This window comes from Macrococcus sp. CoH-51_TC_04, assembly GCF_058188655.1.
Map to the genome: position 1 here is coordinate 403,699 of NZ_JBVGOY010000001.1, position 57,312 is coordinate 461,010.

Annotated in this window: 68 protein-coding genes and 1 riboswitch (2 of these 69 cut by a window edge); of the genes, 12 read left to right on the plus strand and 56 right to left on the minus strand. The window is 36.3% G+C overall.

Annotated features, from left to right (window positions below):
* From ACZ2V4_RS02070 to ACZ2V4_RS02105, 8 genes are all read right to left on the minus strand, one after another.
* Positions 1-1,639: the 5' portion of an ATP-binding protein gene (locus ACZ2V4_RS02070; protein WP_490514461.1), read on the minus strand. Its footprint begins 119 nt before the window's first position; 1,639 of the gene's 1,758 nt are visible here — the first part of the coding sequence; it begins with the start codon at positions 1,637-1,639; its stop codon lies beyond the left edge, outside the window.
* Positions 1,639-2,346, minus strand: a complete 708-nt coding sequence (locus ACZ2V4_RS02075; RefSeq protein WP_219491832.1) for a response regulator transcription factor — start codon at positions 2,344-2,346, stop codon at positions 1,639-1,641. The genes ACZ2V4_RS02070 and ACZ2V4_RS02075 overlap by 1 nt, the downstream gene beginning before the upstream one ends.
* A gap of 18 nt (positions 2,347-2,364) precedes the next feature.
* Positions 2,365-3,573, minus strand: coding sequence for a c-type cytochrome biogenesis protein CcsB (gene ccsB / locus ACZ2V4_RS02080; protein ID WP_219491835.1), 1,209 nt, complete (start codon positions 3,571-3,573; stop codon positions 2,365-2,367).
* Positions 3,566-5,185 (minus strand): cytochrome c biogenesis protein ResB, encoded by a 1,620-nt coding sequence (gene resB / locus ACZ2V4_RS02085; protein ID WP_219491838.1) that lies wholly within the window; start codon positions 5,183-5,185, stop codon positions 3,566-3,568. Before resB ends, ccsB begins: the two co-directional genes overlap by 8 nt.
* A 16-nt stretch (positions 5,186-5,201) precedes the next feature.
* Positions 5,202-5,735, minus strand: a complete 534-nt coding sequence (gene resA / locus ACZ2V4_RS02090; protein WP_219491840.1) for a thiol-disulfide oxidoreductase ResA — start codon at positions 5,733-5,735, stop codon at positions 5,202-5,204.
* Between the two features lie 84 nt (positions 5,736-5,819).
* Positions 5,820-6,557, minus strand: coding sequence for a pseudouridine synthase (locus ACZ2V4_RS02095; RefSeq protein ID WP_219491844.1), 738 nt, complete (start codon positions 6,555-6,557; stop codon positions 5,820-5,822).
* Positions 6,554-7,099 (minus strand): SMC-Scp complex subunit ScpB, encoded by a 546-nt coding sequence (scpB, locus tag ACZ2V4_RS02100; RefSeq protein WP_283721870.1) that lies wholly within the window; start codon positions 7,097-7,099, stop codon positions 6,554-6,556. The genes ACZ2V4_RS02095 and scpB overlap by 4 nt, the downstream gene beginning before the upstream one ends.
* Positions 7,092-7,808, minus strand: a complete 717-nt coding sequence (locus tag ACZ2V4_RS02105; protein WP_490514462.1) for a segregation and condensation protein A — start codon at positions 7,806-7,808, stop codon at positions 7,092-7,094. The genes scpB and ACZ2V4_RS02105 overlap by 8 nt, the downstream gene beginning before the upstream one ends.
* A 29-nt stretch (positions 7,809-7,837) precedes the next feature.
* Between ACZ2V4_RS02105 and ACZ2V4_RS02110 the strand changes: the two genes are divergently transcribed.
* Complete coding sequence (locus ACZ2V4_RS02110; RefSeq protein ID WP_219491854.1) at positions 7,838-8,356, plus strand: DUF309 domain-containing protein; 519 nt, start codon at positions 7,838-7,840, stop codon at positions 8,354-8,356.
* 120 nt (positions 8,357-8,476) lie between these two features.
* Here ACZ2V4_RS02110 and xerD read toward each other — a convergent pair whose 3' ends face one another.
* The 3 genes from xerD to ACZ2V4_RS02125 all read right to left on the minus strand — a co-directional run bounded on the left by xerD (position 8,477) and on the right by ACZ2V4_RS02125 (position 10,571).
* Entirely contained in the window at positions 8,477-9,364 is an 888-nt protein-coding gene (gene xerD / locus ACZ2V4_RS02115; protein WP_120785604.1) for a site-specific tyrosine recombinase XerD, read from the minus strand.
* Between the two features lie 75 nt (positions 9,365-9,439).
* Positions 9,440-9,919, minus strand: a complete 480-nt coding sequence (gene fur, locus ACZ2V4_RS02120; RefSeq protein WP_420496029.1) for a ferric iron uptake transcriptional regulator — start codon at positions 9,917-9,919, stop codon at positions 9,440-9,442.
* A 115-nt stretch (positions 9,920-10,034) separates the two neighbouring features.
* The gene (locus ACZ2V4_RS02125) at positions 10,035-10,571 is read right to left on the minus strand and encodes an NUDIX hydrolase (protein WP_219491860.1); all 537 of its coding nucleotides are present in this window, start codon (positions 10,569-10,571) and stop codon (positions 10,035-10,037) included.
* A 65-nt stretch (positions 10,572-10,636) separates the two neighbouring features.
* Between ACZ2V4_RS02125 and ACZ2V4_RS02130 the strand changes: the two genes are divergently transcribed.
* Together ACZ2V4_RS02130 and ACZ2V4_RS02135 are read left to right on the plus strand one after the other, a co-directional pair.
* Positions 10,637-11,548, plus strand: coding sequence for an aldo/keto reductase (locus ACZ2V4_RS02130; protein ID WP_420496030.1), 912 nt, complete (start codon positions 10,637-10,639; stop codon positions 11,546-11,548).
* Positions 11,545-12,486: an alpha/beta hydrolase gene (locus ACZ2V4_RS02135; protein WP_219491865.1), complete on the plus strand. Its 942-nt coding sequence runs from the start codon at positions 11,545-11,547 to the stop codon at positions 12,484-12,486. Before ACZ2V4_RS02130 ends, ACZ2V4_RS02135 begins: the two co-directional genes overlap by 4 nt.
* On the opposite strand, the gene ACZ2V4_RS02140 is transcribed toward ACZ2V4_RS02135, so the two are convergent.
* Positions 12,487-13,233, minus strand: a complete 747-nt coding sequence (locus ACZ2V4_RS02140; protein ID WP_219491867.1) for an SDR family NAD(P)-dependent oxidoreductase — start codon at positions 13,231-13,233, stop codon at positions 12,487-12,489.
* 78 nt (positions 13,234-13,311) lie between these two features.
* Between ACZ2V4_RS02140 and proC the strand changes: the two genes are divergently transcribed.
* On the plus strand, positions 13,312-14,115 hold the full coding sequence (gene proC, locus ACZ2V4_RS02145; RefSeq protein WP_219491869.1) for a pyrroline-5-carboxylate reductase: 804 nt from the start codon (positions 13,312-13,314) through the stop codon (positions 14,113-14,115).
* 82 nt (positions 14,116-14,197) lie between these two features.
* Here proC and rnz read toward each other — a convergent pair whose 3' ends face one another.
* Positions 14,198-15,118, minus strand: a complete 921-nt coding sequence (gene rnz / locus ACZ2V4_RS02150; RefSeq protein ID WP_219491872.1) for a ribonuclease Z — start codon at positions 15,116-15,118, stop codon at positions 14,198-14,200.
* 106 nt (positions 15,119-15,224) lie between these two features.
* Here rnz and zwf point away from each other — a divergent pair, with 106 nt between their 5' ends.
* From zwf to ACZ2V4_RS02165, 3 genes are all read left to right on the plus strand, one after another.
* Positions 15,225-16,703, plus strand: coding sequence for a glucose-6-phosphate dehydrogenase (gene zwf / locus ACZ2V4_RS02155; protein ID WP_420496031.1), 1,479 nt, complete (start codon positions 15,225-15,227; stop codon positions 16,701-16,703).
* Positions 16,704-16,847: 144 nt separating this feature from the next.
* A complete protein-coding gene (locus ACZ2V4_RS02160; RefSeq protein WP_219491876.1) occupies positions 16,848-17,447 on the plus strand; it encodes a hypothetical protein in 600 nt (199 codons plus the stop codon).
* Positions 17,448-17,457: 10 nt separating this feature from the next.
* Positions 17,458-18,306 (plus strand): AraC family transcriptional regulator, encoded by an 849-nt coding sequence (locus ACZ2V4_RS02165; protein WP_219491879.1) that lies wholly within the window; start codon positions 17,458-17,460, stop codon positions 18,304-18,306.
* 110 nt (positions 18,307-18,416) lie between these two features.
* Here ACZ2V4_RS02165 and gnd read toward each other — a convergent pair whose 3' ends face one another.
* From gnd to ACZ2V4_RS02190, 5 genes are all read right to left on the minus strand, one after another.
* Positions 18,417-19,820 carry an NADP-dependent phosphogluconate dehydrogenase gene (gene gnd / locus ACZ2V4_RS02170; RefSeq protein WP_283721877.1) on the minus strand — a complete coding sequence of 468 codons (1,404 nt, stop codon included), beginning with the start codon at positions 19,818-19,820 and terminating at the stop codon, positions 18,417-18,419.
* Between the two features lie 59 nt (positions 19,821-19,879).
* Positions 19,880-20,986 carry a M20/M25/M40 family metallo-hydrolase gene (locus ACZ2V4_RS02175; protein ID WP_219491886.1) on the minus strand — a complete coding sequence of 369 codons (1,107 nt, stop codon included), beginning with the start codon at positions 20,984-20,986 and terminating at the stop codon, positions 19,880-19,882.
* A 246-nt stretch (positions 20,987-21,232) separates the two neighbouring features.
* The gene (locus ACZ2V4_RS02180) at positions 21,233-22,201 is read right to left on the minus strand and encodes an aromatic acid exporter family protein (protein ID WP_099483053.1); all 969 of its coding nucleotides are present in this window, start codon (positions 22,199-22,201) and stop codon (positions 21,233-21,235) included.
* A gap of 3 nt (positions 22,202-22,204) precedes the next feature.
* The gene (locus tag ACZ2V4_RS02185; RefSeq protein WP_219491888.1) at positions 22,205-22,642 is read right to left on the minus strand and encodes a BrxA/BrxB family bacilliredoxin; all 438 of its coding nucleotides are present in this window, start codon (positions 22,640-22,642) and stop codon (positions 22,205-22,207) included.
* Between the two features lie 173 nt (positions 22,643-22,815).
* Positions 22,816-23,910 (minus strand): Glu/Leu/Phe/Val dehydrogenase dimerization domain-containing protein, encoded by a 1,095-nt coding sequence (locus ACZ2V4_RS02190; RefSeq protein WP_120785616.1) that lies wholly within the window; start codon positions 23,908-23,910, stop codon positions 22,816-22,818.
* Positions 23,911-24,082: 172 nt separating this feature from the next.
* On the opposite strand from ACZ2V4_RS02190, the gene ACZ2V4_RS02195 reads away from it, so the two are divergent.
* Entirely contained in the window at positions 24,083-24,316 is a 234-nt protein-coding gene (locus ACZ2V4_RS02195; protein WP_219491891.1) for a DUF2627 domain-containing protein, read from the plus strand.
* A 30-nt stretch (positions 24,317-24,346) separates the two neighbouring features.
* Here ACZ2V4_RS02195 and ACZ2V4_RS02200 read toward each other — a convergent pair whose 3' ends face one another.
* The 15 genes from ACZ2V4_RS02200 to ACZ2V4_RS02270 all read right to left on the minus strand — a co-directional run bounded on the left by ACZ2V4_RS02200 (position 24,347) and on the right by ACZ2V4_RS02270 (position 37,567).
* A complete protein-coding gene (locus ACZ2V4_RS02200; RefSeq protein WP_219491894.1) occupies positions 24,347-25,072 on the minus strand; it encodes a glycerophosphodiester phosphodiesterase in 726 nt (241 codons plus the stop codon).
* Between the two features lie 2 nt (positions 25,073-25,074).
* Positions 25,075-25,746 (minus strand): response regulator, encoded by a 672-nt coding sequence (locus tag ACZ2V4_RS02205; RefSeq protein WP_219491897.1) that lies wholly within the window; start codon positions 25,744-25,746, stop codon positions 25,075-25,077.
* A 12-nt stretch (positions 25,747-25,758) separates the two neighbouring features.
* Positions 25,759-27,426: a DNA repair protein RecN gene (recN, locus tag ACZ2V4_RS02210; protein WP_420496034.1), complete on the minus strand. Its 1,668-nt coding sequence runs from the start codon at positions 27,424-27,426 to the stop codon at positions 25,759-25,761.
* A 12-nt stretch (positions 27,427-27,438) separates the two neighbouring features.
* Complete coding sequence (ahrC, locus tag ACZ2V4_RS02215) at positions 27,439-27,891, minus strand: transcriptional regulator AhrC/ArgR (protein WP_219491903.1); 453 nt, start codon at positions 27,889-27,891, stop codon at positions 27,439-27,441.
* Positions 27,892-27,968: 77 nt separating this feature from the next.
* Positions 27,969-28,805: a TlyA family RNA methyltransferase gene (locus ACZ2V4_RS02220; RefSeq protein ID WP_413474522.1), complete on the minus strand. Its 837-nt coding sequence runs from the start codon at positions 28,803-28,805 to the stop codon at positions 27,969-27,971.
* A complete protein-coding gene (gene dxs, locus ACZ2V4_RS02225) occupies positions 28,792-30,675 on the minus strand; it encodes a 1-deoxy-D-xylulose-5-phosphate synthase (protein ID WP_283721880.1) in 1,884 nt (627 codons plus the stop codon). Before dxs ends, ACZ2V4_RS02220 begins: the two co-directional genes overlap by 14 nt.
* Positions 30,676-30,768: 93 nt before the next feature.
* On the minus strand, positions 30,769-31,623 hold the full coding sequence (locus ACZ2V4_RS02230; protein WP_490514463.1) for a polyprenyl synthetase family protein: 855 nt from the start codon (positions 31,621-31,623) through the stop codon (positions 30,769-30,771).
* The gene (gene xseB / locus ACZ2V4_RS02235; RefSeq protein WP_219491914.1) at positions 31,616-31,816 is read right to left on the minus strand and encodes an exodeoxyribonuclease VII small subunit; all 201 of its coding nucleotides are present in this window, start codon (positions 31,814-31,816) and stop codon (positions 31,616-31,618) included. Before xseB ends, ACZ2V4_RS02230 begins: the two co-directional genes overlap by 8 nt.
* Before the next feature lie 12 nt (positions 31,817-31,828).
* Entirely contained in the window at positions 31,829-33,157 is a 1,329-nt protein-coding gene (xseA, locus tag ACZ2V4_RS02240; protein ID WP_419894973.1) for an exodeoxyribonuclease VII large subunit, read from the minus strand.
* 8 nt (positions 33,158-33,165) lie between these two features.
* Positions 33,166-33,558, minus strand: a complete 393-nt coding sequence (gene nusB / locus ACZ2V4_RS02245; RefSeq protein WP_120785626.1) for a transcription antitermination factor NusB — start codon at positions 33,556-33,558, stop codon at positions 33,166-33,168.
* A gap of 42 nt (positions 33,559-33,600) precedes the next feature.
* Entirely contained in the window at positions 33,601-33,948 is a 348-nt protein-coding gene (locus ACZ2V4_RS02250; RefSeq protein WP_012657076.1) for an Asp23/Gls24 family envelope stress response protein, read from the minus strand.
* Positions 33,949-34,033: 85 nt separating this feature from the next.
* On the minus strand, positions 34,034-35,383 hold the full coding sequence (gene accC / locus ACZ2V4_RS02255; protein ID WP_490514464.1) for an acetyl-CoA carboxylase biotin carboxylase subunit: 1,350 nt from the start codon (positions 35,381-35,383) through the stop codon (positions 34,034-34,036).
* A gap of 1 nt (position 35,384) precedes the next feature.
* Positions 35,385-35,813: an acetyl-CoA carboxylase biotin carboxyl carrier protein gene (accB, locus tag ACZ2V4_RS02260; RefSeq protein ID WP_219491922.1), complete on the minus strand. Its 429-nt coding sequence runs from the start codon at positions 35,811-35,813 to the stop codon at positions 35,385-35,387.
* A 119-nt stretch (positions 35,814-35,932) separates the two neighbouring features.
* Positions 35,933-36,490, minus strand: coding sequence for an elongation factor P (gene efp / locus ACZ2V4_RS02265; RefSeq protein ID WP_012657079.1), 558 nt, complete (start codon positions 36,488-36,490; stop codon positions 35,933-35,935).
* Between the two features lie 24 nt (positions 36,491-36,514).
* Positions 36,515-37,567 (minus strand): M24 family metallopeptidase, encoded by a 1,053-nt coding sequence (locus ACZ2V4_RS02270; protein ID WP_219491924.1) that lies wholly within the window; start codon positions 37,565-37,567, stop codon positions 36,515-36,517.
* A gap of 95 nt (positions 37,568-37,662) precedes the next feature.
* On the opposite strand from ACZ2V4_RS02270, the gene ACZ2V4_RS02275 reads away from it, so the two are divergent.
* Positions 37,663-38,259: a hypothetical protein gene (locus ACZ2V4_RS02275; protein ID WP_490514465.1), complete on the plus strand. Its 597-nt coding sequence runs from the start codon at positions 37,663-37,665 to the stop codon at positions 38,257-38,259.
* Between the two features lie 14 nt (positions 38,260-38,273).
* On the opposite strand, the gene ACZ2V4_RS02280 is transcribed toward ACZ2V4_RS02275, so the two are convergent.
* Positions 38,274-39,104 (minus strand): lipoate--protein ligase family protein, encoded by an 831-nt coding sequence (locus tag ACZ2V4_RS02280; RefSeq protein WP_219491928.1) that lies wholly within the window; start codon positions 39,102-39,104, stop codon positions 38,274-38,276.
* A 104-nt stretch (positions 39,105-39,208) separates the two neighbouring features.
* Here ACZ2V4_RS02280 and ACZ2V4_RS02285 point away from each other — a divergent pair, with 104 nt between their 5' ends.
* The gene (locus ACZ2V4_RS02285) at positions 39,209-39,589 is read left to right on the plus strand and encodes a rhodanese-like domain-containing protein (protein WP_099483037.1); all 381 of its coding nucleotides are present in this window, start codon (positions 39,209-39,211) and stop codon (positions 39,587-39,589) included.
* 40 nt (positions 39,590-39,629) lie between these two features.
* Here ACZ2V4_RS02285 and gcvPB read toward each other — a convergent pair whose 3' ends face one another.
* From gcvPB to comGA, 10 genes are all read right to left on the minus strand, one after another.
* Positions 39,630-41,099, minus strand: coding sequence for an aminomethyl-transferring glycine dehydrogenase subunit GcvPB (gene gcvPB / locus ACZ2V4_RS02290; RefSeq protein ID WP_490514466.1), 1,470 nt, complete (start codon positions 41,097-41,099; stop codon positions 39,630-39,632).
* A complete protein-coding gene (gcvPA, locus tag ACZ2V4_RS02295) occupies positions 41,092-42,435 on the minus strand; it encodes an aminomethyl-transferring glycine dehydrogenase subunit GcvPA (RefSeq protein ID WP_219491932.1) in 1,344 nt (447 codons plus the stop codon). Before gcvPA ends, gcvPB begins: the two co-directional genes overlap by 8 nt.
* 12 nt (positions 42,436-42,447) lie before the next feature.
* Entirely contained in the window at positions 42,448-43,533 is a 1,086-nt protein-coding gene (gene gcvT, locus ACZ2V4_RS02300) for a glycine cleavage system aminomethyltransferase GcvT (protein WP_219494831.1), read from the minus strand.
* Between the two features lie 65 nt (positions 43,534-43,598).
* A riboswitch (glycine riboswitch) is annotated at positions 43,599-43,684 on the minus strand.
* Positions 43,671-44,177: a shikimate kinase gene (locus tag ACZ2V4_RS02305; RefSeq protein ID WP_219491935.1), complete on the minus strand. Its 507-nt coding sequence runs from the start codon at positions 44,175-44,177 to the stop codon at positions 43,671-43,673. (Overlaps the previous riboswitch by 14 nt.)
* A 160-nt stretch (positions 44,178-44,337) precedes the next feature.
* The gene (comGF, locus tag ACZ2V4_RS02310; RefSeq protein ID WP_490514467.1) at positions 44,338-44,790 is read right to left on the minus strand and encodes a competence type IV pilus minor pilin ComGF; all 453 of its coding nucleotides are present in this window, start codon (positions 44,788-44,790) and stop codon (positions 44,338-44,340) included.
* Complete coding sequence (locus tag ACZ2V4_RS02315) at positions 44,735-44,977, minus strand: hypothetical protein (RefSeq protein WP_419894979.1); 243 nt, start codon at positions 44,975-44,977, stop codon at positions 44,735-44,737. Before ACZ2V4_RS02315 ends, comGF begins: the two co-directional genes overlap by 56 nt.
* Positions 44,964-45,389 (minus strand): competence type IV pilus minor pilin ComGD, encoded by a 426-nt coding sequence (gene comGD, locus ACZ2V4_RS02320; protein ID WP_101037039.1) that lies wholly within the window; start codon positions 45,387-45,389, stop codon positions 44,964-44,966. Before comGD ends, ACZ2V4_RS02315 begins: the two co-directional genes overlap by 14 nt.
* Positions 45,382-45,714: a competence type IV pilus major pilin ComGC gene (comGC, locus tag ACZ2V4_RS02325; protein ID WP_413474514.1), complete on the minus strand. Its 333-nt coding sequence runs from the start codon at positions 45,712-45,714 to the stop codon at positions 45,382-45,384. The genes comGD and comGC overlap by 8 nt, the downstream gene beginning before the upstream one ends.
* A gap of 12 nt (positions 45,715-45,726) precedes the next feature.
* Entirely contained in the window at positions 45,727-46,800 is a 1,074-nt protein-coding gene (gene comGB, locus ACZ2V4_RS02330) for a competence type IV pilus assembly protein ComGB (RefSeq protein ID WP_490514468.1), read from the minus strand.
* A complete protein-coding gene (gene comGA / locus ACZ2V4_RS02335; protein ID WP_219492120.1) occupies positions 46,751-47,722 on the minus strand; it encodes a competence type IV pilus ATPase ComGA in 972 nt (323 codons plus the stop codon). Before comGA ends, comGB begins: the two co-directional genes overlap by 50 nt.
* A gap of 211 nt (positions 47,723-47,933) precedes the next feature.
* On the opposite strand from comGA, the gene ACZ2V4_RS02340 reads away from it, so the two are divergent.
* Positions 47,934-48,182: a DUF2626 domain-containing protein gene (locus tag ACZ2V4_RS02340; RefSeq protein WP_041636023.1), complete on the plus strand. Its 249-nt coding sequence runs from the start codon at positions 47,934-47,936 to the stop codon at positions 48,180-48,182.
* Positions 48,183-48,209: 27 nt separating this feature from the next.
* Here the strand turns inward: ACZ2V4_RS02340 and ACZ2V4_RS02345 are convergent, their stop codons facing one another.
* Positions 48,210-48,830, minus strand: coding sequence for an MBL fold metallo-hydrolase (locus tag ACZ2V4_RS02345; protein ID WP_219492123.1), 621 nt, complete (start codon positions 48,828-48,830; stop codon positions 48,210-48,212).
* Between the two features lie 89 nt (positions 48,831-48,919).
* Here ACZ2V4_RS02345 and ACZ2V4_RS02350 point away from each other — a divergent pair, with 89 nt between their 5' ends.
* Entirely contained in the window at positions 48,920-49,159 is a 240-nt protein-coding gene (locus ACZ2V4_RS02350; protein WP_219492126.1) for a DUF2759 domain-containing protein, read from the plus strand.
* A 27-nt stretch (positions 49,160-49,186) separates the two neighbouring features.
* Here ACZ2V4_RS02350 and ACZ2V4_RS02355 read toward each other — a convergent pair whose 3' ends face one another.
* The 11 genes from ACZ2V4_RS02355 to ACZ2V4_RS02405 all read right to left on the minus strand — a co-directional run.
* On the minus strand, positions 49,187-49,498 hold the full coding sequence (locus tag ACZ2V4_RS02355; RefSeq protein WP_086038848.1) for an MTH1187 family thiamine-binding protein: 312 nt from the start codon (positions 49,496-49,498) through the stop codon (positions 49,187-49,189).
* Positions 49,498-50,466 carry an ROK family glucokinase gene (locus ACZ2V4_RS02360; RefSeq protein WP_413474511.1) on the minus strand — a complete coding sequence of 323 codons (969 nt, stop codon included), beginning with the start codon at positions 50,464-50,466 and terminating at the stop codon, positions 49,498-49,500. The genes ACZ2V4_RS02355 and ACZ2V4_RS02360 overlap by 1 nt, the downstream gene beginning before the upstream one ends.
* The gene (locus ACZ2V4_RS02365) at positions 50,463-50,654 is read right to left on the minus strand and encodes a YqgQ family protein (RefSeq protein ID WP_490514469.1); all 192 of its coding nucleotides are present in this window, start codon (positions 50,652-50,654) and stop codon (positions 50,463-50,465) included. The genes ACZ2V4_RS02360 and ACZ2V4_RS02365 overlap by 4 nt, the downstream gene beginning before the upstream one ends.
* A 4-nt stretch (positions 50,655-50,658) precedes the next feature.
* Entirely contained in the window at positions 50,659-52,107 is a 1,449-nt protein-coding gene (locus ACZ2V4_RS02370) for a rhomboid family intramembrane serine protease (RefSeq protein WP_490514470.1), read from the minus strand.
* On the minus strand, positions 52,083-52,637 hold the full coding sequence (locus tag ACZ2V4_RS02375; RefSeq protein ID WP_211517715.1) for a 5-formyltetrahydrofolate cyclo-ligase: 555 nt from the start codon (positions 52,635-52,637) through the stop codon (positions 52,083-52,085). The genes ACZ2V4_RS02370 and ACZ2V4_RS02375 overlap by 25 nt, the downstream gene beginning before the upstream one ends.
* Positions 52,638-52,726: 89 nt before the next feature.
* Positions 52,727-52,876 carry a 50S ribosomal protein L33 gene (gene rpmG, locus ACZ2V4_RS02380; protein ID WP_041636027.1) on the minus strand — a complete coding sequence of 50 codons (150 nt, stop codon included), beginning with the start codon at positions 52,874-52,876 and terminating at the stop codon, positions 52,727-52,729.
* 88 nt (positions 52,877-52,964) lie between these two features.
* Complete coding sequence (gene phoU, locus ACZ2V4_RS02385) at positions 52,965-53,603, minus strand: phosphate signaling complex protein PhoU (protein ID WP_257886416.1); 639 nt, start codon at positions 53,601-53,603, stop codon at positions 52,965-52,967.
* Positions 53,596-54,486: a phosphate ABC transporter ATP-binding protein PstB gene (gene pstB, locus ACZ2V4_RS02390; RefSeq protein WP_458620048.1), complete on the minus strand. Its 891-nt coding sequence runs from the start codon at positions 54,484-54,486 to the stop codon at positions 53,596-53,598. Before pstB ends, phoU begins: the two co-directional genes overlap by 8 nt.
* 25 nt (positions 54,487-54,511) lie before the next feature.
* On the minus strand, positions 54,512-55,405 hold the full coding sequence (pstA, locus tag ACZ2V4_RS02395) for a phosphate ABC transporter permease PstA (RefSeq protein ID WP_219492139.1): 894 nt from the start codon (positions 55,403-55,405) through the stop codon (positions 54,512-54,514).
* A gap of 1 nt (position 55,406) precedes the next feature.
* Positions 55,407-56,336, minus strand: coding sequence for a phosphate ABC transporter permease subunit PstC (gene pstC / locus ACZ2V4_RS02400; protein ID WP_219492141.1), 930 nt, complete (start codon positions 56,334-56,336; stop codon positions 55,407-55,409).
* Positions 56,337-56,406: 70 nt separating this feature from the next.
* Positions 56,407-57,312: the 3' portion of a PstS family phosphate ABC transporter substrate-binding protein gene (locus ACZ2V4_RS02405; RefSeq protein WP_419894984.1), read on the minus strand. It continues 57 nt past the right edge of the window; only the last 906 of its 963 coding nucleotides appear in the window; its start codon lies beyond the right edge, outside the window; the stop codon is at positions 56,407-56,409.

A 57,312-nucleotide genomic window follows, 5' to 3' on the forward strand; every position in this document is an offset into this window, starting at 1 on the left:
TAAATAATCCTAATCCGGTACCATGTTTACCTCTCGTCCTAGCCTGATCCACCTTGTAGAAACGTTCAAATATATTATCGATATGTTTCGGCGCAATACCCACACCTGTATCAGAAATACTGATGATGAGGTTCTCATCGTCTTCATCAGTATGAATACTAATTACATCTCCTGCAACAGTATAGCGTAGTGCGTTATCAATGATATTGGTAATCACCTGAATCATCTTATCATAGTCTAACCAAGCTTTAGAATGATGCCCATAATGAGTTTGAATGTCTGTCTCATGTTTCTCGGCCACATGTTTGAAGTTCATTATCGTTCTTTCTATCAGCTCCTCTATGTCAGTAGCTTCTAAATTCAGAACTTGTTCACCGGCATCAATTCTAGCTACATTCAGCAGTTCATTCACAAGACGATTCAGACGCTTTGATTCGTCAAGAATAATATTTAGAAATTCATCCACATCAGACTTTTCGCTGACAATACCATCTAGAATGGCCTCCGTATATCCTTGAAGCATTTGAATCGGTGTTCTCAGTTCATGAGATACATTTGCAATAAACATCTGTTTCATTTGATCAATCTTCTTCTCTTCAGTCATATCCCTAATGATAGCTACAGCCCCATTACCTTGTTTTATTTCTGGATTGTCGACTGGAGAAACAATGAGCACATAGTGCTTATCTTTGGTTGTAATTTCATTATATACCGTATCTTCCGACTGCATCACTTTATTCACAGTATCACTCAAGGCTTCAATCTGCTGTTGGTTGATGTCATCCAGAAATTTCTCTGCCATTGGATTTTGAAGCTGCTTCTCTAGATGCATATTGAAACTCAGCACGCCATCCTCCATTGCATTGATTAATCTGTCCCTCAAATTTCTTTCAGAAGATATCCTGTTCATGTTCAAAGTAATATCTTCTTCCATCTTATTAAATGCAAGAGCAAGTTCTCCAATTTCGTCACGTGATTGAACCTTGATTTTCTCATTTCGCTCACCCCGTGCAAGTTTAAACGCCGCTTGCTTCAGATGAATTAATGGTTTAGTTATACGTGTAGACAAGAAAAATGCAAATATTGTCGTCAAAATTAGCAGCACGAGTGCAACTAAAAATATGATGATTGCGATGTAGTTGAAAGCATCGGATATCGTATTGGTATCTTGATAAATAAATATTGCGCTTCCATTATATTCAAATGCCTGAGAAGGGTATCCTACGAGCAGATATTCATGTTTGCTGCCCTGATAATTGACTTCGATTGACTGAACAACAGTTTCATCTTTTTTATACACAGCATCAAATGCTTTGTTCGTCTGAATTTCTTTTAACATCAATGCTTTTAACGGATCCTCAATGTTCTTATGTTGATCCTGTTTATTCGTAATCAATATCAGTCCAGCAGGGTTTTCGATCAGTTCTTTCACATAGTTCATTGCATCACTTTTGTCATGCCGACTCATAAGGACGAGTTCAACTTTTTCTGCCTGTTGCTTTAATGCATGTGCAGATTCACTCATCAAATAAGCATTAAAAAAGCTCATCAGTGCAACCGATAATATAATTAAAACTGTGGTTACTATAAACAATATAGTTAACCACAGTTTAATAACGACACTATTGATATATTTCATCAGTCTCTGACCTCAAATTTATATCCTACACCCCATACTGTATGAATCATATCTGCAGCATGTGGCGATACTTTGTTCAATTTTTCTCTTAATCGCTTCACATGTGTATCAACTGTTCGTAAATCACCATAAAACTCATAATGCCATACATCTTTAAGCAGTTGCTCACGATCAAATACTTTATCTGGACTCTTAGCCAGAAAAAGTAATAGTTCATATTCCTTTGGAGTTAAATTAACCTCCTTATTATCTGCAAGCACTCTATGTGCATCATTATCTATCACTAGTGAATCAAAAACGATCAGATCTTTCGCATGCGCTTCCTGTTGTATGAACATTGTTGATTGCGAACGTCTTAAAATTGCCTTTACGCGTAGTACAACCTCTCGTGGAGAGAACGGTTTGACGATATAATCGTCTGCCCCAATTTCAAAGCCTTCTACGCGATTATGTTCTTCTCCTTTTGCAGTCAGCATAATAACAGGCGTAGATTTCTCTTCACGTAATCGTTTGCATACTTGGATACCATCCATACCAGGCAACATGATATCTAGTAAAATACAATGAAAATCTTCACTCAGCGCAAGCTCGAGCGCGCGCTCTCCATCTTCCGCTTCTACAGTTTCATAGCCTTCTCTTTCTAGATACATCTTAGCAAGCTTTCTAATTCTATCTTCATCATCAACTATTAAAATCTTTTCTTTCATATTATGCTCACCCTTTCATTATGCATAGGAATGGAGACCTGCAATGATTAGATTCACCGCAATCACATTAAATAAGATGATACCGAGACCAATAACGGCAAGCCATGCTGATTTTTTACCTTCCCAGCCCTTTCCTAATCTTAAATGTAGGAAAATCGCATAGAACAAGAATGTAATTAACGCCCAGACTTCTTTAGGATCCCAGCCCCAGAATCTACTCCATGCAATCTGCGCCCAAATACTCGCAAATAATAATCCTCCAAGAGCAAATAACGGAAACCCGATGATGACAGAACGATAACAAATTTCGTCCATTAATCTCAACGAAACTTTATTAGTCAAAGGTTTGATGACCGAAAAAATAGTTCTGCGTGCGATGAGTCTGATTATCCCATAAAGGATAGAACCGATGATGATTGACCACACGACCGTATTTAATTTCTGTGCATTGATTACAGGTGGTAATTCGATTCCTGTGTCAAAGCGTTTAACTTCTTTATAGCTTTCTTTCGTCCCATCAACTTTAACAACTGGTGTACTATCCTTGAATGTAACTAATCCTGGTAAATGGTATTCAGCAACTGCATTCATGCCATTTTTATCTTGATAGAAATATTCTTCCTTATAATCAACAATACCTTTCATTACAATCGTTGTTAATATAAATGCTAAAACTAATACGATAAAATACATGACTACCTCAAGCCAGAATGCGTCTTTAGATTTCTCTTTCGCATCAACATATCTCAGAAGATAGATCAATCCCGCCACTGAGCTTACAGAAAGAATGCCATAGCTGATAGTTACAGTTATAACGTGTATCGCAAGCCAGTTACTCTGTAACGCTGGAATTAACGGTGATACTTCTCTTGAAAACATACTTGCATAGACGATAACAAGCATCGCAATCGGTAAAGAGAAGAGTGCAAGTATCGGTGTATGATAGATATAATTGATAACTAGAAATCCGCCTACCATCATAATCCCGAACATCGTTAAGAATTCATACATATTACTTACTGGTGCGTGGCCTGAAGCAATCCATCTTGTGATAAAATAAACAAGCTGCAATGCAAAACCAATCGTTGTTAATAAGACACCCATATTTTCGTAGCGTTTCGATTTTGCTTTAATACTTGCTGAAAAAGGTAAAATCGCTATTAAATATAGAATAAATGCTGCGTATAAAGAAGTACTACTAAAATTTAATAAAGTTTCATTATTCATTCTTATCCTCCACCTCATACTTATCATTTACTTCTTGTAAATGATGTTTATGTAACATCGTATCTATCTCGCGTTTAAATCCATAATAGTTTCTATTCGTATGAGCTGCGAGCGTCCCTTCATTCGTATTAATCCAGATTCTACGATGATTAATATAAGACCCTATTGCAAGTCCAAATAGGAAAATTGTAAATCCTACAAATAATATAGGAAGTGTCAGATCCTTCTTGACCGTTAAATACGTTATTGTTTTATTCGTCGCGCTGACAAATTTAACATCATACTGATTATCTTTCGATATATCTTGTGATGATCGGATTTTTAGCAGGCTGTATTCTGATTTTTTCCCATCATTCACTTCAAAGACAAATGCTGGATTGTTCGGTAAAGGAGATTTTGTTGCTAGTGCTCCATTCTCCGTAATTTTATCAAAATCAGGTGCATAGTTACGTAGGTGCACATTCAACGTATCACTGATTTTATAATCATCTTTCGGATTATCGAGCTTGACCTCAAAGTTTTTTCCGATTTGCTTACCTTGTTTATCTTGTACTTTAAAGAGCATCGTTTCTAACTGCGACTGATCAAAACTATTCTGATAGAGTGCAAACTGGTCAAACTTTACTGGATGGTTCACGCGAATACTATCATCTTTTAGTTTTACAAGTTCTGGTTTACTACCAATAACTGATGAATCAGATTTATTCTCAAATAGCGTAATTTTTGATTCATAGTTTTTAGCAATTTTATTCATTGTCGCATCAGCTGATTTACTGTTTGTATTCGACATTGATTCTTTATCATACTGTTCAAAGATAAATTGATTATTTTTTATGTAATACTGATTTTCAGTACCCGGAATGACTTTCGTCTCTCCTTCTCCAATACCTACGAATTCATCTACATAAAACATCGGTACAAAACGCAGCATTGCTCCAGCAAGCAGAATTATTAGTCCAGTATGATTGATATATGGCCCATATCTACTGATTCTTCCTTTTTCTGCAAGAATGAAACCTGCTTCCTCACGCACTTTATATTTATTGTCCTTCAATGTCTCAATGAGTGACATATCTAATCTATCATCGTGCAAAGTGAGTCTTTGACGTTTAAAAAATGACGGATGTTTTTTTACTGTCTGTCTCGTCAGCGATTTATGAAGCGGTATACCTCGATCGATACTTGCTGCGATAATTGAGAATGCAACAAGCGCAAGTAAAATTAAGAACCACCAGGAGGTATAAAGATTATCAAAGCCTAATCTATAATAAATCAGTCCAAGTGTTCCATATTTGTCCTGATAGAATGTTGATGGATCTTCTCCGACCGGAATAAAATACTGCTGTGGAAACATCGTCCCAATTGCAGAAGCAATTACCGTCAATACAAGTAGTATAACTCCCGTCTTTACAGAAGCGAAAAAGTTCCACACTTTATCTGCCAATGATTTATGTTTCGTCTTACTACGGATGGCCTGTCCATCATAGCGCATTATATCAGCGATTTTCTTCTTATCATAATTATCGTTGATTAAGCGACCACAATTTTGACAAAGCTGTGTACCTGGCGGATTAATATGTCCACATGTACATTGAATTGATTGGTCTTTCATTTAATACTGCACCCCTTTATGGTTGTACCATATCCATATATTTTTTTATGTCTGCACGTGACATCTGCCCTTTATGGTGTGCCTTTATAATACCATTTTTATCTATAACATATGTATTCGGTAAATCATTTGCATTATAGGCTTTCATCACATCTCCTGAACCGTCAAGCGCAACCATTAACTCTACTTCTTCAGGCAGTTCGCTGAAGAACTGCTTTATTTGCTGTGGTGAATCTTTCACATGTACTGTAAGCACTTCAACACCTTTAGAGTGATAGATTTTGTTCATGCGGTTTAAGTCAGGCATCTCTTCTTTACATGGGTTACACCATGTTCCCCAGAAGTTTAGAATAACACCTTTACCTTTATAATCACTTAATGCTACTTTTTCACCTTCTAAATTTTCAAGTTCAAATAACGGTGCTTTATCTCCGACTTTCACAACCTTCTCACCATCTTTAACAACACTCACATATAATATAAAACCAATAGCAATTAATATCAGCAGCATTATTATATACTGAATCCACTTTTTCTGTGACTTTTGCATATAAACCCATTCTCCTTTTTGCAATATAATTTTTATTATAACATGCAAAAACACATAGTCTGTGGCAACTATGTGAATTTTGGACTATGATTTATTTAATGCCATATTTCTTAAGGTCTTAACTTCATGGGGACTTAATTCTCTTGCATCTCCTGCATTTAACCCTTTTAGTGTTAGCGGTCCATACTCAATACGTGATAGTTTAACGACTTCATGACCAAAATGAGCAAACATTCTACGGACTTGACGATTTCTACCTTCATAAATAGTAATTTCAACTAATGTCGTGTTTTTCTCTTTATCTTGAGACTTAACTTTCACAAGTGCAGGAGCAGTTTTACCATCTTCAAGCATAATACCTTTTTCAAGTTGCTTTACTTGTTCACGTAACAAGAATCCCTTTAGTTTAGCAACGTATTTTTTCTTCATCTTATATTTAGGGTGCGTCATTTGGTTTGCAAAGTCTCCATCGTTCGTTAATAAGAGCAAGCCCGACGTATCATAATCCAGACGTCCAACCGGAAAGATCCTTAAATTGAGACCTGGAAAATAGTCTGTAACGACCTTTCTTCCTTTTTCATCAGAAACACTTGTAATGACACCTGTAGGTTTATGGAAAAGAATATAAATTTTCTCTGGGTTCTCTAGCGGGATACCTTCTACTTCGATAATATCACTTGGCTTTACTTTTGTGCCGAGCTCAGTCACAGTTTGTCCGTTTACTGTTACTTTGCCTTCAGTAATTAACACTTCAGCTTTCCTTCTTGATGTAACACCACTCTTTGCGATTACTTTTTGCAATCTTTCTAACTGTTCATTCATAATTCATCCTCCGTCTCTAAATTTTTAAAGAATTGTTCAATTTCATCTGATTCTGTATTACCCTCTTCATCCATCGGGAGCTCATCCAGGCTTTTTAAGCCGAATGCTCTTAAAAACTCCTGTGTTGTCACCAGTAATTTAGCTCGAGCCTCTTTTTGTTCATTTGCTTTAATAAGCCCTTTTTCAATGAGTGTCTTTATCGGTCCATCAGAATTTACACCACGTGCAATTTCTATATCTTGTCTCGTCAGAGGCTGATTATATGCGATAATCGCTAAAGTTTCCATTGAAGCTTGCGTCAGTTTCTTCTCTTTCGTATGTGTAACAAGGTGTTGTAGATACGGTGTTAAACTGTCATTAGCCATAAGAAAGTAACTGTCTCCTAACTTTCTTATCTCTAATACACTATGGTGAAATCTCCTGGTCATATCACTTATCTGTACTGGTGTTAGCTGTACAACTTCGCATAAAGTCGATTCATCAACGCCCTCATCTCCGGCTGCATATAATAACCCAGTTATAATTTCTAGTTTATCAACCATTATAACATCTGCCCCTTTCTATATAAATATCACCAAATGTATGCTCTTGACGTATTTTTACCGCCTCCATCTTCATTAGTTCTAATAAAGCCATAAAAAGGGTGACAATCTGCGTCTTAGTTTCCGAAAATGTTACAAAATCAGCAAACGTAATCTTTTGTTTGTGCTGCAACTTTTCAACAATATTCTTAGTTGCATCTTCAATTGAGTATGTATCCCTTGTCATTGATATTGTAGGTTTTACTACATGCTGTCTTTGCTTTGCCTTAAGATATGCCGTTATAAGATCCATCAAATCAAGTTCTAACGAGGTATCAATCTTCTCGAATCGAGAAAGGTCATTCCCACGTTTAACAAAATATCGCTCTTCTTCCTTCTTTTTTTCATTGAGTATTTCTGCTAACATTCTATAGTTCTGATACTCAATAAGCTGGTTCATCAGACCCTCTCTCGGGTCCTCAGTTTCTTCAACCGTTTCTGTACTTTCTGGCAGAAGCATACTACTTTTGATGCGCAACAACTCACTCGCCATTACAAGATAATCGCCATGCACATTGATATCTAAATCAGTGACTTCTTTGATATAATTGATATATTGTTCAGTCAGAATTTTCATCGATATATCATAGATATCGATTTCATACTGCTTTATAAGATGGAGCAGTAGATCGAGTGGTCCCTGAAAGGACGCGAGTTTTACTTCATACATTATTTCACCTATATTCTGGAGTGGTTAAATTGAAAACTATTATTGCTGAGTACGTCTATTATTTTGAATATCTGAGAGATTATTTCGAATGTCATGAACTGTTGGAAGACTTCTGGAAAAATAAACCTGAATTTACCAAGCAAGACTTTGAAGTTGGCCTAATACTACTTGCAACTGGTCAGTATCATATGCGCCGTGGCAATATTACAGGCGGACATCGCTCACTGTCGAAAGCAAAGCGAATCCTCAAACTTTATATCGATTCCCATTATGAACGATTTATTGATATTGCGAGATTAGCATCCGAGATTGATATGCTTATAAACTCACCAGTATACCAGCAGATCACTCTTCCAGTGCGTCCAGAAGTTCGTTCGTTATTGCGTGATAAAGCGCATCACATTTCATCAGACATCCACGAAAATATCATTCACAAACATTTGAAGCGTGATAGAACCGAAGTCCTTTTGGCTAGACACAGTGCATTATACAATAAAAAGCCAATAGACGAGTCCCCACACAACGGCCATCATGGTAATAAAGGTTAGCAGCATCATATTATTTCGAGGCTTTTCATCCTTATGTTCAGATGTTTTCAGTATCTGTCGTTGTTCCTGTGGTTTGAATGCCTTATTTTCACTTGCATTTTTTTTATTCATACATTTCTCCTATGCTCTCGGGTGTGTATTTTTATAAACTTCACGAATTTGTTTCGTATCGATATGTGTATATAGCTGCGTAGATGAAATATCAGCATGCCCAAGCATCTCCTGTACAGCACGTAAGTCTGCACCGTTCTCAAGCAGGTGTGTTGCGAACGAATGCCTTAACGTATGAGGTGTCAGCCTTTTTTGTATTCCTGACTCTGCCTGGACCTGTTTCATTATCTTCCAGAAGCCCTGTCTAGTCATACGCTTTCCATGGAAATTCAGAAACAAACTATCCGTCATCTCCTTTTTAAGCATTTTATGACGTGTGTTCGCAATATAAGCATCCATCAGCTTAATCATATGCGTTCCTATAGGGACAATGCGCTCCTTATTACCTTTACCTGTCACTTTAACAAAGCCCATAATAGTATTTACATCCGCGACATCCAGATTGATAAGTTCTGACACGCGCATACCTGTTGCGTATAGTAGTTCGAGCATTGCCTGGTCCCTTCTACCTGTTACTTTAGAAGTATCAGGTGAAGATAAGAAAATGTCAACTTCCTCAACCGTGAGTATATCCGGAAGTTTTCTTTCAAATTTTGGCGGTTCCAGGATGATTGTCGGATCTTTCACTGCATATTTTTCTCTAAGTGCAAACTGATGGAATCCTCGAACGGATGCAGTGATTCTAGCAAGCGTCTTTGACGATTTACCATCGTCCTTTAACTTGCCGAGAAATAATGAAATCGTAAATCTATCGATATTATCTATAGAACCAATATGTGATTCTTCTAAAAACTTCTTATAATGATTCAAATCTCTTCTGTACGCTGCGATCGTATTTTCACTCAGTCCTTTTTCAATCATAATAAAGTGTAAAAATTCATCTATGATTTCCTGCATATCCTCACCTCTTTGTAGATTAAGTTTACCATAATATTTTATATGAATATATAAAAAAAAGAGACTGCAGTCTCTTTATTCATTGATACGTTTATTAAGTTCATCTGCTCTGAAACCTTTTTCAGTGCACATTCTACATATTCCATGAAAGGTCAGACGGTGGTCCATAATCTGAAAGTGATAGTCACGTTCAACCTTTTTCTCAACATCCTCAAGTAAATCTTCTTCAATCTCTTCCACCGAACCGCAATTCATGCACACAAGGTGATGATGGAAGTGTTTTGCACCTTCTTTTCTCAGGTCAAAACGTGCGACCCCATCACCAAAATTTATTTTATCTACAACTTTCAGTTCAGCTAAAAGCTCTAGTGTCCGATAAACCGTTGCGAGTCCAATTTCAGGAGATTTTTCCTTTACCTTCAGAAAAACATCTTCCGCACTTAGATGATCTGCTTCATTCTCCAATAATACAGTAACTGTCGCTTCCCTTTGAGGGGTTAGTTTATAAGAAGCTTCATGTAACTGCTCCTTTATTCTATTAATTCTTTCCTGCATATCCTCACTCCTAAAGGTAACGATTAATATATATAAAATATCAGTAATTGAGAATTAATGCAAATAAATTTATTCTCAGATTAGAATAATTATTAAATGATAATTAATTTATACCTTATTTTCTTAATTTGAGCTGATAATTTAATATCGCAATAATCGTCTTCGCATCTTCTATCTTGCCTTCATCTATCCAGTGCAGAGCTTCATCTAATGTCAGCCAATGATGACTGACAAACTCATCCTCATCAGGAGATAGTTCGTTAGATGCAACTAAAGTATCAGTATAATAAAGCGAAATAAATTCATCACAAAAACCTGGAGATACATAGAATTCTTTTAAAAGTGATAATTGCAGAGGCGTATACCCAGTTTCCTCTTCAAGTTCACGCCTAGCAGTTTCTATTCTTTCTTCTCCTGGTTCAACCTTTCCTGCCGGGACTTCAATCAGACATTTCTCCATTGCCTTGCGAAATTGTTCTACAAATAGAATCTTATTGTCTTTAACAGCAAGAATCGCAACAGCTCCTGGATGTTTTACAACTTCTCTCACTGTTTCTTTGCCATTGGGTAATGTAACGATATGTTCTTCAACCTTAATCACTTTACCGTCAAATATTTGTGTTTTTTCAATCGTACGCTCTGTCAGATCCATATCAATTCACTCTCTTTCATTTATCATGTTAAACTATACTTATTATAACGAATGGAGGAATAATCTTGAAGACAAATCATACGAAAAGTGGTCTTATATTTTCACAGCTCGGCTTAGGAGCAATGAATCTTCCTCAAACACAAGCCGAGGCAGATAAAATTTTAAAGACGGCGTTAGAAAATAATATTACTTATATTGATACTGCCGACTTGTATCAAAAAGGACGTAACGAGGAAACTATTGGGGAATTTCTGAGTTCTAATAAGCTCAGACATGAAGTAACCCTTGCTTCTAAAGTTGGGAATGAGTTTAATATGATTAACGATGAAGTTAAATGGAATCCTTCTAAATCTCACATAAAACGTAGTATTACTGACAGCTTAGCCCGTTTAAAGACAGATTATCTGGATTTATATATGCTGCATGGCGGGACGATTGAAGATAATAAGGATGAAGTCATAGACACGTTTGAAAGCTTAAAGAAAGAAGGATTAATTCGTGCTTATGGCATAAGCTCTATCAGACCGAACGTTATTGATTATTACCTTGAACATAGCAATATTGACTCAATAATGATGCAGTTCAGTTTAATCGATAATAGACCAGAGCAGCTTATTGAAAGTATCGAGAAGCACGATGTTCGAATATTGGCAAGAGGTCCTTTAATGAAAGGTCTACTGACAGATCATGCATCCCGCATACTAGATACTAAATTTAAAGACGGCATTTTAGATTCGAGTTATGAAGCATTAAAACAGAGTATTGATCACGCTAAGCGTTCTGGAAATCTAACTGAACTTGCGTATCAATATTTACTGCAGTATCCTGTAGCATCGATTGTAAACGGTGCATCAAGCAAGGAACAGTTACTGGAAAATATTAAGCATTTCGAAAATGCGTTGAAGCAACAAGGATCAAACATCGAACAAGTAAGGAGATTTTTTAAAGATATTGATTATAAGGATCATATTAAATGAAATCAAGAACACTGATAAACACATTGTTAGGTCTATCTGTTGCGAGTGGTATTACTTCCAGCATCACTGGTATTATTGCTTCAAATTATCTTCTGAACTTTAAGCTAAGAGACGTTGAAGTAATCAGGAGAAGAGAGATCAAAGCAAAACGGCTGGATGAACAAGCCTTTAAAGCATTGAATCCAATCGATGTAACAATTCACTCACGCAACGGCTATAATCTTAGCGGAACAGTGGTTAAGCCTTATCAACATAATTACTGGATGATTTTTTGTCATGGTGTCACCGAGAATAAGATAACAAGCATAAAATATTTAAATCTATTCATATCATTAGGCTTTAATGGTATCATCTTTGATCATAGAAGACATGGCCAAAGTGAGGGTAATCACTCAACATATGGATACTATGAAAAAACCGATCTGGAAAGTGTGATCACCTTCTTGAAGGAGCAGTATGGCTATGATATTAAGTTTGGCATTCATGGTGAGTCTATGGGTGCAGCAACAACATTGCTCTATGCTGGAGAGCTCGCAAATGAAGCTGAGTTCTATATTTCTGATTGCGCTTTTAGTAACTTTAGTCAGCTGCTGACTCAGATCATCGAACAAAAGTCGAGATTAGGAAGCGGCTTCCTTCTCTATTCTATGAATCGAATATTAAGACTAAGAACACATTTCACCTTAAATCAGGTCTCACCTATCAATGTCATACACAATGTCGAACAACCTATCCTGTTCATCCATTCAAAACCAGATACATTTATCCCATATACACATTCCGTTGACCTTTATAACAAGAAGATTGGACCTAAGATGCGCTGGTATCCGGAACATGGTGGTCATGCTGCGAGCTATAACGTCAACCCTCTGACATATAAGAAAGTCGTACAAAACTTTCTTGAAACATACAACCTATTGCCTCCAGCTCAGCCATAATCATTTTACTTTTGTCATAAAAAATGGTTTGAACATCTTTTCGATGGAGCGTGGAGCGAGGTTATACACCTTTAAAGCAATATACATCCACTTTGGACGATTAATTTCTCTTCGTGGATTGTGTATTGCCTTTATTATTTCTTGTGTCAGTATATCACTACGTATCATAATCAGACGATTTAAGAGAGATACATTGCCGCTCGCCTTAAAGATAAATTCTGTATCTACTGGACCTGTGTTGACAACAGTAAATGAAGCTTCAGGCATCTCGAGCCGCAAAGCATTTATCGTTTGATTGAGTGCAGCTTTAGAAGCAGAATAGATTGCCCCTCCTGGGGTCGCTGCATGAGCCGCCAATGAACCTAGTATAATGAAATGCGGTTTGTGTTGTTCATTTAACATCGACTTGATAATATAGACGACACTTTGATAGTTGACGAACATCATCTCATTCATTATTTCGGGTGTCATCGACACGAGCGATCGATAATTTGCGAATCCTGCACAAAATATTACAACATCAAAGTCAATACGAGCTACCTCCTCAATAAAGGCCAAAGTTGACTCCTCTGACTTAAAGTCAGCATATAGCAATACACATCGATCAACGAACGATTCTCTTAGATGAAAGAGCTTACTTAATGTTCTTGCACATGCATACACCGTGTTTCCTTCTATTAGAAGCTGTTCAGCAAGTTTAATTCCAATGCCTCCCGAGGCACCCGTTATCAATATTCTTTTACTCATAATCCTCACCATCGCAATTGTAAATTATATATAGTTTACACTATAATAAATGCTATGAACAATTTATGGAGGGATAGTATGAAAATCGTGTTCTTTGGTTCTGGTAATATGGCAAGTGCCATTTTTATCGGACTTGTTGAGAGTAAAACGATTCAAGGCAAGGATATATTTATCACGAACCGCTCTAATGAAGAAGAATTAAAACGCTTTAATCAACTTTATCAAATAAATTATAGCTATGACGACGAGGCTCTGTTAAAAGATGCTGATTTCGTCTTCCTGGCGGTAAAACCGTACGACTTTGATTCAGTAGCACAACGAATCAAACCTTATCTCTTTGAAGAAAACCACTTTGTATCAATGATGGCTGGTGTTCCAATCAATCAAATTAAGAATAAATTAAATGCACATAATCCAGTCGCACGCATTATGCCGAATACGAATGCACATGTTCAGCAATCGGTTACCGGCATATCTTATTCTGATAATTTTGGTGAAGATGCTAAATCAAATCTTAATGCCCTACTGGAAGCATTCGGTACATCTATCGAAGTGAAAGAAGAATCTCTTCATGATGTCACTGCAATAACAGGAAGTGGACCTGCGTTTCTTTACTATGTATATGAAGAATATATAAAAGCTGCAAAGCATCTTGGACTGTCTCCTGATGATACGGATATTGCCGTGAGAAACTTGATTATAGGTACTGGAAGAATGCTGGAAAACTCAGAACTTTCAATTGATCAGCTACGCGAAAATATTACCTCTAAAGGGGGAACAACTAAAGCCGGATTAGATGCTCTGCGCAAGCATCCAATAGAAGAAATATTTATTGATTGTTTAGAACACGCGTTGAACAGAAGCAAAGAACTAAGTGAATAAAACGGTCGTGACACCGATATACATGAATAAAATCAAAAAAGACGGAAGGAAATGATTTTTGTTTCCAGCCGTCTTTTTGATTTTATTCCACATCGTACTCAGAAAAATCATCTGCAATAAAAACTTCACATTCTGTTTTAGTTTCTATTTCAGCTAGTAATCGATTTATATCTTTAGTAGTATAGCGATTGCTGACATGATTGATAATAAGCTTTTTCACATTTCCCGTACTGACAAAAGATAGGACATCATCAATATGACTATGATAGTATTTATGACTTAATTCTACATCCCCATCGAGATATGTACACTCATGTACAACAACATCTGCATTCTCTGCCAAAGAAGCTTCGTTTTCACAAGGCATTGTATCTCCAAAAAATACGAGCCTCTTCCCTTTTTTTCCGGCAGTCTTAAAATCCTCAGTGTTATATATTTTCCCATTTACTGTGACTTGTTCACGCAACTTAAACTCTTTATAGACCGGACCTGGAGCGATGCCTTCAGCTATCAACTTTTCTTTTATTAAGTTACCAGCCGTATCAGGCATTACTACTCTGTATCCGAATGAAGGGATCCCATGTTTTAATGCTCCGACTGTTATTTCGATATCATTGATAATAAATTCGTCACCATGATCAATCTCGATAATCTCAAGAGGATAATTAAGATGTGAACAGGAAATCGTCAGTACTGTATCAACAAACTGTTTTAACCCAGCTGGACCATATAATGTCAGTTTTTTGTCCTGGCCCCCTTGAAAACTTCTTGAAGTTAACACACCTGGTAGTCCAAAGATATGATCTCCATGCAGATGAGAAATAAATATATGCGTGAGCTTACCAAGTTTAATGTTAGTATGTAATATTTGATGTTGTGCTGCTTCCCCACAATCAAACATCCAGTATTCATTATAGAGTGGATTTAAAGAAAGGATCGTCGTCTGCGTATTTCTTTCTTTTGTAGGTAATCCGGCGCTCGTTCCTAAACAAATAATCTTCAAATTAAAAACCACCTTTTCATCACGTAATTATAGCATGTTTTAATTGTATTTTTATGTGTTCTATGAAAAAATATAAAGAATAACAATAGAATCGAGGTTAGTTATCTTGGATATAAAAAAGCAAAATATTCCCTGCTTAATTACCATTTTTGGTGCAACAGGCGACTTAAGTCATCGTAAATTATTTCCATCCCTGTTCCATCTTTTTCAACAAGGAAATCTCAATGACCAAATTGCAATCATAGGAATCGGCCGACGTGACTGGTCAAACGATAAATTCAGAGCTGAAATCAGAGCATCTATCGAGAACTTCGTAGCTGATACACATAAGATTGACGCCTTTATGGAACACGTATTTTACCAGCCGCATGATGTAAATGATGCAGCAAGCTATGCATCGCTCAAATCTCTTTCAGAAACTTTGGATAGTGAATTTAATCTGCAAGGTAACCGCCTATTTTATTTAGCAATGGCTCCAGAATTCTTTGGTACTGTTACCGATCATTTAAAATTAAGTAGCCTTACAAAGACGGATGGTTTCAAACGTTTAATAATTGAAAAACCATTCGGTAAGGATCTGAAATCTGCTGAACAGTTGAATCAGCAGATTCGTAAATCATTCAAAGAAGAAGAAATATATCGTATCGACCACTATCTTGGAAAAGATATGGTGCAAAACATTGAGGTCATCCGCTTTAGCAATGCTATGTTCGAACCATTATGGAACAATAAATACATCTCAAATATCCAGGTCACTTCATCTGAAATACTTGGTGTTGAAGATCGAGGAGGCTACTATGACAAGAGTGGCGCCCTTAAAGACATGGTTCAGAATCATATGCTGCAAATCGTTTCTCTTCTGGCAATGGAGCCTCCTATCTCACTCTCATCAGAAGATATCAGAAATGAAAAAGTAAAAGCTTTACGTTCCATTCGTAAGATCAAACCAGAACATGTCAAAAGCTATTTTGTTCGCGGGCAGTATGATGCTGGTGAAATCAACGGTGAGAAGGTAAAAAAATATCGTGATGAAGATAATGTCGCACCAGATAGTAATACCCCTACTTTCGTTGCAGCGAAAGTCATGCTTGATAACTTCAGATGGGCCGGTGTGCCATTTTATATTAGAACTGGAAAGCGCATGAAAGAAAAAGAAATCAGAGTGGTTGTAGAATTCAAAGAAATGCCGATGAATCTATATTATCAAAAAGACAACGAACTCGATTCAAATCTGCTGATCATCAACATTCAGCCAAACGAAGGCATTGAACTTCATTTAAATGCTCGTAAATATATAGAAGGTATCGACACAGAGCCTGTAAAGCTCTCTTATGCGATGACTACACAAGATAAGATGAATACCGTAGATGCATACGAAGGATTAATCTATGACTGTTTACGTGGTGATGCGACAAACTTTACGCATTGGGAAGAATTGAAAGCAACTTGGTCATATGTTGATACAGTAGCGGAATACTGGGATAATAATCCAGCACCATTTCCAAACTACCCAGCAGGGAGCAACGGACCAATCAAGAGCGAATTACTGCTTAGTCGTGACAATTTCCATTGGTGGGACTTCTAAACATATATACAGCTTTATCATTAAATAACACCTGAACAGTTTTTGTTCGGGTGTTATTTAATATGATTCAACTCTATAATTCAAAGTAATAATTTTATTTTCTATTTATTTATGTTATCTTAATCATAAAAAGGATTTAACTTTATGAACGATGCATACTTTGATCACCAGCTTAATATTCAGACAGAAATTTATTATGAGTCATACTCTCGTGGTGCAATTCATCGCTATGAACCGACAGACTATATACATCTCGAAAAACTATTCCAATTGATTAAGCCATTGATAACTGTTGATGACGTATTTGTCGATATCGGCTCAGGGATGCATCGAGTACCAATCTATGCGGCCCATCAGCTACAAGTTCAAACTAAAGGCATTGAAATTAACAAACAGCTTTATATGCATGCATTAAAGAATATCCAGGCATATTCAAAGCATCACCGATGCCATATCGAAGCGATCAACTGTGATATATTGGATTATACTATTAAAGCACAGGATAGCATTTTCTTTCTATTCAATCCTTTTTCTGTACATATCTTCAAAAAGTTTATCGATTCGCTACTGTCAATTAAGGACTTACACAGAAAATTACTCATCTTGTATTATCCTGATGCTAGTTATATCAACTACTTGCAATATTTCAATGAAATCACCCTGCTTCACACGATCAAGCTAGAAGACTATGATAACGACAAGCAGGAAATGATACATATCTACGCTATTAACTACGAGATTTAGAAAGTGTGAAATGATGAAATCAATTGAAACTGTCCAAAAAACAATCGTATATCTTGAAGATCATTTATTACAGTCATTTACACTTGATGACCTTAGTAATTACCTTGAAGAGAGTGCATTCCATATTACACAGTCCTTTACCATGATCACAGGAATGACTGTGGAAGAATACCTCCACAGCAGGAAGATGACAGAAGCTGCAAACTATTTATTGAACGGAAACTATAGACTTGTCGACGTTGCAAAAAAGTACGGCTATACGAGTGCTCATGAATTCAGTACAGCGTTTAGTGAATTTCATGGAACTTCTCCGATACAAGCCCGTGCAAATCCAGAGAAACTCCAGATGGTTCATCGCCTTTATCTGCAGCTCTCAACAACAACGAAGCCCCCCGCGCATTATAGTATAAAACATGCTGATCATACTGAGTTAGTCGGAAAATCCGTCAGAATAGATAACCAGCATCTATCGAATCAATTTTTAATTCCTGATCTAATCTATAATGAAAACCAGGATGGATTTATCGATGAATTGTTGCATTTGAGTACGAATGGTAAATTATATGTAACACTTCATCCGGATATAACAGGTGTTCATATATTTATCGGCGTTCAGTCAGAACGATCTTATCATTATGAAACTTCCGCCATCAATCGTGCTCAATATGCAGTATTTCAATCCAGAGGACATCTGGATTATATTTTCAGTGAGATTTGGTATTCTATCGAAAAACAGGTCGATCTTCAACTTAATTATTTAAGGAATGAGCAGTTTGTCTATGTGCTTCCTTCAGATTATGCATTCGACAACCACTTTAATAAAGTAGAGCTATGGATTCCTATAGAGAAACAATTCTAATGTCAGATTATAAATCAATATATCAAATAAACCAGAACGATGCTGTACAGTGACAGTATTGTTCTGGTTTATTTGAATTTACTTATTATATTTTCAGAATGAAAAAATTATTATTTCCAGTCCGTATGGAATGTACCTGCTTTATCTTTTCTTTCATATGTGTGTGCTCCAAAATAATCACGCTGTGCCTGGATAAGGTTAGCAGGAAGATCTTTCGCAGTATATGAATCAAAATAGTTGATTGCAGAAGCAAAAGTCGGTACCGGTGTACCTGTCAAAATTGCAGTTGATGCAACCGTTCTTAAACTTTGCTGATATTTTTCAACAATCCCTTTAAAATAAGGATCAAGCAATAAATTCTGAAGATCATTATCAAGATCATATGCGTCTTTGATCTTTTGCAAGAACTGTGCACGTATAATACACCCTTCACGCCAGATCATTGCGAGATCACCAAGCTGTAAGTCCCAGTTATAGCTGTCTGAAGCTTCTTTCATCTGTGCAAATCCTTGAGCATAACAACAAATCTTACTCATATATAATGCTTCACGAATGGCTTCAAGGAATTCATCCTTATTTCCTTCAAAATTATTCTTTTCATTTTGAATAGCTTCATGCGCAATTACACGTTCATCTTTTTGACTTGATATCGTTCTGGCAAATACAGATTCGGTAATAATCGTTAATGGAACCCCTAAGTCAAGCGCATTAATTGATGTCCACTTACCTGTACCTTTTTGTCCTGCTTTGTCCAGTACTTTCTCTACAAGCGGTGTGCCATCTTCATCTAGCTTATTAAAGATATCAGCCGTAATTTCGATAAGATAGCTATCTAGCTCTCCTTCATTCCATGTCTTAAATGTTTCTGCAATTTCTTGATGTGACATATTGAGTACATTCTTCATCAGATCATAGCTTTCTGCTATAAGCTGCATATCCGCATATTCTATACCGTTATGTACCATCTTCACATAATGTCCTGCTCCATCTGGACCAATATAAGCGACACACGGCTTGCCATCCTTAGCTTTTGCTGCAATAGATTCTAGAATCGGTTTAACGAGTTCATAAGCTTCCTTCTGACCACCTGGCATGATAGATGGACCGTGAAGTGCGCCTTCTTCACCACCAGAAACACCCGTTCCGATAAAGTTGATTCCTTTTTCAGAAAGATAGACATTACGTCGAATCGTATCATTATAATTGGTATTGCCGCCGTCAATTAGAATGTCACCTTTATCTAATAATGGCAATAGACTTTCAATTGTCGCATCTGTTGCTTCTCCTGCTTTAACCATCATCATAATCTTTCGGGGAGTTTCAAGACTATTTACGAATTCTTCCAAAGTATATGTCGGATGAATATTCTTACCAGTTGATTCTTTCATCATTAAGTCTGTTTTGTCACTTGAACGATTATAGACTGAAACAGAATTACCTCTCGATTCAATATTCCATGCAAGATTTTTACCCATAACTGCAAGACCAATAACACCTATTTGTTGTTTACTCATACTCTACCTCTTTCAATAATTATTCCATTTCATTATAACATATTGTAATGTCACTTTGATTAAACAAGCTTGATGATTTCAAGGACCTGTTCTGTTAATTTCTCCATCTCCGTAACTGCAATTCTTTCATTTACTGTATGAATCTTCTCATAACCAACCGCAAGAACAACTGTTGGAACACCATAACTATTAATAAAGTTGGCATCACTACCGCCACCATTGGATACCACCTCAGGCGTTCGACCGATATTAAGTGCTGATTGCTGTGCTATCTTTATTACTTCGCTTTCTTCAGGTACATGGAATGATGGATAATTCACAGTAACTTCTACGTCTGCTGACCCACCAAGTTCTGCAGCGGCTGTTAAAAATGCCTCTTTCATGTGCTGTACTTGTTGATGCATCTTTTCCTCATCCAGGCTTCTTGCTTCAGCGAGTATAAAGCAGCTGTCAGCTACAATATTCGTTTTTTCTCCACCTTCTATACGGCCAATATTTGCAGTAGTTTCACCATCTATTCTTCCGAGCTTCATATTACTGATTGCACGTGAAGCTATATTAATTGCACTTACACCTTTTTCAGGCTCAACACCAGCGTGTGCTGTAACACCTTTAATAGTGACATTTAATGATGCATTATTAGGGGCTCTATTGACGATTGTACCGACTTTGTTACCTGCATCCAATGCAAATCCATAGCCGTCAACTAATTTACTACCATCTAAAGCTCTAGCCCCGACTAGTGATGACTCCTCTCCTACAGTAATCACGATTTGAATTTCACCATGGTCACGATGCTCTTCTTGCAATGTCTGAATCGTTTCGATAATTGCTGCAATACCTGCTTTATCATCCGCACCAAGAATGGTACTACCATCAGTATGGATGATACCATCGGTTACAATCGGTTCTATACCTTGACCAGGTGTCACCGTATCCATGTGACAAGATAATAATATCGGTTTTTGATCTGTGTTTCCTTTTAATGTAATAAAAAGATTGCCCGCACCAAAACCTGTCTTTTGCTGAGTGTCATCTTCTTCTACTTGCAGTCCGAGCTCTGAAAATACATTTTTAAGGTGATCAGCGATTGCTCTTTCATGTCCTGTTTCACTATCAATCTTGACAAGACTTTTAAATGTTTCTACTAATCGTTCAGTATCCATATCATCTCTCCTTTTTTTTTCGTTACTACTAATGTACCAAAGGTTAGGTAAACAGAAAAGTCTAAGCATTGGCATGAGACATTTGTTATAATTATTTTAATACTTATGAAAGGATGGTTTCCTTGAACAAAAATCTTTTACGTTTTACAATCATCATTTTACTTGTACTTATAGTATCTGCTCTTATTTTAAGCAGTGTACTACCATATTTAACGAACTAAAAAATCAGGACTGCGTCCTGATTTTTTAGTAGAGTTTTAGTGATCCAAAATTTGATTTAATCTCAAGATACTGCTCAATCTCATTCAGAAGCTGGATTAAAGCTGCTCTTGATTTCAACTGTTTATTATTCATCGGTAAAGGATACTTTTCAACATCCAGCATAATAGCATATAGGTCATGTAATCGGATAGCAGTGAAATTGTTGCTGGATATATTGCTTGATAAGTCTTGTAATAGATTACTACAATTAACATGAAGCTTATCACTATGGTCCATCTGGTTAATTAGGTCCACCATCCGTAACAGAAGTTCAAGCTGTGCTTCACGCATATTAAAGTAATGATAGTATGAATTTTCATTTCTTGTAAAATGATTCTCCACTTCTGTATATGCTACAGATTTAGCACGTTCTATCGTCTGATGCAGCTTAACAATCTGTTGTTTATCTAGTGCTATTTCTGGATAGATAAGCGCATCACTCAACTTTGAGACGATGACCTGAAACTCTGCTTCGATTTCTTTCTTATACTCATTCAATCGCATTGATAAGTCCGGCATATATAGATTAAGCAATAATGCAATGCCAAGTCCGACGACAATCAAAGTTATTTCATTGATTATTACGTGTCGGTTTATATAACCAAAATTAAAACAATGTAGAATGATGACACAACTGGTGACTACACCTTCTTCAATACCGAACATAACAGTCACTGGAATAAAGACTAGTACAAGTAAACCGAGCACGACTGGATTAAACCCAAGATGCGTAAAGAATAGATAAGAAAACAGTAATCCTAGCATACACGAAAAGAAACGCGCGCTGGCTGCCTGCAATGACTTTACACGTGTATTTTTTACACATAAAACAACCAGGATGGCTGCTGATGCGTAATTATCAAGTCCTAATAACTTACAGATAATTACACCCAGAGCCATCCCGAATGCTGTCTTTATCGTTCTGAATCCAATACGATAAGGTCTAATCTTCATCTATTAACGCTCTTCGCAATGCTCTTCGAATAATGCTTGAATATTTGTAATAACACTCATAGGATCATGACCTTCAATTTCATGTCTTTCAATCATAGAGATAATCTTACCATCTTTAAGTAATGCAAATGATGGACTGCTTGGTGGATAACCTTCGAAATATTCACGCGCTGTAGCAGTTGCTTCTTTATCCTGACCTGCAAATACTGTTACAAGCTGATCCGGTAATTTATCATAGTGAACAGCATGAGCTGCAGCTGGACGAGCTATTCCACCCGCACACCCACAAACCGAATTAATCATAACAAAAGTTGTACCAGGCTTATCGAATGTTTCATTTACCGCTTCAGACGTCGTTAATTGCTTATACCCTGCATTCTCAATCTCTTGACGCGCTGTGTTAACAAAATCTTCCATATACATATTGAAATTCATATCCATTGATATAACACCTCTTCTAAATTGATACAACTATCATAACGAATAAAGCCTGTTAAATCTAGTGATTAATTCGTGAAATTTTAACACATATAGATAAGCTTTTAATTCATTCTGCTACCGACATTAAAAGAAAAGCACCTGCAAAAATCTTTTGTAGGTGCTTAGAATAGCTCTTAACGTCTCGAAATCAAAGAATGTTCATTCAAACTAAATGTACTACGTACACGCATCATCTGATCAATACGTTCTTCAGCTAAGCGTTCTGCTGCTAAAGCTGTTGAAATGTTATCACGTTTCGCGATTTCAAATACTTTATCCATCTGATCATAGATTTCATTGACTTTTTTTGTTGCACGGTCCTGGTTATAGCCGCTTAACTCATCAGCTACATTAATAACTCCCCCAGAGTTTACAACAAAGTCTGGTGCATAGATAATATTTCTTTCTTTAAGCATCGCTGCATGGATTTCCATATCCTTCAGCTGGTTATTCGAAGATCCACACACTGCCTTAACTTTCAGTTGTGGAATTGTATCATCGTTTAGAACAGCGCCTAATGCACATGGTGCAAAGATATCCGCTTCAACAGAATAGATTTCCTCAGGCTTCACTGCAGTTGCGCCGAAGTCATTCACCGCGCGATCAATTGATTCCTGGAAGATATCTGTAACGATTAGTTTCGCACCTTCTTCGTGTAAATATTTACATAAAGTATAAGACACATTTCCTACACCTTGTACAGAAATCGTCTTACCTGCTAAGCTGTCATCGCCAAATGCTTCTTTGGCCGTACGTTTCATCGCACGATATACGCCTAACGCTGTCATCGGGCTTGGATTACCGCTTGATCCATAACTTTCTGATAATCCTACAACATAGTCAGTTTCTGCATATATCGTGTCCATATCTGTAACGGATGTACCGACATCTTCTGCAGTAATATAACGACCATTTAGACTTTGGATATAACGTCCTAACGCTCTGAACATCGCTTCAGACTTATCTTTCTTAGGATCGCCGATGACAACCGTCTTCGCACCACCTAGATTAAGTCCCGCTGCTGCGTTCTTATACGTCATTCCACGAGCTAATCGAAGCGCATCTTCAATTGCTTCTTCTTCACTATTATATGGCCACATTCTGCATCCCCCAAGTGCAGGACCTAGCGTTGAATCATGTATTGCTATGATTGCTTTAAGACCACTCGCCTTATCCTGACAGAATACAACCTGCTCATAATCGTATCGTTCTAATGTTTCAAATATCATTGCTATTCCCCTTTTCAGATCAAGATATGTAACTGCTTACATTTTTATTATAGTACTAACAATTAAATATTTCAATTTACGAAGTTTTATTAGATTGCAGCATATTTTTCGACTATCAAATTAATACAATCATGTTATAATAATGATATATAAAAATGAAATTGGTGATGTTTTGAAAAAGGTTATTGCATTGATGGTGCTTGGTGTTCCAATCTATTTGGCTGGATTAGGTATTAAATGGATGAGAGATGCACTTTTTGGTATTCTTGTTCCAGAGCTCCATTATATTTGGCTACAATTTATTATTGGGTTTGTTTTGATGGTGCTTGGTGTTAGTTTTGTCGGTGGATATATACTGCACATCGAAAAGAAAAGTAAACGAGCACAGCAAAAGTTCCGTAAATAATTATATTCAAAAAATCGAGATGCTGTAAACTCAGCTCTCGATTTTTTTCGTTCGTTTTAATTGGACTGCACGTTCAACTTCATCTGTAATAATCCCGGTAACACTGCTACTCATCCATGTCTTCAGATCTTTTTCTTTGTTTACTGTATATACTCTTGCTGGAAGTTCATTATGTTCTAGTTCAACAAGGTGATCAATCGTGATATGCTTTGCATTCGGATGGATACTCTTTATATTATGACTTGTCTTATAGTCCCAAGGTGACGTATGATATCTATCAAATAACAAAGCAGTTTCGTATGATGAATCTAACGCTTCCATCTTAACTAAACTTTCAATATTAAAGCTTGATATGATAATCTGATCAATAATATCATAACGCGTTAATAGTTCATGTAATTTTATCTCTATCTTACCTGCTTCAGCTTTAATTTCGATATTTAATAGCTTATTATGCTTTTTCACGATATCTAAAACTTCACTGAGTAGCGGCACCTTTTCATCAGTCACATTAAAGAGGCCGTTCTTAATGTTAAACTGCTGAATTTCATCAAATGACATTTCTACAACTTTTCCTCTTCCAGTTGTTGTTCGGTTGATTGTATGATCATGAATCACAACGATCTGTTCATCTTTGGTCAGATGTATATCTAATTCGAAGCCGTCTGCACCATATTCGACTGCCTTATTAAAGGCAAGTAATGAGTTTTCTGGGTATTTAGCGGAATATCCTCGGTGTGCAAATATCATTACCATAACTATCCATCCTTCAGAAATTTAATAAGTTCACCAATTGTCGGCTTTATGTATCTGCCCTGCTCCTTAAAAATTTGTTCTAACCCATTGCTCCATGCTTTTTCTATCGCATGGCGAATAGACCTTTCAACATTCGCCGATTTCACTTGATGTAATTTAGCGATTTCAGGATATAGCATGATCGTCAGTTGAATTTTCTCATTTGGATGTTTGCTCACAATATCAAGTGCATCCTTTAAATATCTTGTTCCTTTATGTTTGTCGTTAAAGCCTAAGTTATTCAACAGCTGATCTGTATGATCAACAAAATCCATATTGCAAATTTGATAGATTCTGCTGATAAAATTATCAAAATTAATCGGCTTAAGTATGAAATAATCGACACCTAACGACATCGCCTCTCTTAAGATCGAGTCTTTGCCAAAGGCGCTTAAACAGATTATCTTATACTCATGAGATCTAGGAATATATTTTTCAAGTAAGCCAATACCATCAATGTACGGGAGAATCAGATCAAGTAGAAGTAGATCAAAATCGCATGTTTCAATCATGTGCACTGCATCTTTTCCATTATGACACATCGCTACGACCTTCATGTCATATTGTTCTAGATAGGACTTGATCGAGAGTGCTAATTCCCTTGAATCATCAACTATTGCAACTTTAAGTACCATATTATCCCTCTTCTACTTAGTGTTTTGAGCAATTAATTCTGCTGCATGATCAAGCGTTAACGGTGTGACCTCTACCCCCGATATCATTCTTGCAACTTCATGAATTCTCATCTCTCCATCAAGTTCTGTAATCTGAGTAATCGTGCGATCATCATGTTCGATCTTCTCTATATAGAGATGATGATCACTGATTGCAGCAACCTGAGGCAAATGTGATATGCATATCACTTGAATATACTCAGATATATCATGCATCTTTTCAGCCATTTTCTGTGCTACTTTACCTGAAACGCCAGTGTCTACTTCATCAAACAATATAGCAGTCTTTCCTTTTGATTCTGCAAATATACTCTTTAGGGCTAACATAATACGAGAAAGTTCCCCACCTGAAGCAATTTTATATAATGGTTTCAAAGGTTCACCTTTATTTGGACTAATCATAAATTCCAATGACTCGATTCCTTCACTTGTCGGTTCAGTTTTATGGAAAGCCATTTCAAAGTTTGCACCTTTCATCTCAAGATGGTGGATCTCATCTAAAATGTCATCTCTGAGACTCTGCGCAACGCGTCGTCTTGCTTTGCTCAGTTGTGACCCTGAAGTCATAACTTTGTCGTATAGGTGTGCGATAGCCTGGTGAAGTTGCGTTGTCGATTCTTCGATATTTTCTATTTTATTGATTTCCGCTTGCAGTTCCTCAATAAATGGAATTAGATCATTTAAGGATTTACCATACTTTCGTTCTAAAAATTGGATATCATTCAAACGAGCTTGTAAATCATTAAGCTCCTGTTCATCATAATCGTTATTCGAAAGTGCATCATGTAATGTATGCTTTGTGTCATCTAAAATATAATATAGCCCTTCTACTTCTTCTTTTGTTTTATCAAACTTTTCAGGAATAATTGCACTTACTTCTGTCAGCTGCTCTTTAAAATCAAACAATAATTCCAGTAATTTTCCCTCATCATTAAGCAGCGTTATCGATTTCGATAAGACATCGTTTAATTTTTCAAAGTTTTCAAGTCGGTTAATCTCTTCTTCTAAACGTTCTTTTTCATTCACCACAAGATTTTTATCCGATAACTCTTTATACTGATATTTTATCAGATCAAGTCTTTGAAGCAGTGCTTCATCTTTTTGCTGGAGCTGTTCTAGCTCCTTCTGTTTCTCTTTGTAGTCAAAGTAATACGCTCTGTATTCTTCATATAACTTCTGATAGTCCTGCTCTGAATATTCATCGAGCAGCATAATATGATATTTCGGTTTTAGTAGATGCTGTGTTTCGTGTTGTCCATGAATATCAAGAAGCTCTTGCATAACTTCACGAAGTTCAGTTAACGTTATCAGGTGGTTATTTATTCTACAAAGACTTTTACCGCTTTTAAAAATTTCGCGCTTGACAAGCATAAAATCATCGAGTGGTATCTCTTTTTGTTCAAGCAGGTATATCACCTTATCATTGTTCTCAATATCAAATACACCTTCTACAACTGCTTTTTGTTCTCCATGACGAACCATAGTCTGACTCGCACGCATTCCAATCAACTGCCCAATCGCATCAATAATAATTGACTTTCCTGCCCCAGTTTCTCCACTTAATACTGTTAAGCCATTTTTAAGTTCAATCTCTAATGATTCAATAATTGCAAACTGCTGAATAGATAATGAAACAAGCATCTAATACCCCCATTATAACATGTTAAAAATACGTTCCGTAACCTGCGCCGCAGCAGATTTATCTCTACATATTAATAAGCATGTGTCATCTCCACAAATTGTACCGATTACTTCATCCCATTCAAGCTGATCAATGATGGCTCCAATGGATTGTGCATTACCTGGTAATGTCTTTAAGACGAGTAAGTTCTCCGTACCATCTAGTTTTACAAAAGAATCCATCAAATATCGTCCGAGTTTATCAATCGGGTGATACTTGCGATCTCTTGGTAGAGAATATACATATTGTCCGTCCTTAGTCGGTACTTTAATAAGCTGTAGCTCTTTTATATCTCTCGAAATGGTTGCCTGAGTTACATTTAGGTTGATTTCATTTAATTTTTCTACCAGTTCTTCCTGTGTTTCAATATGCTGATTAGAAATGATCTCTCTAATTTTAATTTGTCGCATCGTCTTGTTGGCCATTGTGCACCTCCATGTGCATATTTATACATTATATTCTATCATAGACATGTATCATTGTATATGAAAAAACCACTGACCTAACAGTGGTTTAAAGTATTAAAAGCTTCATTTATGATGGATATAATATCAGTATCCTTAAAAATTTGCTGTCTATTATGTGAATGATTATCCATCGTACCCTTCTCAAATTTAAGATGCAATAAATATTCAATATTCCCTTTAGTCCCCGAGATTGGAGAATACGTAAGGTTTTGAGGGCGCAGATTATAATCAGTTGCATAATTCAATACTTTTTGGATTACATTTATATGTGTATCCTTCGACTTGACGATACCTTTATCAACCTGTTCTTTATGGGCTTCAAACTGTGGTTTGATCAGCGCAATTATATCACTGCCATCTTTAATAACTTCGACAAGTGTCTTAAATATAAGCGATAGGGAGATAAAGCTGACATCAATGCTTACAAAGTCAGGAATAGGATCAAATAAATCACGCGAAACATATCTAAAGTTTGTCTGTTCCATTACTGTGACTTTCGGATGAATACGAAGACGGTAATCCAGCTGGTTTGTTCCGACATCGAGCGCATATACATGTTTTGCACCATTTTGAAGTGCACAGTCCGTGAAACCTCCTGTAGAGGATCCTATATCGAGATGAACGCGATCATTTATATCGAGATCAAATTGCTGTAGTGCTTTCTCTAATTTCAGTCCGCCTCTACTTACATATTTTTTTCGTTGATCCTTAACTCGTATTCTTATCTTTAGCGGATCAATCTTTTCACCAGCAGTATCAATACGTATATTATCATCAAAAACGAGTCCTGCCATTATTGCACGCATTGCAGCATCCTTCGTCTGATAATAATCTTGAGCTACAAGATATTCATCTATCCTAACTTTCTTCATGTAATATCGCCAACTGCTTTATTTCATGGATAAGATTTGCTTTATTAATACCAATATCGTCAAGCAGCATAGAAACATCCCCATGCTCTATATACTCATCGTCGATTCCAATACGTGTTACGTGGACATTCAAGTGTAAATCAGAATAATAATTGCTAACAGCTGCTCCAAAACCACCACTTAACATTGCTTCTTCTACCGTCAATACAGGGATATTACGTTTAGCAGCGGCATCTAGATACTGGTAATCTAAAGGCTTAATGAAACGTGCATTTACAACTTCAATGCTGACTCCTTCTTTTAGAAGCTCTTCTCTGACTGCTTCAATGAGCTTTAATGTCGGACCGAAACTTAATACGATTACATCAGTGCCTTCATGAAGCACTTCCCAGTTGCCTCGCACGATACTTTTTGGTGTTGCATCTACTTTCACACCATATCCATTACCACGGGGATAACGAATCGCTATAGGGCCCTCATATTCATAAAATGCATTATGTAAGAGGTGATACGCTTCATTTTCATCCTTCGGCATCATAACAGTCATATTCGGCATATGCGTCAAGAAAGAGATATCGAAGACACCTTGATGTGTCTCCCCGTCCGCACCTACAAGTCCAGAGCGGTCGATACCAAAAACTACATGTAAGTTCTGTCTATCCACGTCATGCAGCATTTGATCATATGCCCGTTGTAAAAATGTCGAATAAATCGCAACGTAAGGTTTCATACCGTTAGCAGCCATTCCTGCCGCCATTGTAACCGCATGTTGTTCTGCTATCCCTACATCAAAAAACTGTTGCGGAAGTTCTTTTTGAAACTTCGTGAGCTTACTTCCGACAGGCATCGCAGGCGTAATGGCTGCGATCGTCTTGTCTCTTTCTGCAAATGACTGCACAGTATCACTAAAAAACTGACTCCAAGAAGGGCCTTGTACACTTCCCTTCAAGACCTCACCTGTCTCAAGTTTATATGGACCTAGACCATGCCATGTGCCGATCTTATCATTTTCTGCCGGATGATAGCCTTTCCCTTTTTTCGTAATGACGTGAACTATTACTGGGCCATCAATGCGTTTTGAAGTCAGTAATGCTTCCTCAAGCTCCTTATAGTTATGACCATCTACCGGTCCAATATATTTAATACCTAACTCTTCAAAAAAGATACCGTTGACGACAAGATATTTTAAACTGTCTTTCACACGATCTGCCGAATCTCTAAGCTTATGTCCTCCTGGAAGTTTGCTCAAGAAGAGATCAATATCACTTTTAGCACGATTATAGTTCGAGTTCGTTCTTAATCTTCCGAACATATTATGCATTGCCCCGACATTCGGCGCGATACTCATTTCGTTATCATTTAAAATGATTGTCATATTCGTTTTATCATGACCAATATGATTTAATGCTTCTAAGGCCATTCCACCTGTTAACGCTCCATCTCCAATGATGGGCACTACTTCATAATGCTGCTGCTGAATATCACGCGCTTTCGCCATTCCCATCGCTGCTGATAAAGAAGTAGAACTATGCCCTGCTTCCCATACATCATGTTTACTTTCATTCAGCTTTGGAAACCCGCTTAATCCTTTATATTGACGTAATGTATCGAACTGCTCTGCTCGACCTGTCAAAATCTTATGGATATATGCCTGATGGCCGACATCAAATATCAATTTATCTTCTGGACTATTAAATACTTTATGGAGTGCGATCGTCAGTTCAACGACCCCTAGATTTGCACCAATATGTCCACCTGTAACTGCACACTTTTCTATTAGAAAGGTTCTTATGTCCTGACTCAATCCATCTAATTCTTCATATGATAAATCCTTTAAAAAGGAAGGATCTTTAATCTTTGTAACGTCCATTACTTCCCCACCTACAGTCTATACTTTAGTAATCCCTATTATAACACTCTTTTGTAAGTCATGAAAAATAAAAAAAGCCTTCGCAGGCTTTAATTATTTGTTTCTTTCGATAATAAATCTTATAAGCTGTAGCAAGCCATCATTAACTGGACGTAACGCTTGTACTAGTTTTTCTGTATGTTCAAATTTTTCTTTCAGCAGTGCTTTAGATTGTTCAAGGCCGAGCAATGAAACATAAGTACTTTTATCATTTTCGACATCACTGCCTACAGGTTTACCAATCTCTTCAAATGAGCCTTCAACATCTAATATATCATCCTGTATTTGAAACATGAGCCCCACATTTCTTCCAATTTGGTCTAGAAGCTGCATCTTTTCGTCCGAAAGCTTCATGATTATCCCTGCTGCAACGAATGCCGCTCTAATCAGCTCACCTGTCTTATAACTATGTACTCGTTCCAGCTGATTGAGTCCGAGTGCCTGATGTTCGCCTTCCATATCAAGCATTTGTCCGTAAACCATTCCTTTAGAGCCAGCAGCTTCACTTAACAGACTTATAAGCGGCAGCTTGATATCTGCATCAAACTTACTTTCTGTAATCATACGAAAGCTGTCTGTCAATAATGCGTCCCCGGCTAATATTGCTGTTGCTTCATCAAAATGCTTATGATTTGTTAATTTACCTCGTCTATAATCATCATTATCCATGGCAGGTAAATCATCATGGATAAGCGAATACGTGTGGATCATCTCTAAAGCCACACCAAAAGATAGACCGTCAACAGCATTACCACCCAAACTATCTATAGTCGTCAAGACAAATAATGGGCGTATCCTCTTGCCACCAGCACTTAATGAATAGTGCATGGAGTCAAATAACCGGTTGTCCTTTGAGTTATATAACCCTGCAATCACATCTTCAATATTTTGGAGAAAATGTTTATTCATCTGGATTTTCCTCAGCACTATTCAGCTTGGTAAGCTTCGCTTCTGCTTCAGCAAGCTTCATTTGGCAGGCTTGAGATAATTTTACACCTTGTTCATACAGTTCTATAGATTTTTCTAGACTCACCTGTTCATCGTCAAGCGCTTTAACGATTGATTCCAGCTGCTGCATCATTTCTTCAAATGTCTTAGCCATGATAATCACCTCTTATTTATTAATATGCATCACTTCTGCCTTAATTTCCCCATCATTAAGCTGTATATGTACATAATCATGTTCATTCACATCATCTACAGATTTAATAATCTTATCCTCACTTCGCACAATCGCATAGCCTCGTAATAAAGTCTCTGCTGGACTTAAAGATGACAGTAAAGCAATATGGTGTTTGAGCTGCTGATGATAGTTTGACAGCTTATATGATAGCATTCGATCCATAACATTCTGCATCGAATGAATCTGCTCATATTGATACTTTAATTTCGTATTCAACTTCTGCGCATCAATTTTATTCGAAATGAAATGAAAATTCATCTTATTCTGATTGATCAAATTAAATGATGCATGCTTCATTCTCTGCTCAAACTCATCTAGTTTCTGCATCTTCTGTTCGATCAGCATATATGGATTTTTAAAGATATAATATGAAGAAAGATAATTTAATCGTTCATTATTATGCTTTAGTCTTTGATTCATTGCGCGCAGCATCGTGATATCTACTTGCTTTAACCCGACGAGCAGCTCTTTGCTATCTGGTGTTGCCATTACGGCTGCTGCAGTCGGAGTAGGGGCTCTGTGATCCGCCACTAAGTCACTGAGTGTAGTGTCCGTTTCATGCCCCACCGCAGAAATGACCGGTGTATTACATGCATATATCGCTTCGACGACAACTTCTTCGTTGAACGCCCACAAATCCTCAATAGAACCCCCACCACGTCCCACGATAATAACATCGGCACCTAACTGATCAGCTGCATTTAAATTATTGACGATATCATCTTTTGCTGCTTCACCTTGAACGATTGTTGAAATATACGTAACTTCCGCTAAAGGATAGCGTCTGGATAACGTCGTTCTAATATCTTGTACAGCAGCTCCAGTACTCGCTGTAAGCACCGCGATATGTTCAGGATATTTTGGTAGCTGTTTCTTATTTTCTACATTAAAATAACCTTTTTCGAAATACTTTTTCTTCAAAGCTTCTAGTCGTTCATATAATATACCAATACCATCTAATCGAATATCTTTGGCATAAAGTTGATAGCTCCCTCTACTTTCGTATACACTGATACGTCCCGTAATAAGAACACTGTCTCCTTCTTTTGGAGAGAAAGTAAGCTGTGCTGCATCACGCTTAAACATCATACAGCTAATAACACCGTCATTATCTTTTAATGCAAAATAAAGATGGCCACTTGAATGACGCTTAAAATTTGACAGTTCACCCTTAATATAGACATTGGTTAAATAAGGATCTTTATCAAACTTCGTTTTAATATATCTCGTTAATGCACTTACACTTAGATACTTCTCCATAATTATCACTACGCCTTATTTTTAATAATTTCACTCAAAACTCCGTTGATAAACTTATAGCTTTCATCGTCGCTAAATTTCTTCGCTAAGTTCACTGCTTCGTTGACAATTACTTTTTCTGGTGCATCTGTATACAGTAATTCAAATGCGCTTAGTCTCAGTATAATACGGTCAATTTTATTGAGGCGCTCTAATGCCCATGACTTCAGGTGTGGCGTAATCTTGTCATCCAGTTCATTTTGTTTTGAACTGACACCACGAACTAATTCATCAGCAAATACATCTCTGTTTGGAGGTTCCACGATAAAACGTGTTGCATCTTCCACTGATATTTCGTGCGCTTCATTTTCTATCTGAAATAATATTTGTATCGCATGTTCTCTAGATTCTGTTCTCGACATAAAGTTTCTCCTTCAATCAAAAAGGGATGCAAGCATCCCTGATTAATTCTCTTTAAATTTAACATTTACAATATGGATATTTATTTGTGACGGCTCAATCGCAGTCATATTTCCTAGTGCATTCTTGATTGCTTTTTGTACAAGTGTAGCAGTCTTTGCAATCTTTGTACCATAGTCAAATGCGCAGTACGCATCTAGAACTATCGTGTCATCTTTCGTATCAACTTGTACACCACGTTGATTTTTAACACCAAGCTTTTCTAAAGATTTACTTTTTTGTACAAGTGACACACCTTTCACTTCTGAAACTGCAATTGAGGCAATGAGTTCAATAACACTTGGCGCAATTTCAACTGTCCCAAGATTACCTTTTTTATTTGTTTCGATCATGACATAACCTCCTGTCTATAACAATAACTATACCATGAATTTATTATAAAATAAAAACAGAAATTAAAAAACGCTAAACGCGTTTTTAATCTGACAATATATTGTTGTCTTCAAGAAATTTAGTGTTGTAGTCATTTGAACGAAATGTTTCATTCTGAATTAATGCCATATGGAATGGAATCGTTGTATCTATACCTAATATAATAAATTCTGAGAGCGCTCGATACGCTGAGTTTAGTGCAGTTTCTCGGTCTTTATCATGAACGATAAGCTTGGCAACCATCGAATCATAAAAAGGTGGAATGCTGTAGTTTGTGTAACATGCCGAATCTACTCTGACACCATAACCCCCAGGAGCAATATACTGGGTAATTAACCCTGGAGAAGGCATAAAATTATGATATGGATTTTCTGCGTTGATTCTAAATTCAATCGCATGACCGTTAACCTTTATCTCTTCTTGTGTCATCGTAAGTTTTTCACCACTCGCAATTTTTATCTGCCATCTAACAAGATCTGTCGCTGTCACCATTTCTGTAACTGGATGCTCAACTTGAATACGCGTGTTCATCTCCATGAAATAAAATTGCTTCGTATCTATATCATATATAAATTCAACAGTTCCGGCACCTTCATAGTTAACAGCTTTAGCTGCATTAATTGCTGCCTGACCCATCGCATATCGCGTAGCTTCATCAATATATGGCGAAGGACTTTCTTCGACGAGTTTCTGCATACGACGCTGTATCGTACAGTCACGTTCCCCGAAATGCAGTGTATTGCCGTATTGATCCGCAAGGACTTGAATTTCTACATGACGGAAATTTTCTATAAACTTTTCTAAGTATAAACCATTATTCCCGAATGCAGTTTCTGCCTCCTGTTCTGTCATACGATAGCCATCTCTTAACTCCTGCTCATTCCTGGCAACACGTATGCCTTTGCCACCACCGCCAGCAGTCGCTTTAATTATGACCGGATAACTCATGGTTTCAGCAAGTTTTAGCGCACTTTCAACATCTTCCAGTAACCCATCGCTCCCAGGCACCACTGGAACACCAGCTTTTATCATCTCTTTTTTAGCAACGTCTTTAATTCCCATCTTACTGATTGATTGATGACTTGGGCCGATAAACTTAATTTGGCATGCCTCACACATTTCAGCAAACCGTGCATTCTCTGCTAGAAATCCATAACCTGGATGAATCCCATCACATCCTGTACTACTCGCAATCATCAGTATGTTCGGGATATTCAAATAAGAGTCTTTAGACTGTTTCGGACCTACACAATATGCTTCATCAGCAAGCTGTGTATGTAGTGCATCTCTATCAGCTTCTGAATAGATAGCAACGGACTGGATTCCTAAATCTTTAAGTGCTCGAATGATACGTACCGCTATCTCTCCTCGATTTGCCACTAATACCTTCTTCATATCACTTCACCTTGAAGAGGGGCTGACCATATTCTACCAGCTGACCATCTTCAACTAAAATTTCAATGATTTCTCCACTTACTTCAGCTTGAATTTCATTGAACAGTTTCATCGCTTCTAAAATGCACACAATACTATCATTCGTCACCTTATCCCCTACCTTAACATAAGGATCCGCTTCAGGGGATGGAGATTTATAAAATGTTCCAACCATAGGCGCATTAATCGTAATAGTATCTTCATTATGTTCTTCAGTCGTAGTTATCTCTTTAACTTGAATTTGCTCCTGTGTCAGTTGCTTTACAGGTGCTGCCACCTTTTCTTTTTCTTTCTTCAATACAACCTTCAATTCTTTATCTTCATAATTAAATTCAGTGATTTCTGATCTATCGACCATATCAATCAGTAATTTTATATGTTCAAGATTCATAAGATACTCCTTTATACATAGTTTTAAGACTAGCTACTAATCAATTGTAAACTAGTGGTCTGACCAATTCAACAATAAAAATAAAAAAGACATGTATAAAAACATGTCTTTCATAAAAATTATCCTCGAGATACGTAAGAACCATCTGTTGTGTTGATAATTAATGTATCCCCTTCATTAACAAATAAAGGTACGTTTAATGTGTATCCAGTTTCAACAGTAGCAGCTTTCGTCGCACCTTGAGCTGTATCACCTTTAATACCAGGTTCAGTCTCAGTAACTTGAAGCGTCACTGTATTCGGTAATTCAACACCTAAAGTTTCCCCTTCATACATCTGGATATGAACTTCCATATTTTCTTTCAGGAACTTTAATTCATATTCAATTGTATCCTCAGATAATTCAATCTGTTCATATGATTCAGTATCCATAAATACATGCTGATCGCCTGAAGCATATAAATACTGCATGCGTTTGTTGTCAATTTGAGCTTTTCCGACTTTTTCTCCTGCACGGAATGTCTTTTCCTGGATTGCACCTGTTCTTAAATTTCTTAGCTTTGAACGTACAAATGCAGCACCTTTTCCCGGTTTAACGTGCTGGAATTCAATAACACGCCATATACCATTATCTACTTCGATTGTTAAACCTGTCTTAAAATCATTTACTGAAATCATGAATTTTCCTCCTCAATATACCTACTATAAAATAATAAGGTCTTTTGTGGAATGTGTAAAGCGCTTTAGACCATTTTTAGTGACTAAAACATCATCTTCTATACGAACGCCACCTAAACCTGGCACATAGATTCCGGGTTCAAGCGTTACACACATATTTTCTTCCAAAGTATGAGGAGAACGTTGTGAAAGCATAGGGTTTTCATGCACTTCAAGTCCAATGCCGTGTCCAAGACTATGGCCAAATGCGTCTCCATAACCATATCCTGCAATCACGTCTCTCGCAATTTTATCCGCTTCAACGCCAGTCATTCCAGGTTTAATTTCGTCAAGTGCTTTAAGCTGCGATTCTAAAACAATGTTATAGATTTTAACCATCTCGTCTTGTGGCTCTCCGACTGCAATTGTTCGTGTAATATCCGAAATATAACCTTCATAAAGTGCACCATAATCAAATGTAATCATTTCACCAGATTCAATCACTTTATTACTTGCAACACCGTGTGGTAATGCACCTCTGATGCCTGATGCGACAATTGTTTCAAAAGAAGAACTTGTAGCACCTAATGCTCTCATCTTCATCTCCATCTCATTATTTAGATACATTTCAGTTACACCAGGTTTTGTAATCTTTAAAATATAATCAAACGTAGCGTCTGCGATATCCGCAGCTTTTTGTATCTGCTCGATTTCAAATGGTTCTTTTATCATTCTAATCTTTTCAATTTCACCAGTAACATCAATAAGCTCTGCACCTGTTGCAAGCTGCATGTACTCTTGGTAAGTGACAAGATTCCCTTCAAATCCTACTGTCTTTAATTCTAACTCTTTAATTACTTCAGTTATCATATTTAGTAAAGATGTTTTTTGTTTTACGATTTCAAAAGATTGTGCCTGTTTCGTTGCTTGTTCTATGTATCTGAAATCTGTAACGAGTATGTTTCTTTCCTTACTGATGATCAAGCCTGCACTACTGCCTGTGAATCCAGATAAATATCTTCTGTTATGTGGTGAAAGGACTACGACTGCGTCCAGCTGCTTTTCTTCTAATAAATGTCTGACTTTTTCTATTTTCATCTTTTTCTCCTTAGTATATGTATTTTGACTATATTTTCTGAATATATACATGTTACCATAGTATTTAGAAAAACGAATCATTCGAGGAGTAAAAAATGAAAAAATTCAAAATATTATCATTAATAATGACTTCTACTATAACACTTACTGCCTGTGGCGGAGGTGCTGAAACTGACCTAACCGAAAAATCCAAGGACTTAAATAAGGAAATTAAAGTACTAAAATCAAAAATCGAAGATCAAAAAACAGATTTAATCACCAAGCAAAACACTTTAAATGCTACTGACAATGAATTAAAACAGCTGCAAGGGAGCATGCAGATGGCTAATCATGAATATACAACGCACTTTAATTCTTATGCAGCTTCACTTGCCTTAGCGATTAAAGATTTTTCAACGATTGAAAGTAAGCTTTCAGAACAGAATGATATCCAGATAAAAGAAACACTAAGCACAATTAAATCCGACGTCAAAGGCACAATCCAGCAATATAATCATGTATTTAAAAATAGCGAACCCCCCTCAACATTTACAGGTGTGCATCGCCAGGTTAATGATGCGAACCATAAATTTGATAAGGCGTTCAGTTTAATCCATAATGGCTACGAAACATCTGATACAAAAAAAATAACGCAAGGTAAAGCGATGCTTCACGATGCGATAGATGCATTTGACAAATTAACAATTGAGTAGGTAAGCGCATGCGCTTACCTTCTTTTTAACCATTCTTCACTTCTATATTTTTCTATTAGTACAGAAACTTCCTGTTCAATCTCAGCAGTTACTTCAAAAGGCTTGAGCTTAATGTCGAGACCTTTCTCAAACCCTTCATAAAATGCTTCTTCCATCATTGCAATGGTAATCTCTTCATCGGTCAGATCAGCTATACTGACTGCTTTGGAATAGAAGCTACGTTTCATACGTTCTTTCAGTCGTTCGCTACTAAAGATGAACAAATCAAACAGTTCATCTACATCAATCGACTGTAATATTGAACCGTGCTGCAGAATCACTCCTTTTTGACGGGTCTGTGCGCTACCCGCAATCTTTTTGCCTTCAACAACTAGTTCATACCAGCTCGAAGCATCGAAACATACTGAACTTCGCGGGTCTTTTAGGCGTTCTCTATCTTCTTTCGTCCTTGGCACCGAAAATTCCGCCTGGAACCCTAAATTCTTAAACCCTTCTAACAGCCCTGTTGAAATCACTTTATAAGCAGCAGTAATCGACTCCGGCATCATAGGATGAGATTCAGGTACGATCACACTGTACGTCAGTTCTTTATCATGCAGAACTCCTCGTCCACCTGTCGCACGTCTGACAAGTCCGTATCCTCCGGTAGACACTTTATCAAGATCAATTTCTTTTTCTAGTTTTTGAAAGTAACCGATCGATAATGTTTTCGGATTCCATCCATAGAATCTGATGACAGGCGGCAGCTTTCCTTGTGCTACTAAGTTAAGCAATGCTTCATCCATCGCCATATTATAATATGGATCATTATTGTGTGTATTGATAAACAACCATTCTTCCTGCATATGCAACCCTCTTTACTGTATGTCTATAGTTTTAAAAAATACTTTGAAAATAAAGTATATTATATCTATAATATATCTATGAAATAAAAAGGAGGAATACCTGTATGAATTTCTGGTATGTGTTAGGTATTGTTCTTCTCTTACTATTCATCTATATACTTGTTAATTACTTTATTAATCGTAAAGCTGTTACTGAGTTAAGTCAAGATGAGTTTCAACAAGGGTTAAGAAGAGCACAAGTAATCGATTTACGCGAGAAGGCTGACTATGATTATGGTCATATCATCGGGGCAAGAAATATTCCGATGTCAATATTTAGAACACGTATGCTAGGTCTACGTAAAGATCAGCCCATCTACTTCGTCGATGCGAACGGTATTTCAAGCTATCGTGCTGCACGAATGATGAAGAAGCATGGATATAATGATATCTATATGCTTAAAAATGGCTATAAAGGCTGGACTGGCAAAATTAAGTCAAAATAAAACAAGGTTAAGACATGCGTCTTAACCTTGTTTTTTTATACTACTTCTCGTTTGAACCTTCATACTTTAAAACCGGTTTACGTGCTGCTAATGTTTCATCTAATCTACCGATCACCGTGTGATGTGGTGCTTCTAGTACGATATCCGGATTCTCTTCAGCTTCTTTAGCGATTTGAATCATCGTATCACAGAATGAATCTAGCGTTTCTTTTGATTCTGTTTCTGTCGGTTCGATCATCATACATTCTTCTACGTTAAGCGGGAAGTAGATTGTTGGTGGATGGAAGTTGAAGTCTAACAGGCGTTTCGCCATATCTAAAGTTCTAACACCAAGTTTCTTCTGTTTAGATCCACTAATTACGAATTCGTGCTTACAATGACGGTCATATGGTAATACGAAGTAATCCTGCAGACGACGCATCATGTAGTTCGCATTTAGCACTGCAACTTCTGAAGCTTCTTTCAGACCATCTGGACCCATCGTACGAATATACGTATAGGCACGTAAGTAGATACCAAAGTTACCATAGAAAGGTTTAACGCGACCAATTGATTGTGGTCGGTCGTTATCAAATTTAAAACCATCTTCCCCTTTAATGATATGTGGTTTTGGTAAGAATGGCACTAGATCTGCTTTCACACCCACTGGTCCAGAACCTGGTCCACCACCCCCGTGAGGTCCAGTAAACGTTTTATGTAAGTTCAAGTGAACTGCGTCAAATCCCATGTCTCCAGGGCGTACTTTACTCATAATCGCATTTAAGTTTGCGCCATCATAGTATAATTTACCGCCGGCAGCATGTACGATTTCACGGATTTCTAAAATATCTTCTTCGAATAAACCTAAAGTATTTGGGTTTGTCAACATGATTGCAGCCGTATCATCACCTACAACACGCTTTAAGTCCTCGATATCAACTAGCCCGAATTCATTTGATTTAACGGTTACTGTTTCAAAGCCAGCAACTGTTGCAGATGCAGGGTTAGTACCGTGTGCTGAGTCAGGTACGATGACTTTTGTGCGGTTATGGTCTCCATTCGCTTCATGGTAAGCACGAATCATCATAAGTGCAGTCCATTCACCATGAGCCCCCGCTGCTGGTTGAAGCGTTACTTCATCCATACCTGTAATTTCTTTTAAGTGTTCTTGTAAATCGTAGATTACTTCTAAAGAACCTTGAATTATTTTTTCATCTTGAAGCGGGTGAGCGTTCGCAAAGCCTGACATACGTGCGACTTTTTCATTAATCTTTGGATTGTACTTCATCGTACAAGAACCTAGTGGATAGAACCCAGAGTCTACACCATGGTTTTTATTTGAAAGTTCGGTATAATGACGCATTAAATCTAGTTCCGCTACTTCAGGCAGCATCGGGCGTTCTTTACGGATGAACTTACTATCTAATAAATCTTCGACTTTTTTATTTTCTACTTCTAATTCTGGTAATGAATAGCTGAAACGATTTTCTTTTGAACGTTCAAAAATTAACGGAGAGCTTCCTTTAAGCATTGAACACACCTACTTTCGCGATAAATGTATCAATTTCTTCTTTCGTACGTAATTCAGTTACTGCAATTAACATATGGTTATGATATGTCTCTTCAACTTGACCTAAGTCATATCCACCAATAAAACCTTCATCAAGAAGCTTTTCATTAATCTCTTTAACCGGATGATTAAATTTCACTACGAATTCATTAAATGTTGTTCCTTCAAGCACTTCGAATCCTTCTTCAATCATACGTGATTTCATATAATTTGCTTTTTGTAAGTTCTGGTTCGCCATTTCATAGACGCCATTCTTACCTAATGCACTCATTGCAACTGACGCAGCTAAAGCATTTAAAGCTTGATTAGAACAGATATTTGATGTTGCTTTATCACGACGAATATGTTGTTCACGCGCTTGTAATGTTAATACAAATCCGCGGTTTCCTTCATCATCCTGTGTCTGTCCAACAAGGCGTCCCGGCATTTTACGCATTAACTTCTTCGTTGCTGCAAAGTAACCACAGTGTGGCCCACCCAGTTGTGCTGGAATACCAAATACTTGTGCATCTCCAACAACTAAGTCTGCCCCGAATTCTCCAGGTGGTGTTAATAGACCTAGACTCATCGGATTACTCGAAACTACGAATAAGGCCTTAGTGCCTTCAGTGAAAGATTTGATTGTTTCTAAATCCTCTATACTTCCGAAGAAGTTTGGATATTGCACCATTACACATGCAGTATCTTCGTCAATTGCTGCTTTTAAAGCATCTAAATCCGTAACGGTATCTTTCACATCAATTTCAACTACTTCTAGATGTTGACCTTTTGCGTAAGTGTGTAATACTGCGCGTGATTGATCGTTCACTGCTTTTGAAACAATAATCTTCTTATTTCTCGTATGACCACATGCAAGCATTGCTGCTTCCGCAAATGATGTACCTCCATCATACATAGAAGAGTTCGCACAATCCATACCAGTAAGTTCTGCAATCATCGTCTGGAATTCAAAGATGGCTTGTAATTCACCTTGTGAAATTTCAGGTTGATAAGGAGTATATGCAGTATAGAATTCACTACGTGAAATCACATGATCTACCACTGTCGGAATATAATGATCATATACGCCTGCACCTAAAAATGACACATGTGTATCACTCGTTACGTTCTTGTTTGCAAGCGCCTGTAATTCTCTTAGTAACGGAGTTTCAGATTTACGTGGCTTGATATTTAAATCGCCCTGGAAACGTACTTTCTCAGGTATATCCTGGAACAACTCATCAACTGAGTTGATACCGATTGTCTCCATCATTTCTTTTTTATCAGTTTCTGTTAATGGTATATAACGATGACTCATTTTCTTCGCCCCTTAATTTTTATGGAATGGAGTTTTAACAACTTTTGCTGGAATACGTTTTTTACGAACTTGTACATAAACTTCTGTATCAATTGCTGTAAAATCTGTATCAATTAATGCTAAAGCAATTGAACGGCCAGTTAATGGTGATTGCGTTCCACTAGTAACATAACCGATTTTATTATCCTTATTATCAAACACTTCATAGTCAGTACGTGCAATCCCGCGTTCTAACAGTTCAATACCAGCAGATTTACGCTTTACACCTTCTGACTTTTGAGTTTCAAGTACTGACTTGCCGATAAAGTTGCCTTTATCAAGTTTAACGCTGAAGCCCATCTTAGCTTCATAAGGTGTTATATCAGTTGATAAATCTTGTCCGTGTAGCGGTAATGCCGCTTCTAAACGTAACGTGTCTCGAGCACCAAGACCACAAGGCGTAACACCTAAATTAAGCAGTGCTTCCCAGATTGCTACCGTATCTTCGGCTTTACAATAAATTTCAAAGCCATATTCACCAGTGTAACCTGATTGACTTAAGATTACGTTTTTACCGAAAATTTCAACATCTTTTAAAAATTCAAATAATTTCATTTCCGAAATATCTTCCTTAACTTCAGGTGCAAGCTTTTCTAAAGTTTTAGGCCCTTGTACTGCAATTTGTCCATATTCAGAAGATACGTTCGTTATTGTTACACCATCTTTTTCATGTGATTTTAACCATTCGAAGTCAATATCAGTATTTCCGGCATTTACTACGAGTAAGTATTTATTCTCTCCTAATTTATATACAACAAGGTCGTCAATGACACCACCATCTTCATTACAGATCATTGTATACTGAGCTTTTTTATCAGTCATTTTAGATGCATCATTTGTAAGTACATACTGAAGATATTCAAGTGCATGCTCACCTTCGACAATAATTTCACCCATATGACTGACATCAAACATCCCTACGCCTTCTCTAACAGTGATATGTTCTTCTTTAATGCTAGAAAATTGAACAGGTAAAGCCCAACCAGAAAAATCAATTACTTTTGCACCATCTTCCAGATATTTTTCATAAAGTGGTGTTTTCTTTAATTCTGACATGATATTCCTCCTAATTGTTAAAAATAAAAACAGCATAGCATAGTGCTATCCTGCTTCATTACAGGGTTTGTCCGGAAATTATCCTTTTGCCTGAGAGTTTAATATAGCGATGCCCCTTCGGCGATGATTTATCATTCTCTCTAACTTCCTTCTTCCGCAATAATAAAATTGTGAATTTCCTGCACACAGTCTGACAGTTCATCATCATTGTTAACGCTAATGTATGCGATTTCATTATAACGTGAACGTCTTCCAAAGTACAAGTCTTTAATAGCATCAAATGATCTATTCATCGCATTCGGACGATTAGCATCATTTATAATTCTATTATACACAGTGTTAATGTTCGTATCTACCCATATATTCATTTTATTTTCTTTTAAAAGTGAAATATTGTTCGGATTTTCGACAATTCCACCACCTGTAGCTAATATAATATTCATGTTTATGTGTTTTTTTAAAACGATATGTTCCAACGTTCTGAAGTAAGTTTCTCCGTACTGGTCAAATATATCCTTGATCTTCATATTCATTTCTAATTCAATTTGTTCATCGATATCAACAAACTTTATCCCAAGCTTTCGTGCTAATAAATTACCGATTGTTGTTTTTCCAACACCCATAAATCCTACAAGTACATAAGCCAACTAAACACCTCTTTTTTCTACAGACTTTAGAATCTCTTCATAATAATACTGTTCAAGATGATCCATTGTCTTTAATTTTAACATGAATCTGTTGCTATAATAACTTAAAAAAAAGACTGTTAAAAATAATAGAATCAGTAAATATGGCGTTATAAACCCATTATAGAACCTGATATTTCTTTGCGAGAGATTCATTTTTTGATTGCAGAGATATGTATAGATGTTCATCTTCTATAAAAAAGACTCCTTCCTTAATGCCTTCCAGCATGATGATGTAACCCTCCTCATTTACTTTTCGTACGATGCGATCGTGCACACATTCATATGTAATCAAATCTGCTCGAAGTGCTATTCGAAGTTTGCCATCCCTAACTGTAACGTCCTTCGCATTTTTAAGTTCAGTAGCAATCTCCCTTAAAAATAAAGCCGTATTTATATCGTGATGATCTGTAGAACGTCCGTTAAATTGATATATCTGAATTAAGATCATCGGTATAATTGATATAACAATCATAACTACAGCCATATTAATAAGCATCTCAAGCAGCGTAAATGCTTTATTTGAACGTATGGCATATCTTAGATGCTTTAATACAGATTGTATCTGCTTCACGTGTGTATTCTCCTTCTCTAATTACGATATGCATATACAGTAACCGAATCTTTTCAAGCGTAGCTTGCTTCCTCTGATATGTCATGGACATTTCGTTGTACATTGGAAGTAGCAGCATTACGATTAGGATGATGACAGAAAATGCCAGCATGCTATCTATCAATAAAAAACCACTATAACGTTTCAATTCTCATTCTCCCCCAATGAATCTGAAAGATTAGACGATATTTTTTATCGCCTATATGATAAATAACTGAGCCACCTTTATTAATCCCTCTCCCATCAAAATAATACTGCATATTATTCGAACTATTGTGCCGATCAATATAACCATCATCTATTTGATAGGAAGCATTAATGTCGAGTGCAGCTGATTTAATATAAATGGTGTCACTTCCCGGAGGAAATGACACATAGATATTCACCTTAGATACAATGGCTTTTGTCTGATAGTAATTTAGTAGTGAAATTATTTCATCATTAATCTCTTCATGTTTTATTTCATCTAGTTTAAACCTGTTTACAGGTACAACAGCGAGTATTACGGTGACAATCATTAGTACAATGAGCATTTCTATATATGAAAATGCTCTAAGCACCTAATGATGCCTCACCATTATTGATTATTATGTCTGCTCCATCTTTACATTTCACTTGATTTTCTTTTAAATATTCAGGAACAAGCTCATTTATTGTAGATGGTGTTTTACCCGTATCAATTCGATATGCCTCAATCTGACCTTGTACCATCTTTACTTGAGCTTCACATCCTTTAGCCTGTACTGTCTTAGATTGTTTAGCGATATTCGGAATGATAACGATGATTAAAATCGAAATTACGAGTAATACTAATAACATTTCAATTAAAGTAAATCCTTCATTCTTACTAAATTGTTTTTTTAATCTGCTCGCTATGCGTTTCACTATAACTCCTCCTTATTTTATACCTTCCATCATTTGTAGCATCGGTAATATGATGACGAGATACATGGTCACAATTAACAATGCTAATATCATAAAAATTACTGGCTGAATTGCTTTTATACAGCGTAATAATCGATGTTGAAATCGATCAAATATAAATTCACTGTAGTATTTTAGTTCCTTATCTAATTTTGAATTTCGCTCTCCATGCTCCATAAATTGAACAAGTGAAGACTCGAATATATTCAACTCCTTGACAGCATCAGGGAGCGGTCTACCTTCTAAAAGCTTATGATTGATCATGAGTGCAATGTATCGAAAGGTTTCATTCTTATTCTGTGACGATAATATTTGCAATATTCTTTTCATCATCACACCATTGGACAGAAAGAAAGAAAGCATTTCACTAAAGCGATAGGTAATGTACAAGCGATACAAATCTTTAATCAGCGGTACAGAATATAATATTTTAAGCTGACCAGCAACAGACTGTTTCCTAAAATAGAAAGCATAAGCTAAAATAAGTGCTATGAATAATAGTATAAAACTATAGATGATATAAGGTAGAGAAAATAAAATTGCAGTCATAACTTTTATTTCTGTCCCTACATCTACATCCATAGTGTCATACATAGATTGAAATTGAGGAAGTACCGTTAAGTTTACTGTAAATATAAGCGCAATAAATATGAGGATTAAAATAAGAGGGTATTGAATTGTCTTTATAAGTTGTGAGGCAAGCCTTGCTTTACTTTCTAAATAATCGTAACATCGTCCCAATGTCATATTTACATCACCGTACCGCTCAGCAAACTGTACCTGCATTACAATATCATCACTATAGTTAAAGTAGTCGAGCAACTCGGATAACTGCTTTCCTGATTCAAGTAATTTTAATGCCTCTTCCTTTATCTCTTTTTCAATTTCTATATATTGCGTATTCAAGAAAGAGACTGCTTCATAAAGAGTGAATCCGTTATTTGTCATTTCAGAAATTCTGATTAAGAAATCTTTGTGATATATTCTCAGACGATTTTTATAGATCAAATTTTTCAAATTCATGTTGTGAAATCTGATTTGTTTCATACATCTCCTTAAATATGTCAGCCAGCGTTCTATAGTTTATATGTTTATCCTTTAAATATTTTTCAATATCCTTTTTTGTCAAAAATTCATAGGCTAAAACACGCTCCTTTCCATCTATTCTTTTTACAAGTCTTTGATTGATAATTAAATTAATACTTTGATATAGATCAACAGCATTAATTCCCATTTCTTTAAGTCGAAATAATGCGCCGATGCAATCATTCGCATGTAATGTCGTTAAAACTAAATGCCCGCTTAACCCTGCATTGATAACTTGCTGGGCTACGACTGAATCTCTTATTTCACCTAGCATAATGATATCTGGATCACATCTAAGGATTGCCTTTATCGCGGTTTGATACGTTATCTCTGCTTTTTCGTTAACATTAACTTGTATGATACCGTCAATATGCTGTTCTACAGGATCTTCTATTGAAATTACTTGTCGTTTCAATGTATTCTTCGCAAAATGTACAAGTTGATACATTAATGTACTTTTACCACTTCCAGTTGGTCCACTAATGATAATTATACCGCTTGATTTTTTCATTTGATTGAACAATATTTGATCATCTGTCTGATATTCATCTATAAAACTTTGTCTGATAATCCTCAATACACATGCTTCATCACCTAATGACCGAGGTAAAGTAGATGCGCGAATATTGTATCGTAAGTTATTCAGGTTAAAATGTATTATGCCACTCTGGGCCTTATTCTTTTCTGATACATCAAGATGTGCTGTAAATTTAATATATGAAAGTAGTTTTCTAAATAATATATCGTCGATGTCGCTATAGTCTTCAATATCACCTTGTATCCTAAATTTAATAGATATGCTTTTATCACCAGGAATGAAGTGTATATCTGATGCACTTTGTAAAATTGCCTGCTCTATTATTTCATTGAATAATCTCTCCATCTCTACCTCCTCATCTATCATATAAGCTTATTCTTGATCTTTCTTCTTAAGCTATTTAATATCATACAAATAAATAAATTTATCTAAATTTACAAATAAAAAAGAAAAAATTGGATGTTACAAATTTCGTAAAATTAAGGTTTACTTATCTTATCGTTAACTTTATAATAATAAGTGATATGAAGAGTCTGAAATTAGGGGGAATTGCCAAATGGATAAGGTTTTTAAAACTTTAGGGTTCTGGACAGCAATCTTTGCAGTAATGTTCTATGTAGGCGGAATGTCTATGATGTCATTTGTATTCATTGCTCAAACAGGATTTTTTGTATTACTTGGATACTTAAACTTATCAGAAAGAATGTACATGTATATATTTGCAGCATACTTAATCGTGTGTTTCGTAGGCTTCACTTATTATTCTACATTTTTATTAGAGCCAAGCTTTGGCCACCACGAATAAAACCTTCCGGAATCGGAAGGTTTTTTTCTATAAGTATGGATTGTGTGTTTTTTCATATCCGACAGTCGTTTCAGGACCATGACCCGGACAAATGATGAATGCTTCATCTAATGAAAGTAATTCCCTTTCGATGCTATTGAGTAATTGCGACGTATCTCCTTGATAAAGATCTGTTCTTCCGATACCTTCCTTAAACAAAGTATCACCAACAATCGCAAAATTCTTAAATATAAAACTTAAGCTCCCTGGCGAATGTCCTGGCGTATGTCGTACTTCAAAACTAAATGTTCCGATTTGATGGAAACCATTATCCATAAATTTCGGCTGTTGCTTCACTATTGTGGATTCTATTCCGTATTGACTGAATTTATCTGAACCATTTTTAAGCGGGTCTGTTAAAAAGTATTTCTCAATTTGAGACATATAAACTTCACACTGATAATAGCTACATATTGCATCAACTGCTCCAATATGGTCAAAATGTGCATGTGTCAGCAGCACACCAATTACTTTTTTATCTGTATTACCGATTGTAGCGATGAGCCTATCCGCTTCATTTCCTGGATCAATGATTAAAATTTCTTGTTCATTCTCTAATATATAGCAGTTCGTTTCAATCATACCTAAAGCAATTTTCTTTTTCTTCAAACTGAATTCCTCCTAAAATTTACTCGACAAATATATACTTTAATTATACAATATTAATGATAACAAAAGAAAATCATGGGGGTTATACTATGCCATTTATTAACACGGGCGAACTATTTGAAGTTTTTGGCGTAAAAATTCACATCGGTGTGAATATTTTTGCGATTCTAATGTTTTTAGTTTTCTTATTTTCAATAAAAGCACTATTAAGTTCATTAAAGTCTAAAAATGTATTAGGCATCATTTTTGGTCTACTTGCAACTTTGTCTTTTGGATTCTTCTCGTTAGCAACAATCTTCACTTATGGATATCCAATTTTACACCATTAAAAAAAGACATCATTCGATGTCTTTTTTTTAATGCATATGTTTCTTTACAGCGTCAAGCTTGTCATTCATCTTTCTTTGCTTATCTCTTCGATCATCAATTCTAATATTCGTACACACCCGTTCAACCCCTGCCTGAAACGGAGATTCGTGAATGCGTTCTAATGCTACGAGACAGTCGTGAAGCTCTCCTTCAATCAATGTACTCATCGGTGTCAGTTGATAATCTATCTTTCCCTCTTGTTTCATCGCTTCAAGTATATTCTGTACTTCCGCAACATATTTACTGATACTGATAGATTTTCCATCCATCGGTATGATTACAACATCTATTATCGCCATTATATTTTCTCTCCTAGAATATAAATTTTGATTAAACCTGCAGCACCAATCATCCCTGCATCATTGCCTAGCTCAGCAGTTACAATCTTTGTTCCTTCATAAGCTGGAAGGAATGTTAAGTCTTTATAATACTGTTCGATATGATCTACAAGAAACTGTCCTGCTTTAGAGACCCCCCCACCAATAATAATGTGCTTAGGATTTGTCATGACACTGATAATGCTAAATGCATAAGCGAGGTGCTTCGCTACTTTCTTAATCACATATACCGAAAACTCATCCCCTGCTTTTGCGGCATCAAATATCATCTTTGCCTGAAGCTCTTTATTTCTGATTGCATCTTCGATCACCGTCTTGAATTGAAGCTCTTCATAATAATGATAAGCTAAATTTACGACCCCTGTAGCACTTGCAACCGTCTCAAGACAGCCATGTTTTCCACAGTTACATTTAAATCTCTGCTTCGTATCTACAGTAATATGCCCGAATTCACCTGCTGCACCATTGAATCCGTGAATAAGCTCATGATTACTGACGATACCCCCACCTACGCCTGTACCTAGCGTTACACATACGACATCAGACTCATTTCTGCCTGCTCCTCGAAATTTTTCACCGAGCGTTGCTACATTTGCATCATTATCTACATATACTGGCAATCCGCTTAATGCTTCAAACTGCGCTTTAATATCGATCTTACCATGCCAGTTTAAGTTAATCGCTCCATTGATGATGCCATTGTTAAAATCTACCGGACCCGGAACACCGAGACCCACACCTATGCAGTCTTTAATGTTTAAATTTACATCACTTAAATGTTTAATAAATGAATCATAAATGTTCTTTAATATATGTGTTCCGTTATCCTCTTTATTCGTAACAATTTCCCATTTTTTAATAATATTAAGGTTTGAGTCTAATATACCTAGCTTACAAGTTGTTCCACCTATATCTGCTGCTAAAATCATAGTTTATTCATCCTTCTCTGATTGATCAGTAAACGCGCCTGGATATAAGTCTCATTATCAATTAACATTGCATCATGCAATGACTTTAACTCTTCATCCATCATCGCTAACGTATTCTTTTCATCTTTAAAATAGATAATAATTCCAAATTTTTGCAATAGTTTCTGTACATCATAGAATTTCTTCATTTTCTCACCTGAATTCCTGAATCTCTTTCTTTAATTTTATATATTCTTCCTTTTTATTGATTGTAATGGCCTTATCAATATATTTCTCTGCTTTCGGGTAGTTATCCATTGCTCGGTATGCTAATGCAAGCTGAAAGTTCAGCCGTTCACTATTAGGATACTTTTTCAGAGCATCTAACCAGACTAACAAACCACTTGATAAACCTTCATCCTTTGTTTTCCACAGGCCATAGAGTACATAAGTTTCATCATTCTGATAGCCTCTATCAATGGTCTTGCGAATAATCTCAATGCCCTCACTATCTTTTCCTTCCATCAAATATTGCTTAGCATATTCATTGTATATATGATGTTCACGCTCGGAAAAAATATTGATGATGAGTAATCCTAAAATAACAACCAGGCCGAGTGCCATATAATAGAAATATCTTTTATTGTATCGATAAATAAAAAACATTGAAGCAATGAACAATCCACCAAATAATCCACCAAAATGTGCATAATGATTTACGTTCTCAAAGATTGCACTGCCAATTAAGAAGATAAGAATGCCGATAAAAGTTTGTATGAGAAATTTTTTCTCGAATTTTCCACTGAATATCAAATGGCTCATCAGTGCTCCGATAAGCGCACAGATGGCACCACTGGCTCCTACAGATATCGATATATTATCAAATGTCAAAGAAATCAGATTACCAATAATACCACCTATAAAATAAATACATAAATATTGCCAGCGCGTATATAAATATTCTACAAGCTTACCAAATATAAAAAGCGTCATCATATTGTAAAGCAGATGCTGCACATCGAAGTGTATGAAGATAGAAGTAATGATCCTATAGTAATCTCCATGCACAAAATTAAAATGTGTCAGCCCTCCTTTATCAATTATCATTTCTACTTTATGAATATGTTGAACGATACTCATAAGAATAAAAATAACGACATTGAGCAGCATAATTAAATATGTCAGCGGGGAAAACTTTCTGATTGCATTTTCAATCATATTTCCATTTAATACACTTTTCTTATACGTTTTAATTGCCTTATCCTTATTCTTGCCTGTAATCTTCTGATATGGATGTCCAAATAGGCGCTTTAAATCGCTCTCGTCATTACACTGTTCGATAAATATATGATTCGGCATGTTATCCTGAAAATGATTTGTCTGATTTACGAGAATAATTTCAAATCTATTGATTATATGACCTACTGTATCCTCAATATCATTAAAATGATCCATAATTTTTTGTACCATAAAGAGTGTGGACTGTGCTGTCTCTTTTTTTAGGATAACCCTTTTAATGATACCCTTTTTTCTATTAATCAGCCATATATCGTCTTCTGCTTCTCCGTGTGTAAAGTACTCAAAACCACTGTATTTTGTGTATTCATAAATCGTTCTCCATATCTTTTTTTGTTCTATCATTGCTTCGTACCTGTATGCCATTCTCTTTCTTCAGTAATGATATACGCTACGGGAATATCATGTGGCTCAATGATCACTTCTCCCATCTGCGCTTCAAATACAAGACTAATTGTATGCCCTTCATACGTACTTAAATATTTATCATAATAACCGCCACCATAACCTATACGGTATCCTGATTCATCAAAACGTACACCAGGAACAATAAGAAGTGCTGGCTGTTCATTTTTTCCGTCATCATGTTTCATCACATCAATTCCAAAACGATCTTCAACTATATCTTCCGCAGATGTAAAGTACGTAAAATACATTTGTTGTTTACTGTAATCACACTTTGGAACAAATACAGTCTTACCAAGCATTTGTGCATAACGGATAATAAATCGTGTATCCATCTCATGATCCATTGATAACGTTATACCAATAGACTCCGCATCTTTAAAATCTTGGTGCTTTATTAATTTCTCAATGATCATATTTTCTTTAGTGTATTTGTCTGTTAACGATTTTAACTGATTTATCGTTGCCTTCCTTAACTCTTTCTTAGTCATAACATCACCCATATATAATTATACAATAAACTGATCAAAATTTTATGATTTAACAAAAAAACAGACACAAAATGTGTCTGTTTAAAATATTATTTAGTTTCTCTGTGTAAAGTTTTCTTATTATCTCTTGCACAGTATTTTGACATTTCAATACGTTCTGGGTTATTACGTTTATTTTTTTTAGTGATGTAGTTACGGTCACCACATTCAGTACAAGCTAAAGTAACATTAACGCGCATAGTTGTTCCCTCCTCACGTTTCTAAATATCCATACGACTTTTATATAATACCATGAGAAGCATGATTTATCTAGTGTAAATTTGTGATTTAGGCAAATCTTTCACCAGTAATCGTGAAATAAACACTTTCCGCAATATTTGTAATATGATCACCAATGCGCTCGAGATATCTACCTGCTAAATGGGCCTGACCTGAAATATATGGATCATTATCAATTAAGTAAGCACTGTTGATGATTTCTTTATATAAGTCATCTATATCATTATCACGCTCAATAATCTCTTTAACCAAATTAACATCTTTACTCTCATAGGCTTCCTTTAAATCAGCGAGCATCATCATACTAAGCTTTCCCATCGTTTGCAGACGCGTGAGAATATATGCATCTTCAATCTTCACACGTTTACGAATCTTAGCAATGTTGGCAGCATTATCACCCATTCTTTCTAGTTCAGATGATACTTTACTTGAAGAAAGAATAACCCTTAAATCTGTAGCGATTGGCTGCTGCTTTGTAATCAAACTAATTATCTGGTCATCAATATCACTTTCCATCGAATTGATAACACGGTCATGTTCGATAATTTCTCTAGCCATCGCTTTATCACTATCACTCAGTACATTGATACTTTTTTCGATTGCTCTATATACTTCATCAGCCAGTTTAAGAACACTTGCCTCCAGATGCTGTAAACTTTCTTCGTAAATCTCTCTCATATCAACCAAACCTTCCTGAGATATATCTCTCAGTCTGTTCATCAGCTGGGTTAGAGAAGATCTTATCTGTTGCATCATATTCATTTACATATCCATTTAAGAAGAATGCGGTTTTATCAGAGATACGTGCAGCTTGCTGCATATTATGCGTAACAATGATAATTGAATACTTATCCTTGATTTCCTGTACCAATTCTTCCACCTTTAATGTAGAAATTGGGTCTAATGCTGATGTAGGCTCGTCCATCAGGATAACATCTGGTTCAATTGCTAAGCATCGTGCGATACAGACACGTTGCTGCTGCCCACCAGATAAGCCGTAAGCATTCTTGTCCAGACGATCTTTCGTCTCATCCCAGATTGCAGCCCCACGTAAAGATTTTTCAACAATTTCATCTAATATTTTCTTATCAGTAATACCGTGAATTCTAGGACCATACGTAATGTTATCATAGATAGATTTTGGGAATGGATTTGGTTTTTGGAAGACCATTCCTACACGGGTTCTTAAATGTTCAACTTTATAGCTTTTATCAAAGATATTATCCCCACGGTAAAGAATTTCACCTGAAGTACGCACGCTAGGGACCAATTCTATCATGCGATTGAGCGTTTTAATATACGTCGACTTACCACAACCAGATGGCCCGATAATTGCAGTTACTTCATTCTCTAAAATATCAAGATTGATATTTTGTAAAGCATGATGGTCACCGTACCAAAGATTTAAATTTCTTGTCTGATAAACGATCTTACGATTATTTGGATTTGGTGTCTCACCTGTAACTATCGTATCTTCATTATTCGTTAATGCAGGTTGACTTTCAGCAACAATTTTCTTATTCTCAGTTGAAGTTTCATTTCTATTAATAACGTTTACTTTTGAATTCATTATATTGACTCCTCTCAAAAATGAGCTAGAATTTTTTCTGATATTTATTGCGGATAAATATAGCGATTGAGTTCATTGCAATTAAAATAATAAGTAACACGATAATCGCCGCTGATGATACAAACTGAAACTCTGCTTTTGGCAATTTCGCCCAAGTAAAGATTTGCATTGGTAAAGCCTGAAAACGGTCCATAATACTATCTGGTGTTTTCATAAAGATCGTCGGAATACCAATAACTACTAATGGTGCTGTTTCACCAATTGCACGGGATAGTGCAAGAATCGTTCCAGTTAATATCCCAGGAATAGACGCCGGAAGTACAACGTTCGTTATCGTCTGCCATTTCGTTCCACCTAATCCTAAAGATGCTTCACGAATGGCATTTGGCACTGCACGAATTGCTTCTTGTGACGATACAATAATAACCGGCAGAATCATAAGAGACATCGTCAATGCTGCAGCTAAAACAGATTTTCCTAATGAAAGTGCTTCTATTCCGCCACCACGAACGAATAGTGTTAATCCTAATAAACCAAATACTACAGATGGTACAGACGCTAGGTTTGCAATATTTACTTTAACAAAGCGTGTAAAGAAATTATCTTTAGCATACTCTTCCATATAAATAGCTGTCGCAACTCCTAGAGTAATTGCAATCGGCGCAATCGTCATCATAAGCCATAATGTACCGATTAAAGCCCCTTTAATACCAGCTTTTGAAGGTGTAGTGCTGGAGAAGTTCGTAAAGAACTCTAGTGTTAGATAACCTGCACCCTTTCTGATAATGTCAAAAAGAAGCATTGCTAGAACAATTAATCCGATAATCGTACATAAGAAGAAAATAAACTTAACTATCGCGTTTTTAGTCAGACGTCCAGAGAGTTTTTTCGCGACTCTTTCCTGATTAATTAATTCCATTCTAATACTCCTCTCTGAATTTGTTTGTGATCCATTGTGAAATCATATTCATAATTAATGTAAATACAAACAATGTAAATCCAACTGCATAGATACTATAGTAAATATCTGAACCAAATGTTGCATCACCAGTAGCAACTTGTACGATAAATGCTGTCATAGTCTGCAATGAATTTGTAAAATCTAATGAGAATTCTGGTGAACTACCTGCTGCAAGTGATACGATCATCGTTTCACCAATTGCACGTGATACAGCGAGGACGATTGATGCTAAAATACCAGATAAGGCAGCTGGGAACACAACTTTAAGCGCCGTTTCTAATCGGGTTGAGCCTAGTCCTAACGCCCCTTCTCTAATTGCTTGTGGTACTGCACTCATCGCATCTTCAGAAAGACTCGCAATCATTGGCACAATCATAATACCGATGACTAGACCAGGACTGATTGCATTAAATGAACCTAAGTCTGTCCAAACAGAACGAAGCATCGGTGTAACAAAAGTTAATGCAAAAAATCCATATACAATTGTTGGAATCCCTGCAAGAATCTCTAAAATTGGTTTAATGATTCTTCTTACTTTGTCACTTGCATATTCACTTAAGTAAAGCGCTGCGCCTAATCCAACCGGAACAGCAAAAATTGTCGCAATAAGTGTTACTTTCAATGTTCCTAAAATTAAAGAGATAATTCCGTATTTTGGATCCTGTCCGAAAGCATTCCATGTCTTCTCAAGGAAAAATTCACTGAATGATACTCTTGTAAAGAAAGTAATCGTCTCAGTTAATAATGTAATCAGAATCCCAATTGTAGTTAATATAGAAATAGATGCAATTACAGCAAGTATTATCGGGATAAATTTCTCGATAATATTTTTAGAACCTTTACTTTGACGCTGCTGAATCAATTCCTGTACAGATACTTTATTTTCCATAGCATTGACTCCTTCATTTTAAAAAGGGACGAAAAATTTCGTCCCTGAAAAATTTCTTATATATTATTAACTATTTAACTTCTTCTAATTTCTTTAGATCTTCTTCGTAAACTTTATCTTCTAAAGGCACATAACCTGATTCTTTAGAAGCATCTTTAGCATTATCTAGAGTAAACTTCATAAATGTTTTAAATGCTTCATTACTCTTAAGTGATTCGTTTTTCGCATAGATATATAAAGGACGGCTTAATGGGTATGAACCATCTTTAACCGTTTCTTCAGTTGCTTCAACACCTTCACCTTTACCTTCTTTTTGAATCTTAACCGCTTTTAAGTTATCTTTGTTTTCTTGGTAGAAGTTATATCCGAAGAATCCAACACCGTTTTTATTATCTTGTACAGATTTAACGATAACGTTAGTATCAGCATTTTTCTCAGCTGTAATTTCACCTTTATCTAAAACTTCTTCACTGAAGAAGTCGTAAGTACCATGTGATTGGTCTGGAGAGAATGCTTTAATTTCTTCAGCCGGGAAGTCAGCACGAACATCTTTCCAAGTTTTCGCTTCACCAGAATAGATTTTTTTCAACTCATCAAACGTTAAGTACTCAACAAAGTCATTCTCTTTATTAACTGCAACAGTTAAACCGTCACTTGCAATTTTGAATTCAGTATACTCGATTTTTTTATCTTCTAGTGCCTTCTTCTCTTCATCTTTAATATCACGAGATGCATTTGAGAAATCTGTTTCTCCAGCGATAAATTTCTCGAAACCACCACCAGTTCCTGAAGTACCGATTGAAACAGTAACATCTGGATATTCAGCATTGAATTGCTCGTTAATTTTTTCAGTAACAGGAGCTACAGTAGACGATCCGTCACCATTTACTTCACCTTTAACATCTTTAGCTGCTGTGTCTGTGGCTTTATCTTCACTCTTTGAGTCAGAATTTTCAGCTGCACCACCACATGCACC

Coding starts and splice junctions, on each gene's coding strand:
- ACZ2V4_RS02375 (WP_211517715.1), bottom strand. CDS start 52,637: ATGACTAAGAAAGAGTTAAGGAAGGCAACGATAAATCAGTTAAAATCG.
- ACZ2V4_RS02355 (WP_086038848.1), bottom strand. CDS start 49,498: ATGGCGATAATAGATGTTGTAATCATACCGATGGATGGAAAATCTATC.
- ACZ2V4_RS02175 (WP_219491886.1), bottom strand. CDS start 20,986: ATGGATACTGAACGATTAGTAGAAACATTTAAAAGTCTTGTCAAGATT.
- comGB (WP_490514468.1), bottom strand. CDS start 46,800: ATGAAACAAATCAGATTTCACAACATGAATTTGAAAAATTTGATCTAT.
- ACZ2V4_RS02180 (WP_099483053.1), bottom strand. CDS start 22,201: ATGAAGATTAGACCTTATCGTATTGGATTCAGAACGATAAAGACAGCA.
- ACZ2V4_RS02105 (WP_490514462.1), bottom strand. CDS start 7,808: ATGTATGAAGTAAAACTCGCGTCCTTTCAGGGACCACTCGATCTACTG.
- dxs (WP_283721880.1), bottom strand. CDS start 30,675: ATGGACGTTACAAAGATTAAAGATCCTTCCTTTTTAAAGGATTTATCA.
- accC (WP_490514464.1), bottom strand. CDS start 35,383: ATGAAGAAGGTATTAGTGGCAAATCGAGGAGAGATAGCGGTACGTATC.
- ACZ2V4_RS02275 (WP_490514465.1), top strand. CDS start 37,663: ATGAAAAAATTCAAAATATTATCATTAATAATGACTTCTACTATAACA.
- pstC (WP_219492141.1), bottom strand. CDS start 56,336: ATGGAAAATAAAGTATCTGTACAGGAATTGATTCAGCAGCGTCAAAGT.
- scpB (WP_283721870.1), bottom strand. CDS start 7,099: ATGGTTGATAAACTAGAAATTATAACTGGGTTATTATATGCAGCCGGA.
- rpmG (WP_041636027.1), bottom strand. CDS start 52,876: ATGCGCGTTAATGTTACTTTAGCTTGTACTGAATGTGGTGACCGTAAC.
- xseB (WP_219491914.1), bottom strand. CDS start 31,816: ATGGCTAAGACATTTGAAGAAATGATGCAGCAGCTGGAATCAATCGTT.
- ACZ2V4_RS02250 (WP_012657076.1), bottom strand. CDS start 33,948: ATGATCGAAACAAATAAAAAAGGTAATCTTGGGACAGTTGAAATTGCG.
- ACZ2V4_RS02095 (WP_219491844.1), bottom strand. CDS start 6,557: ATGAATGAACAGTTAGAAAGATTGCAAAAAGTAATCGCAAAGAGTGGT.
- recN (WP_420496034.1), bottom strand. CDS start 27,426: ATGCTTGTTTCATTATCTATTCAGCAGTTTGCAATTATTGAATCATTA.
- ACZ2V4_RS02205 (WP_219491897.1), bottom strand. CDS start 25,746: ATGGTACTTAAAGTTGCAATAGTTGATGATTCAAGGGAATTAGCACTC.
- ACZ2V4_RS02185 (WP_219491888.1), bottom strand. CDS start 22,642: ATGGATATGAATTTCAATATGTATATGGAAGATTTTGTTAACACAGCG.
- proC (WP_219491869.1), top strand. CDS start 13,312: ATGAAAATCGTGTTCTTTGGTTCTGGTAATATGGCAAGTGCCATTTTT.
- gcvPB (WP_490514466.1), bottom strand. CDS start 41,099: ATGCTTAAAGGAAGCTCTCCGTTAATTTTTGAACGTTCAAAAGAAAAT.
- accB (WP_219491922.1), bottom strand. CDS start 35,813: ATGAATCTTGAACATATAAAATTACTGATTGATATGGTCGATAGATCA.
- ACZ2V4_RS02285 (WP_099483037.1), top strand. CDS start 39,209: ATGAATTTCTGGTATGTGTTAGGTATTGTTCTTCTCTTACTATTCATC.
- ACZ2V4_RS02125 (WP_219491860.1), bottom strand. CDS start 10,571: ATGGATCTGACAGAGCGTACGATTGAAAAAACACAAATATTTGACGGT.
- ACZ2V4_RS02360 (WP_413474511.1), bottom strand. CDS start 50,466: ATGATTTTAGCAGCAGATATAGGTGGAACAACTTGTAAGCTAGGTATA.
- ACZ2V4_RS02340 (WP_041636023.1), top strand. CDS start 47,934: ATGGATAAGGTTTTTAAAACTTTAGGGTTCTGGACAGCAATCTTTGCA.
- pstA (WP_219492139.1), bottom strand. CDS start 55,405: ATGGAATTAATTAATCAGGAAAGAGTCGCGAAAAAACTCTCTGGACGT.
- resB (WP_219491838.1), bottom strand. CDS start 5,185: ATGAAAGACCAATCAATTCAATGTACATGTGGACATATTAATCCGCCA.
- comGA (WP_219492120.1), bottom strand. CDS start 47,722: ATGGAGAGATTATTCAATGAAATAATAGAGCAGGCAATTTTACAAAGT.
- ACZ2V4_RS02220 (WP_413474522.1), bottom strand. CDS start 28,805: ATGAAGAAAGTTAGGATAGATGAATATCTTGTAGCTCAAGATTATTAT.
- ACZ2V4_RS02160 (WP_219491876.1), top strand. CDS start 16,848: ATGAACGATGCATACTTTGATCACCAGCTTAATATTCAGACAGAAATT.
- xseA (WP_419894973.1), bottom strand. CDS start 33,157: ATGGAGAAGTATCTAAGTGTAAGTGCATTAACGAGATATATTAAAACG.
- ACZ2V4_RS02200 (WP_219491894.1), bottom strand. CDS start 25,072: ATGGTAATGATATTTGCACACCGAGGATATTCCGCTAAATACCCAGAA.
- efp (WP_012657079.1), bottom strand. CDS start 36,490: ATGATTTCAGTAAATGATTTTAAGACAGGTTTAACAATCGAAGTAGAT.
- xerD (WP_120785604.1), bottom strand. CDS start 9,364: ATGCAGGAAATCATAGATGAATTTTTACACTTTATTATGATTGAAAAA.
- gnd (WP_283721877.1), bottom strand. CDS start 19,820: ATGAGTAAACAACAAATAGGTGTTATTGGTCTTGCAGTTATGGGTAAA.
- fur (WP_420496029.1), bottom strand. CDS start 9,919: ATGCAGGAAAGAATTAATAGAATAAAGGAGCAGTTACATGAAGCTTCT.
- ACZ2V4_RS02190 (WP_120785616.1), bottom strand. CDS start 23,910: ATGATATTTGAAACATTAGAACGATACGATTATGAGCAGGTTGTATTC.
- ahrC (WP_219491903.1), bottom strand. CDS start 27,891: ATGGCCAACAAGACGATGCGACAAATTAAAATTAGAGAGATCATTTCT.
- ACZ2V4_RS02280 (WP_219491928.1), bottom strand. CDS start 39,104: ATGCAGGAAGAATGGTTGTTTATCAATACACACAATAATGATCCATAT.
- ACZ2V4_RS02365 (WP_490514469.1), bottom strand. CDS start 50,654: ATGAAGAAATTCTATGATGTACAGAAACTATTGCAAAAATTTGGAATT.
- ACZ2V4_RS02370 (WP_490514470.1), bottom strand. CDS start 52,107: ATGGCATACAGGTACGAAGCAATGATAGAACAAAAAAAGATATGGAGA.
- ACZ2V4_RS02270 (WP_219491924.1), bottom strand. CDS start 37,567: ATGAAAATAGAAAAAGTCAGACATTTATTAGAAGAAAAGCAGCTGGAC.
- ACZ2V4_RS02135 (WP_219491865.1), top strand. CDS start 11,545: ATGAAATCAAGAACACTGATAAACACATTGTTAGGTCTATCTGTTGCG.
- ACZ2V4_RS02075 (WP_219491832.1), bottom strand. CDS start 2,346: ATGAAAGAAAAGATTTTAATAGTTGATGATGAAGATAGAATTAGAAAG.
- gcvPA (WP_219491932.1), bottom strand. CDS start 42,435: ATGAGTCATCGTTATATACCATTAACAGAAACTGATAAAAAAGAAATG.
- ACZ2V4_RS02350 (WP_219492126.1), top strand. CDS start 48,920: ATGCCATTTATTAACACGGGCGAACTATTTGAAGTTTTTGGCGTAAAA.
- pstB (WP_458620048.1), bottom strand. CDS start 54,486: ATGAATTCAAAAGTAAACGTTATTAATAGAAATGAAACTTCAACTGAG.
- ACZ2V4_RS02165 (WP_219491879.1), top strand. CDS start 17,458: ATGATGAAATCAATTGAAACTGTCCAAAAAACAATCGTATATCTTGAA.
- resA (WP_219491840.1), bottom strand. CDS start 5,735: ATGCAAAAGTCACAGAAAAAGTGGATTCAGTATATAATAATGCTGCTG.
- ACZ2V4_RS02230 (WP_490514463.1), bottom strand. CDS start 31,623: ATGAATAAACATTTTCTCCAAAATATTGAAGATGTGATTGCAGGGTTA.
- ccsB (WP_219491835.1), bottom strand. CDS start 3,573: ATGAATAATGAAACTTTATTAAATTTTAGTAGTACTTCTTTATACGCA.
- nusB (WP_120785626.1), bottom strand. CDS start 33,558: ATGTCGAGAACAGAATCTAGAGAACATGCGATACAAATATTATTTCAG.
- ACZ2V4_RS02140 (WP_219491867.1), bottom strand. CDS start 13,233: ATGAGTAAAAGAATATTGATAACGGGTGCCTCGGGAGGCATTGGAATT.